Origin of the sequence: Rhodococcus cercidiphylli (assembly GCF_033042225.1) — a bacterium.
In the GTDB taxonomy this organism is placed as follows: domain Bacteria; phylum Actinomycetota; class Actinomycetes; order Mycobacteriales; family Mycobacteriaceae; genus Rhodococcoides.
In genome coordinates, this window is sequence record NZ_JAWLKE010000002.1 from 115,344 (window position 1) to 173,014 (window position 57,671).

General features: G+C 65.0%; 46 protein-coding genes (2 of these 46 cut by a window edge). 20 read left to right on the plus strand and 26 right to left on the minus strand.

From position 1 onward, the window contains the following. The 9 genes from map to rpsH form a co-directional block, all read right to left on the minus strand. A protein-coding gene (gene map, locus R3P95_RS04285) for a type I methionyl aminopeptidase (protein ID WP_032397529.1) crosses the window boundary here: on the minus strand, positions 1–501 show its 5' portion. 297 nt of this gene lie to the left of the window's left edge; 501 of the gene's 798 nt are visible here — the first part of the coding sequence; it begins with the start codon at positions 499–501; the stop codon falls past the left edge of the window. Then, entirely contained in the window at positions 501–1,055 is a 555-nt protein-coding gene (locus tag R3P95_RS04290; RefSeq protein WP_094639134.1) for an adenylate kinase, read from the minus strand. Before R3P95_RS04290 ends, map begins: the two co-directional genes overlap by 1 nt. Beyond that, entirely contained in the window at positions 1,052–2,374 is a 1,323-nt protein-coding gene (secY, locus tag R3P95_RS04295; protein ID WP_032397531.1) for a preprotein translocase subunit SecY, read from the minus strand. The genes R3P95_RS04290 and secY overlap by 4 nt, the downstream gene beginning before the upstream one ends. Before the next feature lie 316 nt (positions 2,375–2,690). Continuing rightward, positions 2,691–3,134: a 50S ribosomal protein L15 gene (gene rplO, locus R3P95_RS04300; protein WP_032397532.1), complete on the minus strand. Its 444-nt coding sequence runs from the start codon at positions 3,132–3,134 to the stop codon at positions 2,691–2,693. 2 nt (positions 3,135–3,136) lie between these two features. Beyond that, the gene (rpmD, locus tag R3P95_RS04305) at positions 3,137–3,316 is read right to left on the minus strand and encodes a 50S ribosomal protein L30 (RefSeq protein WP_008718256.1); all 180 of its coding nucleotides are present in this window, start codon (positions 3,314–3,316) and stop codon (positions 3,137–3,139) included. After that, positions 3,316–3,987, minus strand: coding sequence for a 30S ribosomal protein S5 (gene rpsE, locus R3P95_RS04310; protein WP_032397534.1), 672 nt, complete (start codon positions 3,985–3,987; stop codon positions 3,316–3,318). Before rpsE ends, rpmD begins: the two co-directional genes overlap by 1 nt. 34 nt (positions 3,988–4,021) lie before the next feature. Next, entirely contained in the window at positions 4,022–4,438 is a 417-nt protein-coding gene (gene rplR, locus R3P95_RS04315) for a 50S ribosomal protein L18 (protein ID WP_032365631.1), read from the minus strand. A gap of 1 nt (position 4,439) precedes the next feature. After that, positions 4,440–4,979: a 50S ribosomal protein L6 gene (rplF, locus tag R3P95_RS04320; RefSeq protein WP_032397535.1), complete on the minus strand. Its 540-nt coding sequence runs from the start codon at positions 4,977–4,979 to the stop codon at positions 4,440–4,442. Positions 4,980–4,993: 14 nt separating this feature from the next. Beyond that, positions 4,994–5,392 (minus strand): 30S ribosomal protein S8, encoded by a 399-nt coding sequence (gene rpsH, locus R3P95_RS04325; protein ID WP_008718266.1) that lies wholly within the window; start codon positions 5,390–5,392, stop codon positions 4,994–4,996. A gap of 481 nt (positions 5,393–5,873) precedes the next feature. On the opposite strand from rpsH, the gene R3P95_RS04330 reads away from it, so the two are divergent. From R3P95_RS04330 to R3P95_RS04360, 8 genes are all read left to right on the plus strand, one after another. Then, entirely contained in the window at positions 5,874–6,206 is a 333-nt protein-coding gene (locus R3P95_RS04330; RefSeq protein ID WP_068051353.1) for a WXG100 family type VII secretion target, read from the plus strand. Beyond that, positions 6,203–6,580, plus strand: a complete 378-nt coding sequence (locus tag R3P95_RS26100; protein WP_394855386.1) for a WXG100 family type VII secretion target — start codon at positions 6,203–6,205, stop codon at positions 6,578–6,580. Before R3P95_RS04330 ends, R3P95_RS26100 begins: the two co-directional genes overlap by 4 nt. After that, positions 6,493–7,698 (plus strand): colicin E3/pyocin S6 family cytotoxin, encoded by a 1,206-nt coding sequence (locus R3P95_RS04335; RefSeq protein ID WP_317547387.1) that lies wholly within the window; start codon positions 6,493–6,495, stop codon positions 7,696–7,698. The genes R3P95_RS26100 and R3P95_RS04335 overlap by 88 nt, the downstream gene beginning before the upstream one ends. A gap of 2 nt (positions 7,699–7,700) precedes the next feature. After that, positions 7,701–7,940, plus strand: a complete 240-nt coding sequence (locus R3P95_RS04340; RefSeq protein WP_317547388.1) for a DUF7683 domain-containing protein — start codon at positions 7,701–7,703, stop codon at positions 7,938–7,940. A gap of 24 nt (positions 7,941–7,964) precedes the next feature. Next, on the plus strand, positions 7,965–8,207 hold the full coding sequence (locus tag R3P95_RS04345; protein ID WP_317547389.1) for a hypothetical protein: 243 nt from the start codon (positions 7,965–7,967) through the stop codon (positions 8,205–8,207). A gap of 18 nt (positions 8,208–8,225) precedes the next feature. Then, positions 8,226–8,495 carry a DUF7683 domain-containing protein gene (locus tag R3P95_RS04350; RefSeq protein ID WP_317547390.1) on the plus strand — a complete coding sequence of 90 codons (270 nt, stop codon included), beginning with the start codon at positions 8,226–8,228 and terminating at the stop codon, positions 8,493–8,495. A 344-nt stretch (positions 8,496–8,839) separates the two neighbouring features. Then, positions 8,840–10,207, plus strand: a complete 1,368-nt coding sequence (locus R3P95_RS04355) for a glutamine synthetase family protein (RefSeq protein WP_317547391.1) — start codon at positions 8,840–8,842, stop codon at positions 10,205–10,207. Between the two features lies 1 nt (position 10,208). After that, positions 10,209–10,907, plus strand: coding sequence for a DUF6885 family protein (locus R3P95_RS04360; protein WP_317547392.1), 699 nt, complete (start codon positions 10,209–10,211; stop codon positions 10,905–10,907). 93 nt (positions 10,908–11,000) lie between these two features. Here R3P95_RS04360 and R3P95_RS04365 read toward each other — a convergent pair whose 3' ends face one another. Genes R3P95_RS04365 through rplN form a run of 4 tightly spaced genes read right to left on the minus strand, consistent with a single transcriptional unit; the run spans position 11,001 to position 12,451 of the window. Next, entirely contained in the window at positions 11,001–11,186 is a 186-nt protein-coding gene (locus tag R3P95_RS04365; protein WP_008718273.1) for a type Z 30S ribosomal protein S14, read from the minus strand. A gap of 4 nt (positions 11,187–11,190) precedes the next feature. Beyond that, positions 11,191–11,763 carry a 50S ribosomal protein L5 gene (gene rplE / locus R3P95_RS04370; RefSeq protein WP_008718275.1) on the minus strand — a complete coding sequence of 191 codons (573 nt, stop codon included), beginning with the start codon at positions 11,761–11,763 and terminating at the stop codon, positions 11,191–11,193. A 1-nt stretch (position 11,764) separates the two neighbouring features. Continuing rightward, entirely contained in the window at positions 11,765–12,082 is a 318-nt protein-coding gene (rplX, locus tag R3P95_RS04375) for a 50S ribosomal protein L24 (RefSeq protein WP_008718278.1), read from the minus strand. Further along, positions 12,083–12,451 (minus strand): 50S ribosomal protein L14, encoded by a 369-nt coding sequence (gene rplN / locus R3P95_RS04380; RefSeq protein ID WP_032397538.1) that lies wholly within the window; start codon positions 12,449–12,451, stop codon positions 12,083–12,085. It lies immediately after the preceding gene. 238 nt (positions 12,452–12,689) lie between these two features. Here rplN and R3P95_RS04385 point away from each other — a divergent pair, with 238 nt between their 5' ends. From R3P95_RS04385 to R3P95_RS04400, 4 genes are read left to right on the plus strand one after another with little or no spacing between them, the layout of a single operon-like run. Then, entirely contained in the window at positions 12,690–13,727 is a 1,038-nt protein-coding gene (locus R3P95_RS04385; RefSeq protein ID WP_317547395.1) for an endonuclease domain-containing protein, read from the plus strand. Then, positions 13,724–14,389: a hypothetical protein gene (locus R3P95_RS04390; RefSeq protein ID WP_068051373.1), complete on the plus strand. Its 666-nt coding sequence runs from the start codon at positions 13,724–13,726 to the stop codon at positions 14,387–14,389. The genes R3P95_RS04385 and R3P95_RS04390 overlap by 4 nt, the downstream gene beginning before the upstream one ends. A 17-nt stretch (positions 14,390–14,406) precedes the next feature. Further along, entirely contained in the window at positions 14,407–17,532 is a 3,126-nt protein-coding gene (locus R3P95_RS04395) for an ATP-binding protein (protein ID WP_317547396.1), read from the plus strand. 28 nt (positions 17,533–17,560) lie between these two features. After that, a complete protein-coding gene (locus tag R3P95_RS04400; protein ID WP_317547397.1) occupies positions 17,561–18,883 on the plus strand; it encodes an AIM24 family protein in 1,323 nt (440 codons plus the stop codon). Between the two features lie 64 nt (positions 18,884–18,947). Here R3P95_RS04400 and rpsQ read toward each other — a convergent pair whose 3' ends face one another. The 11 genes from rpsQ to rpsJ are packed head-to-tail and all read right to left on the minus strand — an operon-like array spanning position 18,948 to position 24,248. Further along, positions 18,948–19,226 carry a 30S ribosomal protein S17 gene (gene rpsQ, locus R3P95_RS04405; protein WP_032376635.1) on the minus strand — a complete coding sequence of 93 codons (279 nt, stop codon included), beginning with the start codon at positions 19,224–19,226 and terminating at the stop codon, positions 18,948–18,950. Further along, complete coding sequence (gene rpmC / locus R3P95_RS04410) at positions 19,223–19,468, minus strand: 50S ribosomal protein L29 (RefSeq protein WP_032376634.1); 246 nt, start codon at positions 19,466–19,468, stop codon at positions 19,223–19,225. Before rpmC ends, rpsQ begins: the two co-directional genes overlap by 4 nt. After that, complete coding sequence (gene rplP / locus R3P95_RS04415) at positions 19,468–19,884, minus strand: 50S ribosomal protein L16 (RefSeq protein WP_027496313.1); 417 nt, start codon at positions 19,882–19,884, stop codon at positions 19,468–19,470. The genes rpmC and rplP overlap by 1 nt, the downstream gene beginning before the upstream one ends. A gap of 3 nt (positions 19,885–19,887) precedes the next feature. Next, the gene (gene rpsC / locus R3P95_RS04420) at positions 19,888–20,697 is read right to left on the minus strand and encodes a 30S ribosomal protein S3 (protein WP_027496312.1); all 810 of its coding nucleotides are present in this window, start codon (positions 20,695–20,697) and stop codon (positions 19,888–19,890) included. Continuing rightward, entirely contained in the window at positions 20,697–21,119 is a 423-nt protein-coding gene (rplV, locus tag R3P95_RS04425) for a 50S ribosomal protein L22 (RefSeq protein WP_037188319.1), read from the minus strand. Before rplV ends, rpsC begins: the two co-directional genes overlap by 1 nt. After that, positions 21,116–21,397, minus strand: a complete 282-nt coding sequence (gene rpsS, locus R3P95_RS04430) for a 30S ribosomal protein S19 (protein ID WP_008718309.1) — start codon at positions 21,395–21,397, stop codon at positions 21,116–21,118. The genes rplV and rpsS overlap by 4 nt, the downstream gene beginning before the upstream one ends. Positions 21,398–21,410: 13 nt before the next feature. Then, on the minus strand, positions 21,411–22,247 hold the full coding sequence (gene rplB / locus R3P95_RS04435) for a 50S ribosomal protein L2 (protein WP_008718311.1): 837 nt from the start codon (positions 22,245–22,247) through the stop codon (positions 21,411–21,413). 39 nt (positions 22,248–22,286) lie between these two features. After that, positions 22,287–22,592 (minus strand): 50S ribosomal protein L23, encoded by a 306-nt coding sequence (gene rplW / locus R3P95_RS04440; protein ID WP_027496310.1) that lies wholly within the window; start codon positions 22,590–22,592, stop codon positions 22,287–22,289. Further along, the gene (gene rplD / locus R3P95_RS04445; RefSeq protein WP_008718317.1) at positions 22,589–23,266 is read right to left on the minus strand and encodes a 50S ribosomal protein L4; all 678 of its coding nucleotides are present in this window, start codon (positions 23,264–23,266) and stop codon (positions 22,589–22,591) included. Before rplD ends, rplW begins: the two co-directional genes overlap by 4 nt. Next, positions 23,263–23,928: a 50S ribosomal protein L3 gene (gene rplC, locus R3P95_RS04450; protein ID WP_027496309.1), complete on the minus strand. Its 666-nt coding sequence runs from the start codon at positions 23,926–23,928 to the stop codon at positions 23,263–23,265. The genes rplD and rplC overlap by 4 nt, the downstream gene beginning before the upstream one ends. Positions 23,929–23,942: 14 nt before the next feature. Then, positions 23,943–24,248: a 30S ribosomal protein S10 gene (rpsJ, locus tag R3P95_RS04455; protein WP_003938093.1), complete on the minus strand. Its 306-nt coding sequence runs from the start codon at positions 24,246–24,248 to the stop codon at positions 23,943–23,945. Positions 24,249–24,739: 491 nt separating this feature from the next. Here rpsJ and R3P95_RS04460 point away from each other — a divergent pair, with 491 nt between their 5' ends. The 8 genes from R3P95_RS04460 to R3P95_RS04495 all read left to right on the plus strand — a co-directional run bounded on the left by R3P95_RS04460 (position 24,740) and on the right by R3P95_RS04495 (position 31,972). Beyond that, positions 24,740–25,234 (plus strand): hotdog fold domain-containing protein, encoded by a 495-nt coding sequence (locus tag R3P95_RS04460; protein ID WP_317547398.1) that lies wholly within the window; start codon positions 24,740–24,742, stop codon positions 25,232–25,234. A gap of 12 nt (positions 25,235–25,246) precedes the next feature. Beyond that, on the plus strand, positions 25,247–26,149 hold the full coding sequence (locus R3P95_RS04465; protein ID WP_317547399.1) for a prephenate dehydrogenase dimerization domain-containing protein: 903 nt from the start codon (positions 25,247–25,249) through the stop codon (positions 26,147–26,149). 34 nt (positions 26,150–26,183) lie between these two features. Then, positions 26,184–27,137, plus strand: a complete 954-nt coding sequence (locus R3P95_RS04470) for an AurF N-oxygenase family protein (protein ID WP_149405332.1) — start codon at positions 26,184–26,186, stop codon at positions 27,135–27,137. Between the two features lie 122 nt (positions 27,138–27,259). Continuing rightward, entirely contained in the window at positions 27,260–28,231 is a 972-nt protein-coding gene (locus R3P95_RS04475) for a daunorubicin/doxorubicin resistance ABC transporter ATP-binding protein DrrA (protein WP_068051396.1), read from the plus strand. Next, positions 28,228–29,085: an ABC transporter permease gene (locus tag R3P95_RS04480; protein ID WP_149405331.1), complete on the plus strand. Its 858-nt coding sequence runs from the start codon at positions 28,228–28,230 to the stop codon at positions 29,083–29,085. The genes R3P95_RS04475 and R3P95_RS04480 overlap by 4 nt, the downstream gene beginning before the upstream one ends. A gap of 10 nt (positions 29,086–29,095) precedes the next feature. Then, positions 29,096–29,950: an ABC transporter permease gene (locus R3P95_RS04485; RefSeq protein WP_317547400.1), complete on the plus strand. Its 855-nt coding sequence runs from the start codon at positions 29,096–29,098 to the stop codon at positions 29,948–29,950. A 46-nt stretch (positions 29,951–29,996) separates the two neighbouring features. Next, on the plus strand, positions 29,997–30,887 hold the full coding sequence (locus R3P95_RS04490) for a glycosyltransferase (RefSeq protein ID WP_269594375.1): 891 nt from the start codon (positions 29,997–29,999) through the stop codon (positions 30,885–30,887). A gap of 149 nt (positions 30,888–31,036) precedes the next feature. Continuing rightward, positions 31,037–31,972 (plus strand): esterase/lipase family protein, encoded by a 936-nt coding sequence (locus R3P95_RS04495; protein WP_149405624.1) that lies wholly within the window; start codon positions 31,037–31,039, stop codon positions 31,970–31,972. 69 nt (positions 31,973–32,041) lie between these two features. Here the strand turns inward: R3P95_RS04495 and R3P95_RS04500 are convergent, their stop codons facing one another. Further along, positions 32,042–37,897, minus strand: a complete 5,856-nt coding sequence (locus R3P95_RS04500; RefSeq protein WP_317547401.1) for a non-ribosomal peptide synthetase — start codon at positions 37,895–37,897, stop codon at positions 32,042–32,044. 111 nt (positions 37,898–38,008) lie between these two features. After that, on the minus strand, positions 38,009–57,671 hold the 3' portion of the coding sequence (locus tag R3P95_RS04505; protein WP_317547402.1) for a non-ribosomal peptide synthase/polyketide synthase. 2,090 nt of this gene lie beyond the right edge of the window; the window shows 19,663 of its 21,753 coding nt (coding positions 2,091–21,753); its start codon lies beyond the right edge, outside the window; the stop codon is at positions 38,009–38,011.

Below are 57,671 nucleotides of genomic sequence, written 5' to 3' on the forward strand. Positions count from 1 at the left end.
CTCGGCCGCGTGGGTTCCGGATTCGATGGCGTGCGAGACGTCCGTGAGCCGGTTGCCGGGAAGCATCGCGGCGATACCGGCTTCCATCGACAGCCGCGTCGCCTCGCTCAGCATCGCATCGGCCTCGATGATGTCGCCGACACCGAACGTCCACGCAGAGTCTCCGTGCCAACCGTCGAGAACTGCCCCACAGTCGATGGACACCAGGTCGCCTGCGACCAGCAGCTCATCCGCCGACGGAATGCCGTGCACCACACGGTCGTTCACCGACGAGCAGATGCTGCCGGTGAAGCCGTGATACCCGAGGAACGACGGCACAGCGCCGGCGTCGCGAATGACCGCCTCGGCCACTCGGTCCAGCTCGAGAGTCGAGACACCGGGTACCGCCGCTGCCCGAACGGCAACCAGAGCAGCGCCGACGACCGCACCGGCCGCAGCCATGGCGTCGAGTTCGCCTGCGCTGCGGAACGGCACGACCTTGCGTTTACGGCCGAACGCCATTACTTGCCGTGGTCCTCGATGGACTTCAGCGCGCGAGCGTTGACCTCGTCCACCTCACCGATCGCGTCGACCGTCACGAGTTGACCCTCGTAGTAGTCGAGCAGCGGCGCGGTCTCGTCCCGGTACACCTTGAGTCGGTTCCGGATGACGTCTTCCTTGTCGTCCTCGCGTCCACGCGAGAGCATGCGTTCGACGACGACGTCCTCGTCGACGGCGAAGGAGAGTACTGCGTCGAGCTCGGCGTTCAGATCCGCCAGGATACCGACCAGCGCCTCGGCCTGACCCACCGAACGCGGGAAGCCGTCGAGCAGGAAGCCGTTCACCGCGTCGGGCTCGGCGAGGCGACTGCGGACCATGTCGATGGTCAGCTCACTGGGAACAAGGTCGCCTGCATCGAGGTACTTCTTCGCTTCGAGTCCGAGCGCCGTCTTCTCACCGATGTTCGCGCGAAACAGGTCGCCGGTGGAGATGTGCGGAACGCCCAGCTTCTCGGACAGGAGGACGGCCTGGGTGCCTTTGCCGGCACCGGGGGGACCGAGCAGAACAAGTCTCACTTGAGGAACCCTTCGTAGTTACGCTGCATCAGCTGGCTTTCGATTTGCTTCACGGTATCCAAGCCCACGCTGACCATGATCAGAACGGCGGTGCCGCCGAACGGCAGGTTCTGTCCTCCACCCGAACTTCCGATGTCGAGGAACAGGTTCGGGAGCACGGCAATGGTGCCCAGGTAGACCGCACCCGGCAACGTGATGCGACTGAGGACGTAGTTCAGATAGTCGGCGGTCGGCTTGCCCGGACGGATGCCCGGGATGAACCCGCCGAACTTCTTCATTTCGTCGGCGCGCTCTTCGGGGTTGAACGTGATCGCCACGTAGAAGTACGTGAAGAAGACGATCAGACCGAAGAAGATCGCGATGTACACCGGGTTTGCGGGGTTCACCAGGTACTCGTTGATGATGCGCTGCCACCAACTCGGGTCGACCGCGGTGCTCGCCGAGGTGAGCTGGGCGATGAGGTTCGGCAGGTACAGCAGCGAGGACGCGAAGATCACCGGGATGACGCCGGCCTGGTTGACCTTGAGCGGAAGGTACGTGGACGAGCCGCCGTACATCTTCCGACCGACCATGCGCTTGGCGTACTGGACGGGAATTCGGCGCTGACCCTGCTCGACGAAGACCACGCCGGTGATGATCAGGAACGCTGCGAAACAGACGAAACCGAACACCAATCCGCCGCGGCTCTCGAGGATCGAGTTGCCCTCGGACGGGATACGCGAGGCGATTCCGGCGAAGATGAGCAGCGACATGCCGTTGCCGACGCCGCGCTCGGTGATGACCTCACCGAACCACATGACGACGGCTGCACCGGCGGTCATGACGAGCACGATGATGACGAGGCCGAAGATGGACTGGTCGGCGATGATGTCCTGCTGGCAGCCCTGAAGCAGCTGGCCGCGCGAAGCGAGTGCCACCAGGCCGGTCGCCTGCAGGATGGCCAAGGCGATCGACAGATAACGCGTGTACTGCGTCATCTTGGCCTGCCCCGACTGGCCCTCCTTACGGAGTTCCTCGAACTTCGGGATGACGACGGTGAGCAGCTGCACGATGATGCTGGCGGTGATGTACGGCATGATGCCGATCGCGAACACCGAGAGCTGAAGGAGCGCTCCACCGGAGAACAGGTTGATCAACGAGTAGATGCCCGCCGAGTCTCCACCGGAGACCTGGTCGATGCATGCTCGGACATTGGCGTAGTCGACGCCCGGCGACGGCAGCGTGGCACCGAAGCGATACAGGGCGACCAGACCGAGCGTGAAGAGGATCTTCCGTCTCAGGTCAGGAGTCCTGAGGGCCGACACGAAGGCGGAAAGCAAAGATCCTCCTGGCACGACTGCATTGACGCTGCGAGTACTTCGTCGGGAGCGCAAACCGGTGCTCCCGTGAGCCTCACGAGCATGGACTGCAAGCGACATGCGTCGCCCGCATCGAAACGAACTTCTGTGAACTCTAGAACTCTAACAGTGCGTATCGAACCGCCCGACGGTCAGTGTTGGACCCCGTCCGTTCGGTCGACCACGGCACGTGGTGCCGAGGCAACGATGGCCGCAGCTCAGCTGCGAGAGCTGTGGCTGCGGCCATCGTCACGAACTGCTGGTCGATGCACTGCTACTCAGCACATCGAACCGATGCTCATACCTCGGTTGCAGAACCGCCGGCAGCGGCGATCTTTTCCTTGGCGGAGCCCGTGAACTTGTTGGCCGAGATCTCGACCTTCACGGTCAGGTTTCCGTCGCCGAGAACCTTGACGGGCTCGTTCTTGCGAACGGCACCCTTGGCGATGAGCTCGGGGATACCGATCTGACCGCCCTCGGGGAACAAACGCTCGATGTCGCGCAGGTTCACGACCTGGAACACGACACGGTTGCGGTTGGTGAAGCCCTTGAGCTTCGGGAGCCGCATGTGGAGGGGCATCTGGCCACCCTCGAAGCGTGCCGGCACGTTCTTGCGTGCGCCGGTTCCCTTGGTACCGCGACCTGCGGTCTTGCCACGCTTGCCACCTTCACCACGGCCGACGCGAATCTTCGTCGACTTGGATCCGGCTGCGGGGCGCAGGTGGTGCAGTTTGATGGTCATGGTTAGACCTCCTCAACAGTTACGAGGTGGCGCACCGTGTTGACCAGTCCGCGGTTCTGCGGGTTGTCCTCGCGGACGACCGTCTGGCGGATGCCCTTGAGCCCGAGAGTACGCAGGCTGTCACGCTGGTTCGCCTTCTGGCCGATGGTGCTCTTGATCTGGGTGACCTTCAGCTGAGCCATTACTTCACCGCTCCTGCCTGTGCGCGTGCGCGCAGCATTCCGGCGGGTGCAACCTCTTCGAGGGTCAGGCCGCGGCGAGCCGCAACTTCCTCGGGACGCTGCAGACCCTTGAGGGCTGCGACGGTCGCGTGCACGACGTTGATGGCGTTGTCGCTACCGAGCGACTTCGACAGCACGTCGTGGACACCGGCGCACTCCAGCACGGCACGCACAGCGCCACCGGCGATGACGCCGGTACCGGCGCTGGCCGGACGCAACATGACGACGCCTGCTGCGGCTTCACCCTGGATGGGGTGCGTGATGGTGCCGGCGATCATCGGGACGCGGAAGAAGCTCTTGCGAGCCTCCTCGACACCCTTCTGGATGGCCGCGGGAACTTCCTTGGCCTTGCCGTAGCCGACGCCGACCAGTCCGTTGCCGTCACCGACGATGACGAGGGCGGTGAAGCTGAAGCGTCGACCACCCTTGACCACCTTGGAGACGCGGTTGATCGTGACGACCTTCTCGATGAAGTTCGACTTGTCCGCAGCGTTGCCGCCACGGCCGTTGTCACGACGGTCACGACCGCCACCGCGGTTGTCGCCGCGCTGGTTGTTGTCGCCACCTGCGTTGGGGCCACTGTTCTGTCCGGCGGGGCCGCTTCCGCCGTCACGCCGTTGACGTCCCGGCATCAGGCTGTCCTTCCGTTGTCAGTCATTGTCATCATCAGAACGTCAACCCGCCTTCACGGGCTGCGTCTGCGAGTGCCGCGATGCGGCCGCTGTAGTTGTTGCCGCCGCGGTCGAACACGACTGCCTCGACGCCGGCTGCCTTCGCGCGGCTGGCGATGAGCTCGCCGACCTTCGCGCTGACGGCCTTCTTGTCGCCCTCGAGGGCGCGCACATCTGCTTCGATGCTCGACGCGCTGGCCAGCGTGTGGCCGGCGAGGTCGTCGATCAACTGCACGTGGATGTGACGCGAGGACCGGTTGACGACCAAGCGGGGACGCTCGGGCGTGCCGGAGATCTTCTTGCGAAGGCGGAAGTGACGACGTGCCTTCGACAGGCGACGCTTCGTCGAGACGTCGGTGCCACGCGGAGTGCGCTTGACGACGTTCGCCTTGTCTGCTGTTTGCTGGCTCATATCACTTACCCGTCTTTCCGACCTTGCGGCGGATCACTTCACCCTCGTAGCGGATGCCCTTGCCCTTGTACGGGTCCGGACGCCGCAGACGACGAATGTTGGCAGAGATCTGACCGACCTTCTGCTTGTCGATGCCGACAACGGTGAATCGCGTGGGCGACTCGACCGTGAACGTGATGCCCTCGGGTGCTTCGATCAGCACAGGATGGCTGTAACCGAGTGCGAACTCGAGGTCCTTGCCCTTGAGTACGACGCGGTAACCGACGCCGTGAATCTCCATCTTGTTGGTGTAACCGTTGGTGACACCGGTGATGAGGTTCGCGACGAGAGTGCGCGAAAGTCCGTGCAGTGCACGGCTCTTGCGCTCGTCATCGGGCCGGGTGACGGCGATGGTGCCGTCGTCGGCGCGAGCGATCTGGATGGGCTCGGCGACCGTCAGGCTCAGGGCACCCTTGGGGCCCTTGACCGCAACGTTCTGGCCGTCGATGGTGATATCGACTCCAGCGGGGACCGGTACCGGCAATTTTCCAATACGTGACATGGTGGTGGCCTCCCCTACCAGACGTAGGCGAGGACTTCTCCGCCCACACCCTGCTTGGCCGCCTGACGCTCCGTGAGCAGACCTGTGGACGTGGAGATGATCGCCACGCCCAGGCCGCCGAGAACCTTGGGCAGATTGGTGGATTTTGCGTACACCCGGAGACCGGGCTTGGAGACGCGTCGCACGCCGGCGAGGCTGCGCTCACGGCTCGGGCCGTACTTCAGATCGACGATGAGGGTCTTGCCCACCTCGGCGTCTTCCGTGCGGTAGTCGGAGATGTAGCCCTCGCGCTTGAGGATCTCGGCGATGTTCGCCTTGAGCTTCGAGTGGGGAAGCTTCACCTCGTCGTGGTACGCCGAATTGGCGTTGCGCAGACGGGTCAAGAAGTCTGCAATTGGATCGGTCATCGTCATGGTGTGACCTGTGCACCTTTCTCGCAGCGGTTCCCATACAGCACGCGCGAGCTGGTGCCCCTGGATTCTCGAGAACCCGGCGGGCCTGGCTCGTCACATCGTGGGCCTACAACGAAGTGAACATGTCCTGACCGACTGTTGCCGGTCAGGGGTTGCGCTCCAAGCAATGCATCGCTGCACTGCCAGGTGTTTCGAGCTTCCGCATTTCGACGCTGACGTACGGAGAACTCGAGGTTGCGTTTCCATTGCAAGGACTCGCGTGCAGGCACGACGAAGCCCGGGCAACCGCTCTAGTGTAGGGAACCGGGTGCCATTCTCAAAATCGGTCGTGGTAGAGCTCGAGCGGCACCATGCCAGTAGGACTCGCGAGACACAGCCGTGTTCGTCGGTTCGGTGCAGTATTCTTTCGACATCATTTCATCGCTCCGGGGGGTTCGATGCGCACAACCGATTCCGTTGCCAGGACGGTCGACGTCCCACCATGGCCGGGTTCGTCCCGCACGACGCAGTGAAAGCCGATCCCGATCGGATCCGCCGTGCCTCTGCTCGGATGTCCGGCCTCGCCGACGTGTTGTGGGATGACATCGATCTCGTCCGTCTCGCCGTGGAGGAATTGCTGGAGACCTCCTGGACAGGCGCTGCGGCCGATTCCCATGCAGTTCTATGGGCGGAGTGGGTCGATTCGGCTCGGAAGATATGCGGCGCGCTCACCGAGGACGCGTGGCTGCTCGATGGCATTGCGACCGAATACGCCGCAACGGACAACGTGATCGATGAACACGTGGTGGATTCCGGCCTTCGGTTGGACCGTTGACGGCGCGCTACGTCGCCGACGTCGAACAGATTCTCGCTCTTGTCGATCGCGCACACATAGTTGGAGCCACGATCGAATCGGCTGTCGCCGAAGTGGAGCGCGAGGTGAACGATCTCGGCATCGAATGGGAGGGCGAAGCGGCTGAGGCTCACCGCTCGAAGCACGAGCTGCTCCGGCAGGAATTGAACGATATGCGAACCGCGCTCGCGCAACTCGGCACGCTGGCGCGAGGCGCCCATGATCGCTACCGCGCAGCCGTCGACCACAACAAGCGAATGTGGCCCCGATGGCCCCGATCAGCGTCGACCCGCACATCCTCGCCGATGCGGCCTCCCAGTACAGCAGCGCCAAGACCATCTCGAGCGGCGCGATAGCGGAACTCGCCGCGGAACTCCACCGGAACTGGGGCTGCGCAGGCACCGACAACGCCGGAAAGTCTTGGGCAGACAGCTACGATTCCGCGGCATTCGACGCAGTCACCGCGGGGACCGACATCGCGAATGCGTTCGGCAAGCTCCACGACCTGCTTGCAACAACCGGTGTCAACCACGCCAACGCAGAGAATGCGAACACCGTTCCGCCGACACCGCCGCTGCCCGCTCCCCCACAACTTCCTCATACGAATACACCGCGGTTCAACGGTTCCTACGGCTGCGATACCGACGCCCCGATGGGGTGGGGGCTGATCACGCGATGGCTACAGGGCCACATGTGGCCCAACGGTGACCCGGAGAAGTTGCGGGGACTCGGAAGCGCGTGGCGCACCGCCGCCGAAGAGCTGAGACGAGCGAGCGATTCCACGAACTCCGCGTGGACCGACATCGAAAAACTTGCCTCCGACGAATTGCCGCAGGTCCTCGCCCAGATGGACGGCGTCTACAGCGCTGCGCACAACGTCGCCGACCAATTCGACACTCTCGCGAGCGCTTGCGGCGAATGGGCGTCGACCATTCAGGACGCTCACCAGAGCGTCATCGATATCGTGGGAACCGCCATCGTTGCCGGCACGATCGCCGGTGCAGTTGCCGGCTTCTTCACCCTCGGCGTGGGAACAGTCGCCGTTACCGGCGCGACGGGAAGCGCCATCGCCGGAAGTGTCATCGCCGTCCTGACCGGAGTGGAAGCGGCGTCCGCAATTGCCGTCGGTGTCACCGTGGCAACCGGGGCGGCGGCCATTGGAATTGCATCGGACGTGCAACCGCTCCTACAAGCAAGTCCGACCACCTTCAACGCGAACACCGGCGGAGGAAATTGGCACTACAACCCTCCCCCGGCTGATCGACGGCTTCCTGGCTTTCCTGATGCCAAACAGACGAAGCCGTTGAATAATCGACCGCGTTGGACTGACAACAGAGGAAATATTTTGGAGTGGGACTACCAGCACGGAGCTCTCGAAAAATACACGAAAAACGGAAAACACCTAGGCGAGTTCGACCCAGTAACGGGCGACATGACCAAGGGGCCAGTGCCCGGCCGAAAACCAGGGAGATGACAATGTGGTACTTGGACGCGTACGAGAACAAATCTGAACTTCTTGCAAAAAGCTATCCGCTTCAGGGTGCAACCAGCACGACTATTAAAGAATTGATCGGGACAAATGAAGAAAGCGGACCGATCGAAGCCGCAATGCACGAGGTTGCGCCCGCAGACTTACCCAGATTCGCCAGATATATTGATGGCGAGCTGCTGATCGACCTCGGCTGTACATACTTCGTAGGCCTTTTCGCAGACTGACTAAAGGAGAAGGAAATCTGGTACTTGCAAGAATTCGATGATGAAACCGAGTTGGGAACAGAAATACACCTTCTTCGCGACATGACTGTCGAATTCGTCAAACGCACGCTCCAGATCGATGACAGCGACTTCGAACTACCCGTTGCAGTCGGCCAGAACGACGTTCCGGCGGAGAAGATACCCAACTTTGCTCGGTTCATGCAAATACCGTTCGAGGCGAAGGAGAATCATTCGTACGAAGTCTCGTTTCTTGCCGAACCGAAATAGACTTCACACTCCGCCGCCATGGCCGGTAAGCAAGAAGTAGCGAGACGGCATGTGGTATTTGGAATCTATAATAAACGAACCGATACGATCGCACACAGCTACCTCCTGACTGCTATCACCGGAGACGAAATCAGAGAACTGATTGACGTCGACGAAAGTGAACTTCCCCTAGAAATGGGACCATATCCAGTCGCATTGGCCGACGTGCCGAAGTTCACGCGGTACATCGAGGGCGATTTCAGGATCAGCTCCGATAATGAGTACTTCATAGGCCTGTTCACCGACTGAGGAAGGGCAGTCTGGCACCTGGAGACCAGCTGTAACGCGACTGAAAACCGGCCCGAAATTCACGTGCTCGGGAACATGACTGTCGACATTCAGAATCTGTCATTCGGCACCGGACATCACAACGCGCCCTGACACGGTCCGGAGGTTCAGATGCAGGCCTCGCGCACTCTTCAACCCTGTTCCAATGTCGTCCGTGAGACTCACGTCGCGGCGACTCCGCCCTGCGCTCAACCGCATAGACGATGAAGCGCGGCAATCGCTCAGTTCCCGCGCAGCCCAGCCATTTCGCAATCCGCACACCCGGTTGGACACCCGAACTCCCACTTCTTCGCTAACGTCGGACCATGACGGACTCGAAGGCAGTCGACATCGACCATCTCACCCACTCGCTGCGCGACCGCAACATCGCCGGGGTGACCATCGGCTGGGTCGACAACAACGGCATCGTCCGATCGCGCACCGTGCCCACCGCAGAATTGACGGCAGTCGCACGTCGCGGAGTGGGAATCACCGCGGTGTTCGCCGTATTCGATTCGCACGACGGGATCACGTTCGCCCACGATGGACTGTCGACCCCGTCCGGCGATGTGCGGTTGATTCCGGTGATCGACAACGCGTCGAGCGTAGTAGCGCTCGCCGGCCAATCGGGGCTTGCCTGGGTACACGGCCGGCAGCTCTCAGCAGACGGCTCTCCCTGGCCCTACGATCAGCACGCGGTTCTCGAGCGTCAGGTGCAGAAGGCGTCCGATGCCGGATTCGAGGTGCGGGCCGGATTCGAGATCGAGTTCGCGCTGACTCGCGAATCGGACGGCCTGTCCGCTCATCGCGGACCTGCCTACTCCGCGAACGCAGTACGTGATGTCGACGAATTCGTCGTGCAGCTGCTCAACGCGCTTGCCGCGAACGGTCTGAATATCGGCCAGATTCACGCCGAGTACGGCGCTTCCCAGATCGAGATCGCGCTCAGTCCACTCGATCCACTCGCCGCGGCCGATGCGCAGATCCTCGCGCGGCAGACCATCCACTCAGCGGCACGCGCTCTGGATCTGCGGGCCAGCTTCGCTCCCCTGCCGTCGTCGAGCAGTGCAGGCAATGGTTGGCATCTGCACACGTCGCTGGTCCGCGACGGTCGGAACGCACTGACCGGTGACGGAGAGCACGGATTGTCCGACACCGGGCGGTCCTACATCGCAGGCCTGGTTCGAGAACTGCCGGGACTCACGGCCATCACGGCACCGAGTTCGGGATCGCTGTTGCGTCGTCGACCCGGCTACTGGGCCGGTGCCTTCGGGTTCTGGGGCGTCGAGAACCGGGAGGCTGCAGTGCGGCTCGTACCGTCGTCGCCGCTCCTCGGTCCGAATCACACCAACGTCGAGTTGAAAGCGTGCGATGCGTCCGCCAACCCGTATCTGGCGCTGGCCGTCACGATTGCGGCCGGCCTGTCGGGAATAGCGGATTCGGCCCAGTTGCCGCCACCCGTTCAAGAGGATGTGGGCGGCTGGGACGACGCACGTCGTGAGGCCGCGGGTATCTCCCCACTCGCGACGACCCATACTCAGCAGCGGGAGAACCTGCTGTCATCCGAACTGGTCGCGAACGTGTTGGGCGAGGATCTTCTGGGAGCGTTCGTTGCGTGCCGGGACGCCGATGCCGCGTGGGCGGAGAGTCACACCGAGGACGAACTGCTCGAGTCGTTGCGCTGGATCTACTGAGATGCTGCGACGGTTCCCTGGCGCAGGTGCAATCGTCTCGTCACTCGATCGTGTTCTGCCGCAACCGGATCAACTCTGCGGACCGTTCTCGGCATCGGTAGCGTTGACCGCTGTTCTCGACGAAGACGCACCGGATGTCACGGCACTCGCGGTCGCATCGGGATCCGCGATCTGGCCGATCGAGGTCGAGTCGGCGCGTCCCCCTGGATCGCCCCGGACCACCGACGGGTGGGATGTACTGCCGAGGGCTGCATCGATCGATGCAGCCGGGACCACAGCAGCAGGTCTCGCGGCGGGCATCGAGACGGCGACCGACCACCGTGTTTCCGTTGTTCCGATCAGGGGACCCGGTGCCGGGAGACTGCGTCTGTTTCTTTCCCGCCTCGCGGACGCGCAGTTCCGATTCAGCGTGCTGGCGAATGTACATACTGCAGAGTTGACCGAATTCGATTGGAACGTAGGGCATTTCGTGACCGTCTGGGGATTCGACCCAGCCGAGGACGGAGTAGCGATTGCCGACACCTATCGAGAACTCGGAGACCCAACTATGCCACCCGGATGTAGGACCGTCTCCGCCGATGCTTTCGCGTCGGCGATGTCCGAACGTGGCCTGCTCGTGATCGTCGAGAGCGATGATCGCGATGCCGCACTGGCTCTGACCCGATCGCTCGATCTACGACACGACGTGTGGTCGGTATGAAGCTCCGGGCCTGAGAAACACGAAATGGGCGTGGGTTCCCCGAGAGGAACCCACGCCCATCAGCGTGGTGTGGTGAAGCCCGAGGGCCTCAGATCACCAGGAGCTCTTGCGAACTCCGGGAAGCTCTCCGGCGTGTGCCATCTCGCGCACGCAGATACGGCAGAGGCCGAACTTGCGGAACACGGAATGGGGACGGCCGCAGCGGTTGCAGCGAGTGTATGCACGCACCGCGAACTTCGGCTTCTTGTTGGCCTTGTTGACCAATGCCTTCTTCGCCATGGACTCAGTTCTCCTTGAACGGGAAGCCGAGGTGCTTGAGCAGCGCGCGGCCTTCTTCGTTGTTGGTTGCGGTGGTTACTACGGTGATGTCCATGCCGCGCGGACGGTCGATCTTGTCCACGTCGATCTCGTGGAACATCGACTGCTCGTTGAGGCCGAACGTGTAGTTTCCGTTGCCGTCGAACTGCGTGCCCGAGAGGCCGCGGAAGTCCCTGATTCGGGGAAGGGCAATGGAGACCAGACGGTCGAGGAACTCCCACATGCGGTCGCCACGGAGGGTGACGCGTGCGCCGATGGGCATTCCTTCGCGCAGCTTGAACTGTGCGATGGACTTGCGAGCCTTGCGGATCTCCGGCTTCTGGCCGGTGATGGCAGCGAGGTCGGCAACTGCACCGTTGATCAGCTTGGCGTCACGGGCGGCGTCGCCGACACCCATGTTGACGACGACCTTGACGATGCCGGGGATCTGCATGACGTTCTCGTATGCAAATTCGGTGTTCAGGGCGTCTTTGATCTCGGCGCGGTAGCGCGCCTTGAGGCGGGGCTGTTCGCCCGCGATGTTTTCGGTGGTAGTCATCTCAGATGTCCTTCCCGTTCTTGCGGGAAACACGAACGCGCTTGCCGGATTCCTCATCGGTCCGGTAGCCCACGCGAGTGGGGTTTCCGTCCGAGTCGACCACTGCGACGTTCGATACGTGGATCGGGGCTTCCTGAGTGACGATGCCACCCGAGGATGCGCCGCGCTGGTTGGCGGAGACCGCGGTGTGCTTCTTGATGCGGTTCACACCCTCGACCAGAACCTTGGAGTCAGCGGGGTAGGCCTGAATGACCTTGCCCTTGGCACCCTTGTCCTTGCCTGCGATCACGAGAACGGTGTCGCCCTTGTGCACCTTCATTTACAGCACCTCCGGGGCGAGCGAGACGATCTTCATGAACTTCTTCTCACGCAGCTCACGGCCGACCGGGCCGAAGATACGAGTTCCACGGGGATCGTTGTCGGGCTTGATCAGCACCGCAGCGTTCTCGTCGAAACGGATGTACGAGCCATCCGGACGGCGACGCTCCTTGATGGTGCGGACGATGACGGCCTTGACGACCTCACCCTTCTTGATGTTTCCACCGGGAATGGCGTCCTTCACCGTAGCTACGATGATGTCGCCGATTCCGGCGTAGCGACGTGACGAACCACCGAGAACGCGGATGCAAAGGATTTCCTTCGCGCCCGTGTTATCAGCGACGCGTACTCGCGACTCCTGCTGAATCACTAACTTCTCCTTGACCTGGATGTACGTACGTGCCGGATTTCCGTCCCGACACGCGCGGTCGGCTGCCGAGAGCGGGCGCACGAAGACACACCGCTGCCACAGGCAACCGGTCAAGTGTAGGGGAACGGCCCCTCGGGTTCCAAATCGCCATCGCGCGAGCACCGGCCGCCGCTTGCCGACCCGGAACTCTCGGTACGGTTTCGGGGATGGGACATCTTCGGATCAGCGGGGCGCGGCGATGACGTCGACGGGCGACGGCGGCCACTGGTGGTCGAGTCTGCCACTGGATCGGGTCGTCCGACTGCACGGTGCCACCGAGCGTGAACTCGCCGAGTCCGTGAACCCTCTGCCGTCCGACGCGCCCTCGATCGTGTTCTTCGCGGTCGATCCGGCGACGGCGAATCGTGCCGCCGATCTCGTCGATGCGGTGGTGGCAGAACTCGAGAACGCTGCAGTCGACTCGGCTCCGCTGTTGCTCACGGAGTTCGACCATCAGGAAGACTCGTCGACGTTGCATCGACGCGCTGCACGCGCCGCCGCTGTGCGGCTCGCCGGCGACACAGCGCACTTCGGTCCGTATGTCGCGGCACTCGCAGATGCCGCAGTCGCGGGGCGGTCGCCGCGTCGAACCGCATTCACCGTCGAGACCCGAGCAGCAGGGTCGGCCCGAGTACTTGCCTCCGCGCAGCACAGAAGCACTGCTGCCCTCGTGTTGGTCGTGCCCGTCGGAACGGACGCCGGAGTCGTCGCGGGAGCAGCGGAATGGTTGTGCGCCCACGCCGGGGCAGGGGTCTGGGTGACGGGCGACGGGGCGTCGAGCGTGGACCGATTCCCGTCGGTCTCGGTACGTGCGCCGGAAGTACCCGACGGCGTCAGCACGGTCCTCGATCGATTCCGGCCGCTCAGCTATCCCCCGATCGCGGGTCACCCCCACCCGGCGAGCGAACCCGAGAAGCGTCTGTGCCGCGCGCTGGACGCCCATGACTGGGCCACCGGGCGTGAGCACAACCGCTCGATCCGGCTCGACGAGCTCAGCCGACCGTTCACGGTCGACGTACTGTGGCGCACCGAGAAGGTCGTGGTGGAAATCGACGGAAACGAGCACCGGGCAGTCGATCGGTTCGCCGAGGACCGCGTCCGTGACAACCAGCTGCAGACACACGACTACATGGTGTTGCGCTTCACCAATGCTCAGGTGATCGACGATCCGCAACGTGTGGTCGCTACCATCCGCGAGGCAGTATCGAGAAGACGATCGAAGGGGGATCCTCGATGAGCACCGAAGACCTGAACGGGACCGAAGTAGCAGTGCTGCTCGTTCTGATGGCCGAAGCAAGTCCGGTAAAGAACTCTGTACTGAAGACGCTCGGTCCCAACCTGGAGAGGCCATCCCGCGACAAGCTGAAGGACCTGGGCCTGATCGAGGTGAATAGGTCCGTCAGCCCGATGACTCTCGAACTGACCGACAAGGGTTGGCGCACCTGCGGCGAACTCATCGGCGGTGAGCCACCGGCCCGGTCGGCGGGAGCAGGAAAGGCCATGTTCACCGTCTTGGCCGGGTTGCGTCGGTGGCTCGACCGCACCGACAGCCGTCCGGCAGACGTGTTCTCGCCCCGCGGAGACGAGGCTGCACCCGACGAACCTGCAATCGACGAGAAGGCCGTCGATTCCGATACCGTCGACATCGAAGCCTCGATTCGCGCGGCGTATGCCCGGATCGCGCGCGAACCCGGCAGCACCGTGCGACTCTCGCGCCTGCGAAACGAGTTGCGCGACATAACCAGAACCGATCTGGACGACGCCCTGGCGCGTCTGCGTCGTGCGGCGGATGTCTCGCTGATACCCGAAGAAAATCAGAAGACACTGACCGACGAGGAACGAGCCGCGGCCGTCATCGTCGGCAATCAGCAGAACCACCTTCTCTCGATCGAACCATGATGGGCGTTGAGTCGACGATGACGGACAACGAGCAGATCAGAGCTCTCGAATCGGTGCGGTTGAGCTGGGCACCGACCCCCGACGACGTGTGGCGTTCGCAGTCGAACGTGCACGTGCCGGGAATGCACGAACGAGTGTTCCTCGAAGTGATGAATGCATACGACGACGCGGACGCCTCCGACGACGCCAGTCCGCTCGGGGTCGTCGTGCGCGGCCCGGCCGGTTCGGGCAAGACGCACCTGCTCGGCCAGGTGCGCGAAGAAGTGCAGCTCAAGGGCGGCTACTTCTTCCTGATCAGGTTGCTCGACGCTGCCGGCTTCTGGCGCTCGACGCTGATGGGGATGCTCGACGACCTGATGCGTCCGTCCGGCCGCGGATCGGACAGCCAGCTCGGGCTGTTGCTCCGACGCCTGTGCGAGATCGGCGAGATTCCCGACGATCAACGCGCAAAGATCATGGGCGAGAACATGATCGACGCGGACACGTTGAACGATTTCGTCACCGCGGTGTACAAGGTTCACCCCCGCCACCGCCGGACGTCGCAGCACACGCTGCGCGCACTCGTGCTGTCCATCGCCCCCGACTCGGCAGTTCAGGACCTGGGTGACGCATACCTGCAATCGATCGACGATGTCGATCCGGACGAGTTCTCGGCCTGGGGCATCCGCCGGGCCGAACTCGGCCATCAGGGCATCGCCGAGAACATCTCGCGTCTGCTCGCTATCACCGGTCCGACGATTCTCGCGATCGACCAGATCGACACACTCGTGGCGCAGTCTCGTACCGGATCGGACCAGGAGTTCGCCGACGCTCAGGAAGACAAGGTCGTCGAGCAGCTCGCGCACGGCTTGATGTCGTTACGCGAGACCCTCCCCCGCACCGCCTCGGTACTTTCTGCGCTGTCGAGCGCCTGGGAACTGATCGCCGCGCGCGGAGTCGCGCCGATGCGTGACCGCTTCCGAGTCACTCAGTCGCTCAAGCCGATTCCATCGTCGGACATCGGACGCCTCCTTCTCGGACGACGTCTGGCAGCGTGCTTCCTCGAAGCCGGGTTCACTCCGCCGCACCCCACGTGGCCGGTCGCGCCCGACGCGTTCGAGCAGGCCCCCGATTTCACTCCGCGCCAGCTGCTCATCGCCGTCGATCGCCACATCAGGCACTGCCTCGACGCCGGCGTCGCGTCGGAGTTGGAGAGCTTCACCGACCGGTCGGGTCCGGCCGATGCGCCGGATCTACCCACTGCGCGGGTCAACGAACTCGACGCGCTCGACGATCGCTACAAGCAACTTCGCGAGCAGGTCGACGTCTCGATTCCGCTCCGACCCGACAGCGAGGACTCGATCGTTCCCGCACTGCTGTCCGCGGGCCTGACCGCGTGGATTCACGAGCATCAGTCGTCCGACGACAGCCTGGCCCAGGATCCGCCGCCGAGCGGCAAGCCTGCGCTGCACGCTCGCCTGCGCCACACCGTCGACACCGATACCGACGACGAAGAGCACTGGTGCTTCCGCGCGGTCACGTCCGGTAACGCCCGCGCCGCGCTGGCCCGAGTGGAACGGGCAGTGACGACGGCTGGCCTGCGGATAGACATGCCGAGGCGTCGGCTGATCCTGATCAGAAACGATCCGTGGCCGAACGGCGCGAAAACCGAGCAGACAATCGCGGCCCTGCGCCGCGCCGGCGGCATCGTGGTGCCCTTCGGCGACGAGGACCGCAGGGCTCTGGCGGCGTTGTCGATCCTGTTGACCGAGAACTCCCCCGCACTCACGTCCTGGCTGCTCGCACGCAAGCCGGCGCACGATGTGGAATTGTTCCGGGCGGTGCTGCCCGCTGTCAGTGTCGTCGACGACGACACAGCCCTCATCGAACCCGAGACGCCGAGCGTCGCAGCGCAGCCTGCGGCACCGCGGCGGCCGTCCATCGTGGTCGGTGCCGAACTCAGCACAGGTGCGGACGTCGCCGTTCCACTCGAAGCGTTGCGCAAGCACACTGCGATCTTCGCGGGCTCCGGTTCGGGCAAGACGGTGCTGATCCGTCGCCTGGTGGAAGAGTGTGCGCTGCAGGGAGTTTCGGCGATCGTACTCGACGTCAACAACGACCTGGCTCGGCTCGGCACCGCCTGGCCAGAGGACGAGAGGACGTGGCCACCGGGGGACGAAGCGAAGGCGACCGCGTATCTGCGCGACACCGACGTCGTGGTCTGGACGCCGCGCAAGTCCTCCGGTCGGCCGCTGAGCTTCCAGCCACTTCCGGACTTCGTCAGCGTCCTCGGCGACGCCGACGAGTTCGAGGCCTCCGTCGAGTCGGCACTGGCCTCACTCGAACCGGCTGCGGGAGTTCTGGGCACGTCACAGAAGGCCAAACACGGTCGGGCCGTGTTGAAGTCAGCGCTCGATCTGTTCGGTCGACGGCCGCAGGGCGGGGACCTGACCGCCTTCATCGACCTGTTGGAAGAGTTCCCCGAGGACGCCAGCGAGATGCGCGATGCGGTGCGCATCGCGGCCGGACTGGCCGAGAATCTCAAGGCCGCCGCCGCGAACGATCCGATGTTCGCGGGAGCGGGTACCCCGGTCGATCCGGCCGTTCTGCTCACTCCTGCCGAGGGCAAGAAGGCCAGGGTCTCGGTGATCAACCTCGCCGGCCTGACCACCGACGAGCAGAAGCAGAGCTTCGTCAACCAGCTGCAGATGGGTTTGTTCGCCTGGATCAAGAAGAACCCTGCGGGCGACCGGCCGCTGGGTGGGCTGTTCGTGATGGACGAGGCGCAGAACTTCGCGCCCTCGGACAGGACGACCGCTGCAACACACAGCACTCTCGCTCTGGCCTCGCAGGCACGCAAGTACGGACTCGGCCTGGTGTTCGCCACCCAGGCCCCGAAAGGTCTGCACAATCGAATCGCCGGCAATGCGTCCACTCAGTTCTACGGCCTGCTCAACAGTCCCTCGCAGGTCGAGGCAGCCAAAGATATGGCGCGCGTGAAGGGTGGCTCGGTTCCCGACGTCGGACGCCTGCCCGCCGGTCAGTTCTACGCGGCCGTGGAGGGCGCAGAATTCCGTCGTACGGCCACTCCGCTGTGCCTGTCCTACCATCCGAAGAGTCCGCCGACCGAGGAAGAGGTCATCGAGCTGGCGCGCCAGTCCTGACGCCCTCGACAGTGGCACACTGGATTCGATGAAAACCCTCGCACGCGGGGAGAACTGCCCCGCTCCTGCCGGTCCCCTGACGGTGACACTCGCAGCGTCGACCTCGGTCGACGTCTCCGCGCTGCTTCTGGGGCCGGACGGGCGGGTCCGTTCGGACGCGGACCTGGTGTTCTACAACCAGCCATCCGCCCCCGGTGTCGAGTATCGCCGTGCATCGACCGGGCACCTGCTGATGTTCGACGCCACCGCCGTCCCCGCCGGCGTCGATACCGTGGCCGTTGCCGCGTCCCTCGACGGAACGGGGCCGGCAACGTTCGCGGCTGCGGGTCCGACGGCGGTGACGGTGTCCGATGCGTCGGACACAGCCCTGTTCGCATTCACTGCCGATGCACTCGGAGACGAGAGCGCGCTGGTGTGTCTCGAGTTCTACCGCCGCGGCGAGCAGTGGAAGATCCGTGCCGTCGGCCAGGGCTACGCCGATGGTCTGGCTGGGTTGGCCACGGCGTTCGGCATCAGTGTCGAAGACGACGAGCCGACGCCCGACACTCCCGACGAGCCATCAGCAGACGCCGCTGCGCCACCCGTGAATTCACCCGTCCCTAGAGGAGTCATGGCCATGAGAAGTGAATTGTTCACGCCCGCCCACGCCGAGGTTCCCGGCTCGGGCATTCAGAAGCAGGGCAGCAAGATGTGCCGAATCGGGATGAACGGTGACGTGATGGCCCGGGCCGGTTCGATGGTCGCGTACCAGGGCGATCTCCGGTTCGAGGCGAAGGGCTCGGGTGGTATCGGCCGGGCGCTCAAGCAGGCGCTCTCGGGCGAGGGTGTACCTCTGATGAAAGTCACGGGCCGGGGCGATCTCTTTCTCGCCAACGCAGCTCAGGACGTCCATCTGATCGACCTGGACGGGTCCGACGGTCTGACCATCAACGGTGCCAACGTCCTGGCTTTCGAGTCCACGCTGAGCTACGACGTCAAGCGTGTGCAGGGTGCTGCGGCAGGCGGTAACGCGGGCTTCTTCAACTGTGTGTTCACCGGGCGCGGACGGATCGCCATCACCACGGACGGGATTCCGGTGGTGCTGAACGTCGATCAGCCCACCTTCGCCGATCCGCAGGCTGCGGTTGCGTGGTCGTCCTCGTTGCAGACGAGAGTCAAGAAGAACGATTCGTTCGGTCTCGGCACGCTGATCGGTCGATCGACCGGTGAGCGGTTCACCCTCGAGTTCGCGGGCCAAGGGTTTGTCGTCGTGCAGCCGTCGGAGCAGCCGCCGGGCGGGATGATCGGTGGCAGCGGCAGTGGTGAGCAGGCCGGTGTGGGCGGCGCGCTCGGCGGCTTGTTGGGCAGGTAGGCCGCGCGGCCGGAACACAGAAATGCCCGCTCCCAGGAAGGGAGCGGGCATTTGTGTGCAGGTACTACTTGGCCTTTTCGAGAACCTCGACCAGTCGCCAGTGCTTCGTGGCGGACAGCGGACGGGTCTCCATGAGCTGAACACGATCGCCTACGCCGGCGTCGCCCTTCTCGTCATGTGCCTTGACCTTGGTTGTGCGACGGATGATCTTGCTGTAGAGGGGGTGCTTGACCCTGTCCTCTAGCTCGACCACGATCGTCTTTTCCATCTTGTCGGATACGACGTAGCCGATCCGAACCTTACGGTTGTTGCGCTCTTCAGTCACAGTGTTTTCCTCGCTCATGCTGCGTCACCTGCTGTGTCCTCGGAAGGACCAGAGGCCAAGCCGAGCTCACGTTCACGAAGCACCGTGTAGATACGCGCGATTTCGTGGCGCACCACGCGCAGTCGACGGTTGTTGTCCAACTGGCCGGTAGCCATCTGGAAACGAAGGTTGAACAGCTCTTCCTTCGACTCACGCAGCTTGGTGACCAGCTCTTCACCGGTGAGCTCGCGGAGCTCTGCGGCTGGGGTTCCGGTAGCCATCAGAACTGCTCCTCCCTGGTGATGATGCGTGCCTTGATGGGCAGCTTGTGGATGGCGCGAGTCAGTGCCTCACGCGCGATGGTCTCGTCGGGGTACGACAGCTCGAAGAGCACACGACCCGGCTTGACGTTGGCGATCCACCACTCGGGCGAACCCTTACCGGAACCCATGCGAGTCTCGGCAGGCTTCTTGGTGAGCGGGCGGTCCGGGAAGATGTTGATCCAGACCTTGCCGCCACGCTTGATGTGGCGAGTGATCGCGATACGAGCGGACTCGATCTGACGGTTGGTGATGTAGGCGGGCTCGAGAGCCTGGATGCCGTAGTCACCGAATGTCACCTGAGTTCCGCCCTTGGCGGCACCCGAACGCTTCGGGTGGTGCTGCTTGCGGTGCTTGACCCGGCGGGGGATCAACATGCGTCAGCCCTCCTGAGTGGGCTCGGTCGAGGCCGGAGCCTCGGTTGCGGATGCCGCGCGGCCGGCCTCGGTGCTGGTCGCCGTGGTGCCCGAGGCACCGCTGCGACGCGGACGAGTGGGACGCTCACGACGGGGACGGTCTGCACCGGCGGCCGGAGCCGCAGCGGCAGCGAGTTCACGCCGTCCGCCGACGATGTCGCCCTTGTAGATCCAGACCTTCACGCCGATGCGGCCGAAGGTGGTCTTGGCCTCGTACAGTCCGTAGTCGATGTCGGCACGGAGCGTGTGCAGGGGAACGCGTCCCTCGCGGTAGAACTCCGAGCGCGACATTTCGGCGCCACCGAGACGGCCGGAGCACTGAACACGAATGCCCTTGACGTTCGGCTGACGCATGGCCGACTGGATGGCCTTACGCATTGCGCGACGGAATGCGACGCGGTTGCTGAGCTGCTCGGCAACACCCTGGGCCACGAGCTGAGCCTCGGACTCGGCGTTCTTGACCTCGAGGATGTTGAGCTGAACCTGCTTGCCGGTCAGCTTCTCGAGAGCTCCGCGGATGCGGTCGGCCTCGGCGCCACGACGACCGATGACGATGCCCGGACGTGCCGTGTGGATGTCCACGCGAACACGGTCACGGGTGCGCTCGATCTCGACCTTCGCGATGCCTGCGCGCTCCATGCCGGTGGCAAGAAGCTTGCGGATCTCGACGTCTTCCTTGACGTACTCCGAGTACTGCTTGTCTGCGTACCAGCGCGACTTCCAGTCAGTGGTGATACCCAAGCGGAAGCCGTGCGGGTTGATTTTCTGACCCACTACTGAGCCCCTTCCTTGGACGCCTGGCCCTTACGACGGTTGCGAGACGTTCCGCCGGTCTTGGGAAGGCTTTCGACGATCACCGTGATGTGGCTGGTGCGCTTGCGGATCCGGAATGCCCGGCCCTGAGCGCGCGGCTGGAATCGCTTGAGGGTTGCACCCTCGTCGACGAATGCAGTGGCGACGATCAGTGTGCTGGGATCGAGATCCAGGTTGTTCTCGGCGTTGGCCGCTGCGGAGGCGATCACCTTGGCGACCGGCTCGCTCGCTGCCTGCGGCGCGAACTTGAGGATGTTGAGCGCGTCCTCGACGGAGCGCCCGCGAACCAGATCCACGACGCGACGTGCCTTCATCGGCGTGACGCGAACGTGCTTCGCTACGGCCTTGGCAGTCGGATTGGCGGTGGGGGTGAAGTTGGTCATCGCCTCTTCGCCTTCCGGTCGTCCTTGATGTGACCCTTGAACGTGCGGGTCGGTGCGAATTCCCCGAGCTTGTGGCCGACCATGGAGTCGGACACGAACACCGGCACGTGCTTGCGACCGTCGTGGACGGCGAAAGTGTGACCGATGAAGTCGGGCAGGATTGTCGATCGACGGGACCAGGTCTTGATGACCTGCTTGGTTCCCTTGTCGTTCTGGACGTCAACCTTCGCGAGGAGGTGATCGTCTACGAACGGGCCTTTCTTCAGGCTGCGTGGCATTCTGAACTCCCTCCTAGCGCTTGTTCTTGCCGGTACGACGACGACGGACAATCAGCTTGTCGCTCGCCTTGTTCTTGCGGGTACGGCCTTCCGGCTGTCCCCAGGGGCTGACCGGGTGGCGTCCACCGGAGGTCTTGCCCTCGCCGCCACCGTGCGGGTGGTCGACCGGGTTCATCACGACACCACGAACGGTCGGGCGCTTGCCCTTCCAGCGCATGCGGCCGGCCTTGCCCCAGTTGATGTTCGACTGCTCGGCGTTGCCGACCTCGCCGACGGTTGCGCGGCAGCGCACGTCGACGCGACGGATTTCACCGGACGGCATACGCAGCGTGGCGTAGGGGCCTTCCTTACCGAGGAGCTGGATGCTCGCTCCGGCGGAGCGGGCCATCTTGGCGCCACCACCCGGACGGAGCTCGACCGCGTGGATGGTCGTACCCGTCGGGATGTTGCGCAGGGGCAGGTTGTTGCCGGGCTTGATGTCGGCATTGGCACCCTGCTCGATCGGCGAGCCCTGGGCGATGCCCTTGGGTGCGACGATGTAGCGCTTCTCGCCGTCTGCGAAGTGCAGCAGTGCGATGTTCGCGGTGCGGTTGGGGTCGTACTCGATGTGAGCGACCTTGGCCGGCACGCCGTCCTTGTCGTTACGACGGAAATCGATGAGACGGTACGCACGCTTGTGACCGCCACCCTTGTGCCGGGTGGTGATACGACCGTGTGCATTACGTCCACCGCGACCGTGCAGCGGGCGGATCAGCGACTTCTCGGGGGTCGAACGCGTGATCTCAGCGAAATCGGAAACGCTGGAGCCACGACGGCCCGGGGTTGTCGGCTTGTATTTACGGATTGCCATGAGTCTTCTCGTCCTCTATATCCGAAGAGTCCCAGTCGCTTACGCGACCGGACCTCCGAAGATCTCGATGGGCTTGCTGTCGGCGGAGAGCGTTACGAGCGCGCGCTTGGTGTCCTTGCGCTTGCCGTAACCGAACCGGGTCCGCTTACGCTTGCCCTGACGGTTCATCGTGTTGACGCTGGTCACGGTGACGTCGAAGATCTTCTCGACGGCAATCTTGATCTGCGTCTTGTTCGAGTCCGGGTGCACCAGGAACGTGTAGGTGCCTTCTTCGATCAGTCCGTAGGACTTCTCGGAGATGACCGGTGCCAGCAAGATGTCGCGGGGATCGGCGATCGTGGTCACTTGCTTGCCTCCTCGTTCTTTGCAGGCCCAGCGATGAAGGTGTTCAGCGCTTCCACGCTGAAAACGACATCATCGGCGTTGAGCACGTCGTAGGTGTTGAGCTGGTCGGGTGCGATGGGATGCACGCCGTCCAGGTTCTGAACGCTCTTCCAGGCTGCGATGTCCTCGCGGCCGACGACGAGCAGGACCTTCTTGCGGTCCGAGATCTCGGCGAGGAACGTCTTCGCACCCTTGGTGGACGGAACCTGTCCGGCAACCAGTTCGGTGATGACGTGCAGACGCTCGCTGCGGGCCCGATCCGAGAGGGCTCCGCGCAATGCGGCGGCCTTCATCTTCTTGGGGGTCCGCTGGCTGTAGTCGCGCGGCTGCGGTCCGTGGACCGTGCCACCGCCGACGAACTGAGGAGCGCGGGTCGAGCCCTGACGGGCGCGGCCGGTGCCCTTCTGCCGGTACGGCTTCTTGCCGCCGCCGCGAACCTCGCCACGAGTCTTCGTGGAGTGGGTTCCCTGACGAGCAGCTGCCAGCTGTGCGATGACGACCTGGTGCAGCAGCGCGATGTTCGCCGGAGCGTCGAAGATCTCCGCGGGGAGATCGACGGTGCCGTTGGTCTTGCCGCCGGCTTCCTTGACATCGAGCGTCAGCTTGGTCTCGGTGTTCTTCTCGAGGCTGGTCATGCCCGTGCACCACCCTTCAATGCAGACTTGACGATCACGACGTTGCCGCGACGGCCCGGGATCGCTCCCTTGATCAGCAGCAGACCGTTCTCGCTGTCCACCTTGTGGACCGAGAGGTTCTGCGTCGTGACGCGGTCGCCACCCATACGTCCGGACATGCGCATTCCCTTGAAGACGCGACCGGGCGTTGCGCAGCCACCGATGGATCCGGGACGACGGTGCACGGCCTGTGCACCGTGGCTCGCGCCCTGACCCTTGAAGCCGTGACGCTTCATGGTTCCGGCGAAGCCCTTGCCCTTGCTGGTGCCGGTGACGTCGACGTAAGCGCCGTCCTCGAACACTGCAGCGGTGAGTTCCTGGCCGACCTCGAACTGCGAGGCGTCGGCAACGCGAATCTCCACGATGTGGCGACGCGGCGTGACACCTGCCTTCTCGAACTGGCCGGTGGTGGGCTTGTTCACCTTGCGCGGGTCGATCGCACCGAATGCGACCTGGACGGCGCTGTAGCCGTCACGTTCCTGGGTGCGGATCTGGGTGACCACGTTGGGGCCTGCCTTGATCACGGTCACCGGAACGACGCGGTTGTTCTCGTCGAAGACCTGGGTCATTCCGAGCTTGGTGCCCAGAATTCCTGTTGCAGGCCGGTTCTTGTTATCAGTCATCGTTGTCTCCGCGCTCACTGGATGTTGACGTCGACACTGGCCGGGAGGTCGATGCGCATGAGCGCGTCCACCGTCTTCGGTGTCGGGTCGAGGATGTCAATGAGCCGCTTGTGAGTACGCATCTCGAAGTGTTCGCGCGAGTCCTTGTACTTGTGCGGCGAACGAATGACGCAGTACACGTTCTTCTCTGTCGGCAACGGCACCGGTCCGACGACGCGGGCACCCGTACGGGTGACCGTTTCGACGATCTTGCGCGCTGACGCGTCGATCGCCTCATGGTCGTAGGCCTTGAGCCTGATGCGGATCTTTTGTCCCGCCACGCTTAGTGTCCTTTTCTTGCCGCTTGGTCGTAGAACGGGCCGTTCGGCCTGCTCCACCTCGTCTGCACAGTCCCCGAGCCGTGGGAAACCCACCGACTCGAACTGCCTTCGTGCACACACGACAGTGAAAAACGTTGACGACCAGGCGTGACCTGATTCCGTTGCCGCTCTTCATCTGTCATGGTTCTCCGGTCCACGCGGTCGGGCGTGTCGCGATTCCGCTCATTCTTCTGGGCTGAAACTTTCGCTTCAACCATCCGAATCCAACGAAATCCGCACCGATCGAGCTGGTGTTCCGGACGCGCTCACGTGGAGCGCTGGTCTCATGTTCTTGCTCAGTCGGCTTTACGGCCGACTCACCTGTGTCAGGCCGCACGCATGCGCGTCCCGTGTCCAGGCAACCCGACCAGTATGCCGCAGACCGGGCATCAGATCAACTCGGGGCCGATCGATCGTCACCGCGCTACCTTACCGAGCAGTAAGGTAGCGCCATGACCACCGTCGAGAACACCACCGGCGCGACCTATCGCGCCTGGTCGAAGCTACCCAACAACGGTATCGGCTCCACCCTCTTCTCTGTCGGCATGTGCCTACGGGTTCCGTACTTCGCATCCGTACTGCCCCGTGTCGTCGCGCTCGAGCCGGGGCGCTGCGAGGTCACTGCCCCCAAGTGGTTCGGCATTCGAAACCACCTGGGCACCTTCCACGCCATCGCGGCCTGCAACCTCGCCGAGGTCGCGATGGGCATGCTCGCCGAGGCGACCGTCCCCACCTCGCACCGATGGATCCCCAAATCGATGACGGTCCAGTATCTGACGAAGGCCACCACATCACTGCGCGCGATCGCCGCACTCGACGAGCTCCCCGACTTCGGGACGGTCACCGATGGCATCGACATCGTCGTGCCGGTCGCGATCCGAGACACAGCCGGCGCGGAGGTGGTGCACGCGGACATCACCATCTGGGTCTCTGCCGCATCTCGTTGACATACTCGACCGATGAACTCGGTGACGCGGTCGGAGCCCGACAACTCCGTGATTGTGGTCGGAGGTTCGGGAGCGGTCGGACGTCTGATGGTCGACCTGCTGCGCGGTGACGGCGCTTCGGTCACCGTCGTCGACATCGACGACGGTCCCGACGCCTTTCCCGTCACGGTCGGTGACATCACTGCGCCCGACGAACAGCTCGAAGCGGTGCTGGCACGTGCGGCGACGGTCATTCTGGCGGTGCCCGAATCCGTGGCGCTGGCGGCGGACCTGTCTGCGCTGCGGCCCGACGCTCTGCTGGTGGAGACCCTGTCGGTCAAGTCCGGCTTCTCGCGCCACGTGCAGGGCGCACGTCCGATCGGTGCCGTGGTGGGAATCAATCCCATGTTCGCCCCGTCGCTCGGAATGGCCGGACGTCCCGTCGCCGCCGTCGTGCACCGACCCGGCCCGCCGGTGGATCTCTTCCTCGAGGGAATTTCGCGGTGGGGCGGTCGAGTAGTGCTCCTCGACGCTGCACGCCATGATCGCCTCGCCGCCGCGACGCAGGCGCTGACACACGCCAGTGTGCTGGCGTTCGGCCTGGCTCTGGCCGAACTGGACCTTCCGTTCGTCGACATCGACGCCGTTTCGCCTCCCCCACACGCGACGGTGCTCGCGGTGCTGGCGCGCATCACCGGCGGTGAACCCGAGGTCTACTGGGATGTTCAGGCAGGCAATCCGCACGCCGCCGATGCCAGGGCGGCGCTGCATCGAGCGACGCAGACGGTGAGCGAGACCGTCGATTCCGGCTCCGAGGCCGACTTCGCTCGCCTGTTGACGCAGGCCGAAGCCGCTCTGGGCGGGAACGGCGATCAGTATCGAGCATTGTGTGCGGAGATGTTCGGTATCGTTCGAGGCAGCGGCGGTAACCGATAGCCGCAGTCGGACGAGCGGAAAGCGGGGGCACGCGATGTTGGAGCAACCGTCGTTGCCGGAATTCGACTCCACAGATGTCGTGGAGAGCGCCGTCGTCGCGCGGTTGGCGAAGAACTGGTCACAACGCGCGACGGTCAAGAAGCCCGAACCCGAACTGGACGATCTGTTCGACGTCGCCAAGCAGGATTTCCCCGACGCTCTGATTCCGTTCGGTGAGCACGACACCTTCACCGGTGCCACTCCCGAGCAACAGAATCGACTTCGGGCGTGGGGCTGGATCGCGTTCAACAAGAACGTGATGGACGTCGAGCAGCATGTCGTTCATCCCGGCTTCGCCCTGCTGGCGCAAGACGTGTTCGAGACCGGGATGGGTGACACCCTCGCAGTTGCGGTGACCCAGGCCATGGTGGACGAGCAGTACCACACCCTCATGCACCTCAACGCGAGCGCAGCCACCAGGCGCGGGCGCGGTTGGGCCCTGTCGGAACGCTCTCTGCCGTTCAGCTCCACCGTGCGCCGGCAACGCGCGGCACAGGCGAACAGTGACGACCCCTGGTCGGCCGCGATCAGCTCCCTCGCGTTCATGACGGTTGCAGAGATCTCCATCACGTCGTACCTGGACCTGATCGAGGACGACGACGTCATTCAGCCCATCAATCGGGCAACGGTCAAGCTGCACAACCGCGACGAGTACTGCCATGCGTCCATCGCCGACGACATGGCCGCGATCGTCTTCGAGCGACTCGGTCCCGACGACCGGCAGAAGTTCCTGGACGGCCTCGTCGATGGCATGGACGCGTTCTCGAGCAGCGATTTCTCCACCTGGGGACGCATTCTCGAACTCGAAGGCGTGCTGGGAGCCGAGGCGATGCTCGCCGATGTCGAGCAGGACAAGAGCCGGCGAGCGTTGGTTCAGGACTACAGCGGGTTGCGGTCTCTGTGCCGAAAACTCGACGTCGAGAACAGTATCGATATCGACTGGGGCTGACTGCGGAACTCACGCAACGACGCCCCTCCACGTAACATCCACGGCGAATTTCGCTATCAAGTAGTGGCCCTCGACTCCACGGGGTCCGGTCCCACCACTCCCCCCGACAGCTCGGAGATTCGATGTCGTCAGCTCAACACGCAGCCGTACACGTGGAGGACGTACACAAGTCCTTCGGCGATGTGCAAGCGTTGCGCGGCATCAGCTTCTCCGCGGAGCGGGGAACAGTTCTGGGCATTCTCGGCCCGAACGGTGCAGGCAAGACGACGACCGTGAAGGTGCTCTCCACCCTGATCGCACCCGACAGCGGCAGAGCCTTCGTGGCGGGTCACGATGTCGCAACCGACGCTCCGGCAGTACGCCGCTCGATCATGATGACCGGGCAGTACGCGGCCCTCGACGACACACTGTCCGGCCGCGAGAACATCGAGCTCTTCGGTCGTCTGATGGGTCTGGACAAGAAGGCCGCGAAGGCCCGCGCCAAGGCGCTGCTCGACGAGTTCGACCTCTCCGATACCGGCAAGCGCCCCGTGCGCGGCTACTCGGGTGGTATGCGTCGCCGCATCGACATCGCCTGTGGCCTCGTCGTGCGGCCGGAGGTCGTGTTCCTGGACGAGCCGACCACCGGACTCGACCCACGCAGCCGGCAGGGTGTCTGGTCGCTGGTCGAGGCACTCAAGGCGCAGGGCATCACCGTGCTGTTGACGACGCAGTACCTCGAAGAAGCAGACGTTCTGAGCGACAACATCATCGTCATCGACAAGGGCACGGTCATCGCAGAGGGCACGTCGGACCATCTCAAGGCAATGACCGGCGGAAGCTACTGTGAGGTCGTTCCTCTCGATCCCGGCCAACTCCGTGCGGCCGCCGAAGCCCTGGGCGACATGGTCCCCGCTGCAGTTCACGCCGAGATCACCGCTGCCTCGGACCGGCTCTCCGTTCCCGCACCCGACGGCGCGGCAACGCTGTCGGAGATTCTGCGGCGTATCGATGCGAGGGGAATCGTGCTCGCCGACATTGCTCTGCGCCGCCCGTCGCTCGATGACGTGTTCCTCACGCTCACCGGGCACTCGCAGACGAGCACCACACCGTGACGGCCACTACGCGAGGCGTCGCCGATTCGAAGGCCAGAACCGTCCAACGGGCCGATGTCGGTTCGACCGCTCAGCAGCCGAAGCGGCGGTCGAGGACGAAGCCGTCGGGGTTCGTGCAGTGGCAGGCCCTCACCGGCCGCGCACTGTGGACCATGCTGACCAAGGGCGAGTTGCTGGTCGCAGTCATCGCACCGCTCATCTTCACCGTCGGCTTCTATCTGCCTCTCAAGTTCGTCATGGGTTTGCAGGGCATCGATTACGCCCAGTTCCTGATGCCGATCATCGTGTTGCAGGCCATGGCGTTCACCGCGATCTCGGCGGCACAGCGCGCCTCGGCCGAGGCGATGAGTGGTCTGAACTCACGGTTGAAGACCATGCCCGTCGTACGGGGCGTGCCACTCGTGGCACGAATCTCGAGCGGTGTCGTCCGCTCGTTGGTCTCGCTCGTATCCGCCCTCGGTTTCGGCTATGTCATCGGTTTTCGCTTCACGGCAGGGTTCGGTCAGGCCCTGTTGTTCTGCGCACTCGCCATGCTGATCAGCACCACGTTGTCGATCGGGGCCGATGCGATCGGAACTCTGTCGAAGAGTCCCGAAGCAACCAGCCAGGTGTTGACCCTCCCCCAGCTCATTCTCGGGATGGCGTCGTGCGGGTTCGTTCCGGAAAGTGGATTCCCGGAACTCATCCGACCGTTCGTACGCAACCAGCCGATCTCGCAGTTCTCCTTCGCAATGCGAGATATGGCCGAAGGAGGAGTCACCTTCCAGGTGTTGTGGCCGTCGCTCGCGTGGGTGACCGGATTGATCCTGTTCTTCGTACCGCTCGCCATCTGGGCGAGCTCCAGGCCAGAGTGAAGAGTCCGACATGACGATGTCCGAAGCGTCGGTGAACACGACCCGCGTGTCCGGCTTGACCTTCCCCGAACCCAACATGGTCCTGGGCGAGAGGTCTGTCCGTGCCCTCTGGACCCACAGTCTGATCCAGGCCAAGCGTCTGTTGATGCGATGGATGCGCGATCCGTCGACGATGATTCAGGCGTTGCTGTACCCCGCCTTGATGCTGGTCATGTTCCGTGTCGTGCTCGGAAACTCGATTTCCGCGGCCACCGGAGCGCCGGCGATCTACGGCCAGGTGCCGATGATCGCTCTCGTCGGAGCGATGTTCGGATCCATCGTCAGCGCGGTCGGCCTCAAGGGCGAACGTAAATCGGGTTTGCTGTCCCGCTTCTGGACGACACCGACGCATCGTGCCGCCGGTCTGCTGGGCAGGATGATCGCCGAAGCAGTTCGAGTGCTCGTCACCACCATCGTCATCACCTTGGCGGGTGTCGCGATGGGGTTCCGATTCACCCAGGGAATTCCGGCCGGCATCTTGTTGATTCTGGTGCCGATCGTGTTCGGTATCGGGTTCGCGGTCATGGTGACATTCCTGGCCACCGTCGCCGGCGACGCACCCCTGGTCGAAGTCGTGTCGATCTTCGCCACGCTTCTCATGTTCTTCAACGCCGGCTTCGTACCCGTGCTCGCCTACCCGCCATGGCTTCAACCGGTCGTCGCGGCGCAGCCGATGTCGGTGGCGGTCGATGCAATGCGAAACCTGGCAATGGGTGGTCCGGTCCTGACACCGGTGTTGCAAACTCTTGCGTGGTCACTCGGAATGGCAGTTGTGTTTCTGATCCCGGCAATTCGCGGCTACAAGAAGGCGTCGTCGGACGGCTGATCGAAGTGGCTCCGGTCGACCCACGGCCCGGAACGGAGGTGACGTCGTGAAGCATGCGCACTCCGCACATCCGTCGATCTCGGTGATCATTCCTGTGGGCTCGTTGGATCCCCTGCTCGACGCCCAGTTGCAGGCGTTGGCGGAGCAAGATGTCGACCATCCGTTCGAGGTTCTGATTTCGGACAATGCAGGCGACGGACGAGTCAGCGATCACGTCGCTTCGCATCCCCTGCGGGATCGACTGCAGTTGACCTGCGTAGACGCGTCACAGCAGGTCGGTGCGGCGCACGCACGCAATCGCGGTGCCGAGAGCGCCTCCGGCGACCTGTTGATGTTCTGCGACGCGGACGACGTGGTGCATCCGTCGTGGCTACGAACGCTCGCCGAACTGGCTCGGACGTTCGACGTGGCAGGTACCGCAGTGGAGACGCACACGTTGAACAGTGCGCGAGCGCTGTCCTGGACTCCGACCACACCGCCCGAGAACCAGGGCCGTACGGATTTCCTGCCGTTCGCCATCGGGGCCAGCATGGCCTGTTGGGCGTCGGTCTATCGCGATGTCGGTGGCATGGACAACCGGTTCAGGGCCAGCCAGGACGTCGAATTCTGCTGGCGCGCGCAACTGTCCGGCTACACCCTCGGTTTCAGTACCGACACTGTCGTGGCCTACAGACTGCGCGCCGAGCTCCGACCCATGCTGCGCCAGTCGTTCCGGCTCGGATTCGGCTTTGCCAAGCTGCGGGGAATCTATCGGCCCCAGGGGTGCCCGGCCATGAAAGTTCGTACGGTCCTGTCGTGGTGGACAGCCCTGTTGGTTCGCAATCCGCTGCTACCGACGGCATGGACCGGGCTGGCCCGTGGTCACTGGTCGAGGGCCCTCGTCATCCGGGTCGGCGAAATTCGCGGGGGCATTGCCTATCGCGCGTTCAGCTGGTGACGTCGGACACACCCACTGGCTCACCGACCCACCCGGCCTGCAGTCTTGATCCGCGCGACTGTAACGGATGGATGACCGATGTTACGGTCGACAACACAGGCCTGCCGAAACCGGCGGCGCGTCCCACGCCTTCACACGAGATCGAGGCCATGTCGAACACGCTTTCCCGAGTGCTGCCCACGGCGGTTGCTGCCGCCGTCGCCGGTGCCCTGTGCTTGACCGGGGCGGGAACGGCGACCGCAGCACCCTCTCCCACCGGCACCTCGGTGTCGGCCACCCCCGTACTCGAGGGTGCCAACGACTTCGGCTGCGTACCCAGTGCGGCCCATCCGCGCCCGGTCGTTCTCGTACACGGAACCAAGATGGATGCGTCGACGTGGAAGACACTCGCACCACAGTTGAAGAGCGAGGGGTACTGCGTCTTCGCCCCCAACTACGGTGGCGTCTCGCTCCTGCTCGATCCGAGCACCACCATCTGGGGTTCGGGCGACATCGCCGAGTCGGGACGTCAGATCGGCCGCTTCGTCGACGAGGTACTTGCCGCCACCGGTGCCGAACAGGTCGATCTCGTCGGCCATTCACAGGGTGGTACTTCTTCACGCCAGTACATGAAATTCGACGGCGGCACCGATCCGCAGGACCCGGCCCGCAACAAGGTTCACACCTTGGTCACCCTCGGTGCCACCAACCACGGGACGACGTTCGGCGGATTGCAGCAGCTCTCCGAACTGCTGACCTCGCTCGGACTCCCCGGCGACGCGCTCACCCCGTTGACGTACAACATGGCCGGTGCACAGCAGTTGGTCGGTTCGACGACGTTGACGAGCCTGAACGACGGCGGTGACGTCCAACCGGGAGTCGAGTACACCGTCGTCGCCACACGCAACGACACGGTGTCGACACCCCCGGGGAACACCTTCCTCCGGTCGGGTGATCCGTCGACGGTGCACAACGTCTGGGTCCAGGACGTGTGCCCGGCCGCCACGACATCGCACATCGGCCTCGTCACCGACCCTGTGCCTCTGTACATGGTCAAGTCGGCGCTCGATCCCGACTACGCAGCGACGACGCCTGCACCCTGCTGACACAGCACGAACCTTCACCACCGGGGCCTCACGACATCACGTCGTGAGGCCCCGGTCGTGTTCGACGGTCTACCGGTCCAACTCGGACTGCAACACCGGTCCGATTTCGGCGAGCGCAGACTGCGACGCCATCTGCCAGTGGGTGGAATGCACGGGCACCACGTTCACGCCCCCGTCGACCGCGTCCTCCCACGTCGACGCTGCAACGGTTCCGGTCGGATCGTCGACGACCGACGCGAAGAGGATCGACCGCCCGACGAATGTCCGTGGCACGTACGAGTCGATCAGCTCCGCCGAGCGGGCGATCCCGTCCAGTATCCCGGCTATCCGTTCGCGGGATATCGCGTCGAACGGAGCAGGCATCGATGCCAACAGTTCCGCCACGGAATCGACCGTGAGCTCTCCGATCTCGATATCGGAGTCTGTTCCCAGGCCGAGGCCGCCGAGCATCTCTCCGGCCGACACGGGGCGGTCCACGAGGTGGTCGGTCCTGCCCGCGACGAACGAGTCCATCATCGCCAGCGTTGCTACCGACTCGCCTTCGTGCTGCAGTTGCACAGCCATGGCGTGCGCGATCGATCCGCCCATCGACCAACCGAGCAGGTGGTACGGGCCGGACGGCTGCACGCTGCGAATCCTGTCGACGAACAGGGCGGCCCACTGTTCGATGGATTCCGGCAGGGGTTCGGTACCGGAGAGGGCAGGCGACTGCAATCCGTAGATCGGACGATCTTCGCCCAGGTACGCCGACAATCCTCCGAAAGCCCAGGAGAGCCCGACGATGGGATGGATGCAGAACAGCGGTGACGCGGAACCACCGATCCGAAGGGGAATCAATGTGTCCAGCCCGCTGGATTCGGCCCCCTCGACAGGCGACGCTGTCGCTGCGGTGATCCGCGCGGCGAGCGAGGCCACGGACGCGTCGACGAACAACCAGTTCAGCGGTATCGGCCCGCCCACGGCCGCTCCGAGCTTGGACACCAACTTGACCGCCAGCAGCGAGTTGCCACCCAACGCGAAGAAGTCGTCGTCCAACCCGACGCGCTCGACTCCCAGGACGTCCGAATACACCGCCGCGATCGATTCCTCGACCGGTGTCCGCGGAGCGCGGAACTCGCGGATCTCGAATTCCGGGGCAGGCAACGCGCGACGGTCCAGCTTGCCCGCCGCATTGAGCGGCAACGCGTCGAGCACCACGAACGCGGACGGCACCATGTACGACGGCACCGCCGACCCCAACTCCGACCGGACCGCCTCGACCTCGATGTCGGCTCCGACCGCGGGCACAACGTACGCCGCCAACGACTCCCCCACCGACAACTGCGCAACCACCACAACGGCCTGACTCACCGCCGGAGACGCCGTCAAGGCAGTCTCGATCTCCCCCAACTCGATTCGCTGCCCACGGAACTTGACCTGGAAGTCCGTCCGACCGATGTACTCGAGCCGCCCGCCATCCATCGACCACCGAACCAGATCGCCGGTGCGATACATTCGCGCCCCAGCATCGCCGAACGGGTTCGCTACAAAACGCTCCGAAGACAGGTCCGGCCGCACAACGTAACCCCGAGCCAACTGCACCCCGGCGAGGTAGAGCTCGCCCGGCACACCCGCAGGCACCGGATGCAACCGCGAATCGAGAACGTGGACAGAGGTATTCCACTCCGGCACCCCGATGGAGACCGAGCCATCCAACCCGACGTCCTCGGAGACGTCGCGATACGTGACACTCACCGCCGCCTCGGTCGGTCCGTACAAGTTGTGCACCCGAGCATCCGACACCGCGCGGCACGTATCCACGGTCCGCGCGGGCAACGCCTCACCGATCACGAAGATGTGCCGAAGCGAAGAGATGGACTGTGCAGCAACCGATTCGGCGAACACCGTGAGCATCGACGGCACGAAATCTGTCACCGTCACACCATGACGGGCGATCTCGGCCGCGACTGCCTCCACGTCGCGCTGCGCGCCCGGGGCCGCCACGATCAACCGACCCCCGGTACGCAGCGGCAGGAAGAACCCCCACAACGACACGTCGAACGTCGTAGCCGTCTTCTGCAAGTACACATCCGACGCGTCGAGACCGTACTCCTGCGCCATCCACGCCATCTGGTTGACGATGGCGCGATGCTCGACGGCCACCCCCTTCGGCCGACCTGTCGACCCGGACGTGAACAGCACGTATGCCAGATCGGCACCGGAGGCACGAGGGAATGCCACCGACCCGACCGGCGGCGGCGGATCCGTGATGTCGACAACCGGAATCGCTGTCCCCGTGGCGAAGTCGTCTCGCGCCGTCGACAGAACGACAACCGGCGACGCCGTGTCGAGAATGTAGTCGTTTCGCTCGGACGGCTGATCCGGATCCACCGGAACGTATGCCGCACCGGACCGCAGCACGGCATACATGCCGACCACCAGCTCGATCGATCGACGCATGGCCAACCCCACCGACACACCCGGCCCGGCACCGTGCTCCTGCAACAACCACGCAGTCGCATCCACCCGGTCCGAGAACTCCCGATACGTCAACGACTGTTCGCCGAACACCAACGCCACCACATCAGGCGACTCGGCCACCACCCGGTCGAAACCATCCAGCAGCACCTCGTCCGAATCGACAGCCACCGCGCTGCCGTTGCCCCGCAACGAGAGTTGTTCACGCTCAGCCGAATCGAGAACGTCGATGTCGCCGACCGCGAGTTCGGGTCGAGCGGTCACGGAGTCGAGAACGGCCACCAGCCGGTGCCCGAAGGACGTCACGGTCGGCTCGTCGAACAGATCCGTGGCGTACATCAACTCGACGGCGAGCCCTGCGCCGTCGCCCCGCTCGGTGAACGTCACCTGGAGGTCGAACTTGGCCGATGCCACGCCGGACCCGAACGCCTCGACGGCGAGATCGGGCAGCTCGAACGAACCCTGCGAGAAGTTCTGGAAGAACAGTGCAACCTGCACCAGTGGGTGTCGTCCTTGCGAACGCACCGGATCGAGTACCTCGACCAGACGCTCGAAGGGAACGTCGACGTTGTCGAACGCCTCGAGGTCGGACGTACGTACCGTGTCGAGAACCTCGACGAACGAGGCACCCGAGTCAACAGGGGTTCGAAGCACCACCGTATTGACGAACATGCCCACCAAATCGTCCAGCCGCGCGTCACCACGGCCACCCACCGGCGCACCGACGGCGATGTCGGCCGTACCCGACAGTGTCGCCAGCAACACGGCCAGCGCGGCGTGCACCACCATGAACGGGGTCGACTCGTTGGCCCGGGCGCATTCGACCACTCGGGTGTGCAGCTCGGGATCGATATCGAACGACACCACCGCCCCTCGTCCCGACGCGACTCGCGGGCGCGGCCGGTCGGCAGGTAACTCCAGTTGTTCGGGTAGGCCGTCGAGTGCGTGCTGCCAGTACTGAATCTGCCTGCTGGCGACGGATTTCGGGTCCGATTCGGAACCGAGCATGTCGAGTTGCCACAGCGTGTAGTCGACGTACTGAACCGGCAGCGGCGTCCACTGCGGTGCCGATCCACTGCGTCGCGCGAGGTATGCCGTCATGACGTCCCGAGACAGCGGAGCCATCGACAGCCCGTCGGCCGAGATGTGGTGTGCCACGAACGCCAATACGTACTCCGGCATCGGACCGGCGGGGTCGGTGACCTCGAACAGCCGAACGCGGAACGGAATTTCGACCGTCACGTCGAATCCACGGCTGAAGAATTCGGTGACGTCGGCCAAGGCGCTGTCACGGGTGACGGTGACCATGGCCGTGTCGACCTGCGCATCGGCCTCGTCGAGCACCTGCTGATAGCCGCTGCCGTCGATGTCGGGATAGATGGTGCGCAACGATTCGTGCCGACCGACCACATCGAGGACGGCGGCCTGCAGCGCATCGATGTCGAGGGAACCGCGCAGCAGCAGAGCAACCGGCACGTTGTTGAGCGCCGACGCGGTGTCCAGTCGGTTCAGGAACCACATGCGTTGCTGAGCGGACGAGAGCGGAATGTGTTGCGGCCGAGCCCTCGAGGCGTCGAGCTGGGCCCGGACCGGAGCGTCGACCGAGTCGACCGCGTTCGCAAGCGCCTCGACGGTGGACGACTCGAACACAGAACGCGCGGGCACGTGCACGCCGAGAGCCGAACCCAGTCGCGCGGCGAGTTTGGTGGCGATCAGCGAGTTGCCGCCGAGCGCGAAGAAGTCGTCGCCTGCACCGACTCGTTCGACTCCGAGCAGCTCGACGAATATCTCTGCTACCGACTCTTCGGTGGGGGTCGACGGAGCCCGGAACTCCGTGGCCTCGAACACCGGTTCCGGCAGTGCGTCTCGGTCCAGCTTGCCGGTGGGAGTCAGCGGGATCGTATCGATCCGCGTGATCACCGAGGGCACCATGTGCGCGGGCAGACTCCGCCCGGCCTCGTCCAGCACCCGGTCCAGGTCGACGTCCGCCCCTGCCACCGGCAGTACGTAGGCTGCGAGAACGGTTGCGCCAGTAGGACTGCGGTGACCGAGGGTCACAGCGAAATCGACCCCGTCCTGCGCTGTGAGAACGGCGTCGATTTCACCGAGTTCGATTCTGAAGCCTCGGATCTGGACCTGAAAGTCGTTGCGGCCCAAATATTCGATGGCACGTCCGGACGCCACTTCCCGCCACCGCACCAGGTCACCGGTGCGGTACAGTCGACTCTGATCCGAGATACCCTCGGCTGCATAGGGATTGGCTACGAATCGCGCCGCGGTCAGCGCAAATCTTCGATGGTAACCCCGCGCAAGGCCGGCACCGGTCAGATACAGCTCCCCCGGCACCCCGGCCGGTACCTGCCGCAACCGGTCGTCGAGCACGTGGTAGCCCATGTCTTTGGTGGACGGCCCGAGCAGCACGGCTTCGCCGGCGTTCAACGGCGGCGAGATGTTGCACACCATCGACGCTTCGGTGGGGCCGTATACGTTGAGAAACCGTCTGCCCGGTGCCCACTTCGACATCAGCTCCGAGGTGAAGGCCTCGCCGCCGATCGCGAGCACTCGCATGTCGGGCACCTCAGCCGGGTCGAGCGAGGCCAGCGCTGCCGGGGTGATGAACGCATGGCTGACGCGGTGGCGGCGGAGCATGTCGGCCAGATCGGACCCGCCGTACACGCCGGGCGGGACTATGACCATCGTCGAGCCTGCGCCCACGGCCATCAGTAGCTCCAGCACGGATGCATCGAAGCTGGGGGACGCGAAATGCAGTGTGCGCGAATCGGAGTCCAGCCCGTAGGTCTCGACCTGAGTGGAGGTCAGCGGAGCCAGTCCGGCGTGGGAGACGGCGACGCCTTTCGGCAGACCGGTCGAGCCGGAGGTGTAGATGACGTACGCGAGCGTGGACGGGCGAATCGGTGCCCGTCGGTCGTCCGCTACGACGGGATCGTCGGAGAACCCCTGGAGTGCGCCTTCGGTGTCGGACGAGTCGAGGCTGATCCACGACACCGACGTCGGCATCGTGTCCTCGAATTGTGTTGCAGTGACACCCATTCGCACGCCGGAGTCGTTCACCATGTGCGTGATGCGGGCGGCTGGGTAATTCGGGTCGATGGGCACGAAAGCAGCACCGGTCTTCGCCACGGCCCACACGGCCGTGACCGATTCGATCGAACGGGTCAGTGCCAGAGCCACGAAATCCTCGGGACCGATCCCGCGTTCGATGAGCAGCCGGGCGAGCCTGGACGACCGGGAGTCGATCTCCCGATAGGTGAGCGACCGGATGCCGAACTCCACCGCGGTACCGTCCGGGTTCTTTTCCACCGCCGCGGCGAGCAGAGTCGGCAGCGCGACCGTACGGGCCGGTCGCTGTCGGGTGGGTCGTGCACGGGTAGGCCTGGGGCGGCTCGACCGTCCACCCACTCGGCCGCCCGACTCGGACGGTGTGCCGGTCGATCCATCCGAACTCATCTGAACTATGACTCCTCACCAGTGTTGCCCCGCGCTCGGTCGTGGACGACGCGTCGGCCGATCCGACCGTTCATCGTCCGCGACGCGGCGAGCGTTGCAGTTCGCTTCACCCTATCGGTCGGCGGTTCCCATCGACCCGGGCAGACGATGCACCGGAATGTCGACACCGCTCATCTCGACACCGTCACTGTCACCGTCGACCGACACGATCGCAACGAGGTCCTCGATGTCCTCGGGTTGCAGTCGATCGACCGCGGCGATGTCTGCTGCGGCGAGGAACGCATGGGTCACCCATTCTGCGGACACGATGTCTGCGGCGTCTTCGGCGGACTCCGCCCGGTCGGTCACCAGAGCTGCACCTGCCGTGACGCCGACCACGCCGGCCAGAACTGCTGCAGCGGAATCGAACCGGGTGGGAACGGCCAGCCGTGAATCGAACGCCACTGCCCACTCCGTCACTGCGCTCGTCGCCAGTGCGGCGAGTGTTCCGTGGTCGATCACGGTGCCGTCGTCGACCGAGACCAACGCTGGGCTGTCGGGTCCCAGAACCGCCGTTCGGTCCGAATACGTCACCGGCCGCGCAGAACTCGCGGCAATGGCGTCGACCACGTCGGGTTGTCCGAGGTGGACGGTCGTGGCGGGCCCGGCCGAGCTCGGCGCATCGTCACCGTCCAGAACGAGGACGGATGCGCCTGCCCGCTCCAGAACGTCGGAGGAGTTCGAAGTGGTGATCGGTGCCACAGCTCCGCCTGCCTTGGCCACCGCCCACCGCGTCACGACGGCCGCGACGTCGCCGGTGACGGAGACGCCGACCACGACTCCGGGCCGGACGCCGCGCTCGATCAGTACCCGAGCCATCCTCGACGACTGCTCGTCGAGCTGACGATAGGTGGTCTCGACTCCGTCCGACGACAACGCGGGCGCATCGGGATCTGCGTCCACCGCCGAGGTGAGTACCTGCGGCAAGGTCAGGTCCGACCGGACCGGTGCCACAGTGGAGTCGGCGGTCTGCGGGGTCTCGGTCAGTGCGGCCCGCTCGGCGGCGTCGAGCACGTCGATGTCGCCGACGACGACAGCTGGTGTTGCCGCTACCGCACCGGCGATACGAGCGAATCGTTCCGCCAAGGAGGCGACCGTGGACTCGTCGAACAGGTCGGCGGCGTACACCCATTCGACGTTCAGGGTTCCGGTGCCGCTGTTCCCGTCGGCGTGCTGGGTCTCCACCGTGACCTGCAGGTCGAATTTCGCCGTCGGCTCGAAGCCGCTGACGGGTTCGACCACCAGGTTCGGCAATTCGAACCGCGCCTCGCCGTGGGGCTCCACCGACAGAACCGTCTGGAACAGCGGGGTGTACCCGGCGTTCCGGTCCGGTGCGATGGTGTCGACGACCCGCTCGAACGGCACGTCCGAATTCGCGAAGGCCCGCAGGTCGGTCTCGCGGAGGGCGGTCAGCAGCTCTGCGAACGTCGCATCCGGGTCCACGTCCGTGCGCAATGCCAGGGTGTTGACGAACATGCCGACCAGTCCGTCGAGCGCCTCGTGCCCGCGGCCGGCGATAGGCGTGCCGACGGCGAAGCTGCGGGAGCCACTCATCCGTGACAACAGCACCCCGAGTACCGCGTGCAACACCATGAACAGAGTCGCGTTGTTCTCGCGCGCGATCGCCGCGAGCCCGGTGTGTACCGACTCGTCCAGCTCGACACTCACACTGGCTCCGCGCAGGTTGGCGGTAGCCGTACGCGGCCGATCCCACGGCAACGACACGACCGGGGTGATCCCGCTGAGCTCGTCCGCCCAGAAGGCCAACTGCTGCGACAGAATCGACGTGGGGTCGCTGTCCGAGCCCAGCACCTGCCGCTGCCAGACCGCGAAGTCCGCGTACTGCACCGTCAGCGGTTCGGGCGTGTAGTCGGTTCCCGACGCGGCAGCGAGATACGCGGTCATGACGTCACGGGCCAGTGGTGCCATCGATGCGCCGTCTCCGCTGATGTGGTGCATCACGATGACGAAGACGTACTCGTCCGGACCGAACCGGAACAGTGCTCCCCGGACCGGGGGTGCGACGGTGACGTCGAAACCCTCGTAGACGAGTGCGCGAATCCGTTCGGCGGTGTCGGAGTCGTTGGGCGCGTCGATCGGAGTCAGATCGGGTACGACCGATCCGGCGTCGACGAACTCCTGATACGGCGAACCGTTCGCATCTTCCGGGTAGCGCGTGCGCAGTGCCTCGTGGCGTTCCACGGTGCTGGACACGGCGGTCTGCAGTGCCGCGACATCCAGCTCGCCTCGCAGACGGAGCGCCAGCGGCATGTTGTAGGCCCCGGACTCGGGGTCGAGTCGGTTGAGTACCCACATGCGCTGTTGCGCGAGCGACAACGGCACGGTCTGTCCGGCCGGTCGGCGGCGCAGCGGCACATCGTTCGCGTCGTCGATACGCGACTCGGCACGAGCTGCGAGCGCGGCAACGGTCGACGCCTCGAACAGGTCTCGGACACCGACCTTCTTGCCGAGCGCCGCCGACACCCGTGCCGCCACTCGCGTGGCGATCAGCGAGTTACCACCGAGATCGAAGAAGTCGTCGTTCGATCCGACACGCTGGACGCCGAGCAACTCGGCGTAGATCTCCGCCACGATCTCCTCGACCGGCGTTGCCGGAGCACGGAACTCGCGAACCTCGAACACCGGCTCCGGCAGTGCTTTTCGGTCCAGCTTGCCGCTGGTGTTCAGAGGGAATTCGGCGAGCACCATCACCGTCGCCGGCACCATGTACTTCGGCAGCGCGCCGCCGACGAAGGTGCGTACCTCGGCCGGGTCCAGTGTGCTGCCCGGTGCAGGCACCACGTATCCGACGAGCTGGTCGCCGGCACCGGTGGTCGCCACCACGGCCGTGGCCTGGTTGACGTCGGGATGGGCCAACAGCGCGGTCTCGATCTCACCGAGCTCGATCCGTTGGCCACGGAACTTGACCTGGAAGTCGGTGCGCCCGATGTACTCGAGTACCCCCACAGCGTCGGGGCCCGGCCGCCATCGGACGAGGTCTCCGGTGCGATACATGCGCTCGCCGGCAGCCGAGAACGGGTTCGCGACAAAGCGGTCCATCGTCAGGTCGACGCGGCCGAGATATCCGTCGGCGAGCTGGGTACCCGCCAGATACAGCTCACCCGCGGTCCCTGCGGCCACTGGATGCAGCCTGCCGTCGAGGACGTAGGCCTGGGTGTTCCATTCCGGCGCACCGATCGGAACCGTCGATACATCTTCCGGCTCGGTCTCCCAGAACGTCACTGTCACAGCAGCTTCGGTGGGTCCGTACAGGTTGTGGATCCCGGCAGAGGTGATCGCACGGAAATCCGTCACCGTCTCCGGGGGCAGTGCCTCACCCACGACGTAGACGTGTCGCAGGGACCGGCACTGCTCCTCGGTCGCGTACGCGGCGAACACCGTGAGCATCGACGGCACGAAGTCCGTGACGGTGACGCCGTGCCGAGCGATGCGCTCCGCGACATACTCCGGGTCGCGGTGGCCGTCGGGGGTCGCCAGAACGACCGTTGCACCGACCCAGAGCGGAAGGAAGAACCCCCACAGAGACACGTCGAATGTCGTGGCGGTCTTCTGCAAGTAGACGTCGTTCTCGTCGAGCGAGTACTGGTGCACCATCCAGGCCATCTCGTTGACGACGGCACGGTGCGACACCGCCACGCCCTTGGGGCGTCCCGTCGAGCCCGAGGTGAAGATGACGTAGGCGGTGTTTCCAGGACGCACCGGTGCCAGTCGATCTGCGTCGGTCAAGGCACCGTTCGGGTACCCGGTGAGACCGACGGTGTCGAGTTCGAGAATCGGGAAACGCTCCGGTAGACCTTCCCGATCGTGACTGGTGGAGAGCACCACCACCGGCTCGGCTGTGTCGAGGATGTACTCGATGCGATCCGCGGGGTGGTCCGGATCGATGGGCACATAGGCACCACCGGCTTCGAGGACGGCGTAGATGCCGACCATGAGGTCGATTCCGCGCCGCATCCCGAGTGCGACGAGCGACTGCGGCCCCACACCGAGAGACACCAGGTGTCGCGCGAGGCAATTCACTCGGTCCGAGAACTCCGCATACGTGACGGTCGCGTCCTCGAACACCACGGCCGTGGCGTCCGGGTTCGCGGCCACCCGCGCCCGGAACTGCTCGGTCAGCATGACGCCTGCGTCGACCTCGTGTGCGGTGTCGTTCCACGTCTCGATCACTCGAGTTCGTTCTGCCGAGCCGAGCAGATCGATATCGCCGACCGCGACGGTCGTGTCGGACACGAAGGTTTCGAGGATGCCGACGAGTCGCGCCAGCACGGAGTCGATGTATGCGGGATCGAACAGATCGCTGATGTACTTGAGCGTGAACGAGATTCGGTCCTCGGCCACGACGAGCAACGTCAGCGGATAGTGGGTGTTGTCGTTGGAGCTCACGCCCTCGACGGTCATGCCGTCGATGGCCGCGGCCTGTTGCGTCAGTTGTGCTTCGTCCACCGGGTAGGACTCGAAAATGGTCAGGGTGTCGAACAGATTGCCGACGCCGATCGCCCGCTGGATGTCGACCAGTCCCACGTGGTGGTGGTCGAGAAGATCGGCTTGTTCGCCCTGGATGCGGACCAGGTAGTTCTCCACCGTGTCGGCGGGATCGAATCGAACCCGCACCGGGATGGTGTTGATGAACAGCCCGATCATCGACTCGACGCCGGGAAGAGCAGCGGGACGACCGGAGACCGTGGCACCGAACACGACATCGGTGCGGCCGGTGACGTGCGCGATCAACAGTCCGTACGCCGCTTGCACCAGCGTGTTGACCGTGACGCCGAGCCGGCCGCCGAGCGCTACCAGCGCCGCTGTCGTGTCGACATCGACCGACTTCTCCGCCTCGGCCGATCTGGACGAGATTTCTCGTCCGACGCTCGGCTGAGCGACGAAGGTCGGTTCCTCGACACCGTCCAGTGCCCGGGTCCACGCGCTCAGCGATACGGCCGGATCCTGTCGATCGAGCCACGCCAGATACGAGCGGTACGACCGCACGCGAGGCATCGACGCCGTGGAGCTCTGCGCTGCGTACAGGTACAGCAGTTCCTTCATCACCAGCGGCAACGACCATCCGTCGAGCAACACGTGATGATTGGTCATCGCGAGCTTGTACGTTGTCGGCGTGATCCTGACGAGCAGGAACCGCAGCAGGGGTGCCGTGGACACGTCGAAGTGCCGTCGCTGATCCGCGGCCAGTGCGTCGACTAAGGCAGCGTCGCGTTCGAGCCCGTCGAGATGAGACAGATCGAGGGTGTTCCAGGGCAGACGAACGTTCTGCTGGACGATCTGCACCGTCTCGCCGTCCGCGGTCGCGGTGAACGAGGTACGCAGATTCTCGTACCGATCAAGCAGTGTCTGCGCGGCGCGGTGCAGCCGTTCGGCGTCCACCTCGCCGGCCAGGTCGAGCACGACCTGCATCGTGTAGACGTCGATCGACGCGTCCGCGAACAGTGCGTGAAAGAGCAATCCCTGCTGCAGCGGCGACAGCGACCAGATGTCCGTCAGCTCCGGGTACCGCCCCTCGAACGACGAGATGTCGGACTGTGAGAGCCGCACCAGCGGAACGTCGGACGGGGTCAAGCCACCCGAGCCGGGCGCCTCGGAGTACGTGGCCAGTGCCGACAATGCATCGGACCACAGCCCGGCGAGACGCTCGACCGTGTCCGCGGACACGGCTCCGGTGGGGAATGCGAAGCTCGCGCTCAGGACCCCACCCTCGTCGGTGTCGAGGACGATCGCGTTGATGTCGATCGTCTTGTTCGCGGCCATGTCGGGGTCACCGGGCGCGGAGAGCTCACCGTGGGCGGCAGGCAACCAGCCGAGCGACTTCATCTCGTCGGGGACCTCGCCGGTGTCGACGCGACCCAGGTAGTTGAAGCTGATCTGTCCGGTCCCGAGTTCCACAAGTTCCGCAGCTGTCTCGGAGTTCAGGTAACGGAGCAGTCCCCAGCCCATGCCTCGATCGGGCAGCGCCAGCATCTGTTCCTTGACGGCCTTGACGGCGTCGCCGAGCTGCGGTCCGCCCGCGAACGCAGCGTCGACGTCGATTCCGGTCAGGTCGAGGCGGACGGGGAACAGGCTGGTCAGCCAGCCGACGGTGCGTCCCAGATCGGCTCCGGGAACCACCGCTTCCTCGCGGCCGTGGCCTTCGAGCTGCACCAGTGTCGCCGGTGCGGTGACGCCGCGCTCGGACCGCAGTCTCGTGACAGCCATAGCGAGTCCGGCCAACAACCCGTCGCCCACGCCGCCGCGGAAGATCTCCGGAACCGTGGTCAGCAAGGTGCGCGTGACGTCGGGTGCCAGTTCGATGTTCACCCGTTCGAGCGTCGCGACGACGTCGACCGCGGGATCGAAGGGACGGTCGCCCAGCACGGGATCCTCGGTGTCGGCGATCGAGCGCCACAGCGGCAACTCGGCCAGCCGCGCTTCACTCGCTGCCGCGTCGACCAGAGCATGGGTCCAACGCCGCATCGAGGTTCCGACCTCGGGCAGGCTCGGGTCCACTCCCCCGGACACCTGAGCCCAGGCGGAGACGAAGTCGGGGACCAGAATTCGCCACGACACTCCGTCGATCACGAGGTGGTGCGCGGCGACGGTCAGCGTGCCCGCTTCGTCGGGTCCTCGATCGACCCAGACGAGGGCGAGCATGCGCCCGGCCGTGGGGTCGAGCGTTCCGACTGCGTCGTCGAATACGGTTGCGGCCGAATCGGTATCGGCCCGGGTGAGTAACGCATCCACGTCGACCGCACCGGTGCCCGCAACCTCGAGACCCCAGCCGCGGTCGTCGTGCACCAGGGTCGAGCGCAGCACGTCGTGTCGATCGACCACTGCAGTCACCGTGGCGAGAATCCCGGCTCGGTCGATGCCGAGCGGCAGCTCCAGTGTGACGGCCTGATGGAACCGCGACCAGCCTCCGCCGCGCTCGATCATCGCCACACCGAACGGGGGTAGCGGCATCCAACCGACGCCGCCGCCGTCGAGTTCCTCGAGCACGACCGCGTCAGCGCCCTCACCGACGATCACGGCGACCTCGGCGAGACCGGCGACGGTCTTGCGCTCGAACACATCTCGCGGACCGAACTGAATTCCCCTGGCCTTGGCACGAGAGACGAGCTGAATGGAGACGATGCTGTCGCCGCCGAGCGCGAAGAACGAATCGTCGACGCCCACGGTGTCGAGGCCGAGCACGTCGGCGAAGACCTCGGCAATGACGCGTTCGGTATCGGTTGTCGCCGTACGGAATTCGGCATCGCTGCCGAATTCCGGTTCGGGTAGCGCTCTGCGGTCCAGCTTGCCGTTCGGCCCGAGTGGGAGGGCATCGAGCACGACGAGCCCGGCCGGCACCATGTACTCCGGAACCAGGGTGGCAACCGAGGTGGTGACCGCTGCGGTGTCGATCGTCTCCCCGGCGACAGGAACGACGTACCCGACCAGTAGTTCACCTGCCGACGGCGTCCTGCGCACGAGAACCACGGCTTGGTCGACCGACGGATCTGCGGTCAACGCGGCTTCGATTTCGCCGAGCTCGATCCGCAGGCCTCGCAGTTTGACCTGGAAATCGGTGCGGCCGAGGTACTCGAGCTCGCCGTCTGCGTTCCAGCGAACCAGGTCTCCGGTGCGATACATCCGCGAGCCGGCATTGCCGTGCGGGTCGGCGACGAACCGGTCGGCGGTGAGGTCCGGGCGGCCGAGGTATCCGCGGGCCAGTTGCCGCCCGGCGAGATACAGCTCCCCGGGCACTCCGACCGGGACCGGGTGCAGGCGTGCATCGAGCACGGTGACTCGGGTGTTCCAGACCGGAGCACCGATGGGGACCGACGCGACGTCGGCCGGCACCACGCAGTGGTAGGTGACGTCGACTGCGGCCTCGGTCGGTCCGTACAGGTTGTGCAGTTCGGTGGCAGGCAGTGCCGCGCGCAGCGCCGAGGCAACCGATGCAGGCAGCGCCTCGCCCGAGGCGAAGACCGCACGCAGGCCGGTGCAGTCGGAGACACCATCCGCAGCAGCGAACACGGCCAACAGCGACGGGACGAAGTGCGCGACCGTGATGCCGCGTTCGGCGACGGTGCTCACCAGGTATGCCGGATCTCGGTGGCCGTCGGGCACCGCGATGACGAGTTCGGCACCGATCTGCAACGGCCAGAACAGTTCCCAGACCGATACGTCGAACGTGACCGGCGTCTTCTGCAACACCTTGTCCTGCTCGGTGAGACGGTATTCGTCCTGCATCCACAGCAGACGGTTGACGATGGCCTCGTGGCTGACCGCTACGCCTTTGGGACGACCGGTGGAGCCGGAGGTGAAGATGACGTACGCGGTGTCTGCCGGTCGCAGCGGCGCGGTTCGCTCGCCATCGGTCACCGGTGCCGTGGACAGACCTGTCGTGTCGACGGTGTCGACCAGAATCCTGGCGGCGTCGGTCACGAGAGATGTGCCGTCGTGCTCGGTCGTGAGCAGTACCACCGGTGCCGCCGTGTCCAGGATGTAGCCGATTCGTTCGGCCGGAAGATCCGGGTCTACCGGGACGTAGGCACCACCGGCGGCGAGCACGGCATAGATACCCGTGAGCATGTCGTTCGAGCGGCGCATGGCCGTGGCCACCACGGTTTCCGGGCCGACCCCCTCGGCGATGAGCAGGCGCGCGAGCGCATTGACCCGCTCGGAGAATTCGCGGTAGGTCACTCGGTCGTCGGCGAAGCTCGTGGCGATGTTGTCCGGAGACGTTGCAACTCGGGCCTCGAACAACGACACCAGAGTTGCGCCGGGATCCACCTCGTGCGCGGTGGCGTTCCATTCCTCGAGGACGCGGGTGCGTTCGCCCTCCTCGAGGATGTCGATGTCGCCGACGACTGCGTCCGGTGCGTCGGTGAGCGCGTGCAGAACCCGGACGAGCCGTCGCCCTAGAGACGCCATGCTGGACTCGTCGAAAAGATCGGTGGCGTAGTCGAATTGGACGTCGATGCCGGCTGGAGCGCCGGATCGGTCGACGTTCTCCCACAGCGTCACCTGCAGGTCGAACTTTGCGAAGGCGCTGCCGAGATCGATTCCCTCGACGCTCAGCCCGGGCAATGCCAACGTCTGACGGTTCAGGTTCTGGAACGTCAACATGACCTGGAAGATCGGGTGCCGAGCCTGAGAGCGGTCCGGGGCCAGCTCGTCGACCAGCCGCTCGAACGGCACGTCGGCGTGCCCGAAGGCACCCAGGTCGGCCTCACGAACTGCGGCGAGTTGCTCGCGCAACGTTGCCGCGGGATTCATCGCGGTACGCAGGGCGAGCGTGTTGACGAACATGCCGACGAGCTCGTCCAGATCCGCGTCACCGCGGCCGGCGACCGGAGTTCCGATCGTCACGTCGTCGGTTCCCGCCATCGCGCCGAGGAGCACCGCGAGCGCGGTGTGCACCACCATGAAGTTCGTGGCGTTTTCGGCTCTGGCGGCCCGAGCGATGTTCGACTGAAGGGTCGAGTCGATCGAGAAGTTGTATGCCGCACCGCGATACGACGCCACCGCCGGGCGCGGCCGGTCGGTCGCGAGATCGAGCTGCGCCGGGGCACCGGCCAGAGCCGACGTCCAGTAGGCGAGCTGCTTCGCCAACGGCGAATCGGGGTCGTCCTCGGAACCGAGTACCTCGCGTTGCCACAGCGCGTAGTCCGCGTACTGCACCGGAAGTGGTGCCCACTGCGGACTCTCCCCCGCGGCACGGGCGGTGTAGGCCACCATGACGTCGCGCGTCAGGGGTCCCATCGAGAACCCGTCCGCGGCGATGTGGTGGGCGACGAATGCCAATACGTGCTCGGTCTCGCTGACCCGCAGGATCCGGATTCGCACCGGGACCGCTCGGGTAACATCGAATCCAGCGGACACGAAGTCGCGCAGGGACTGCTCGATCGAACTCTCGTCCACGTCGTCGACGACAACCGTCACGCCGGACTCCGCGGTACCGAGCACCACCTGCTGGCCTCGCCCGTCGACCTCCGGGTACACGGTGCGCAGAATTTCGTGGCGCGCCAGCACGTCGTGCACGGCGCTGACGAGTGCATCGACATCGACGCTGCCGGACAACCGAATTGCGACCGGGATGTTGTTCACGGCGGACGTCGGATCGAACTGGCTCAGGAACCACATGCGCTGCTGGGCCATCGACAGCGGCACCGAGTCCGGTCGTGTCCGAGCCGTCAGTGCCCGGCGCGCACCGGTACCCACCTCGGACTCGATGGCGCGTGCGAGCGACTGCACCGTCGGAGACTCGAAGATCGAGCGAACCGGCACCTGTGTATCGAGCGCCGCCCCCAGTCGGGAGACCACCTGGGTGGCGATCAACGAGTTACCGCCGAGTGCGAAGAAGTCGTCGTCCAGACCGACCCGCTCCACCGAGAGCACCTCGGCGAAGACCGCCGCGACGGCCTCTTCCACCGGGTTGGTCGGTGCGCGGAACTCGGCTGTCTCGAACTGCGGTTCCGGCAATGCCTGTCGGTCCAGCTTCCCGTTCGTGTTGCGGGGCAACGCATCGAGAATCACGAAAGCCGACGGGATCATGTACGACGGCAGACGTTCGGCGAGTGCACGACGGATGCCGTCCTGATCCAGCGTCACCCCATCGGCGGGCACGAGGTAGGCCACGAGTCGTGCGCCCGATCCCGTGTCCGCGAGAGCGATCACGGCGACGTCACGAATCTCGTCGAGCGATCCGAGAGCGGCATCGATGTCGCCGAGTTCGATACGGAAACCGCGAATCTTCACCTGGAAGTCGGTACGGCCGACGTACTCCAGTTCGCCGTCGGCGCACCAGGACACGAGGTCACCGGTGCGGTACAGGCGGCCACCGGGGGTGAACGGGTCCGCGACGAAACGCTCGGCGCTCAGATCCGGCCGCGCGAAGTAACCGTCGGCCAGCTGCGCACCCGCGAGGTAGAGCTCGCCGGCGACACCGACCGGAACGGGAGCCAGACGCGAGTCCAGCACGTAGACACGGGTATTCCACTCCGGGCCGCCGATGGGAACAGTGGTGCCGTCGACGGTCGACACTCGATGCGCGGTCACCGACACCGCTGCCTCGGTCGGTCCGTACAAGTTGTCCAGCCGCGCAGCAGAACTGCGCAGAGCGCGCTCGGCCGTCGCGACCGGCAGCGCCTCGCCGATCGCCAGGATCCGGCTCAGATGCCGGGGTAGGACTCCCGCCGACGCCGTGATCAATGCGTCGAGGACGGACGGCACGGTGTGCAGTGTCGTCACCGATTCCCGGTCCATCAGATCGACGAGATAGGCGGGATCACGGTGGCCCTCGGCGTCGGCGACCACGATCGCACCACCAGAGACGGTGGCGACCCAGAACTCCCACACGGACAGATCGAAGGTGGCGGCGGTCTTGAGCAGCACCCGGTCCGTGTTGCCCAGCCCGTAATGGGCGCTCTGCCACAGCAGCTGGTTGACGATGGCGGCGTGACCGACCGCGACGCCCTTGGGGCGACCGGTGGATCCGGACGTGAAGATGACGTACGCGGTGTTCGCAGGCCGCAGCGGCGAGGTGCGCTCGCTGTCGGTGACGGGCGCGTCCGAGACCTCGGCACCCAGCAGTCGAGGATCGGTGTCGACCCGCAGAACCGGAATCGACTCGACGTCGACATCGTCACGCGACGTGCTCAAAACCAGAGCGGGAGCCGCTACCTCGAGAATGTAGGCGTTGCGGTCCGCCGGCTGATCCGGGTCGATGGGTACGTACGCCCCGCCTGCCTTCGCGACGGCGTACATCGCCACGAGCAGATCCACCGAGCGCCTGATCGCCAGGGCAACCGTCACCTGCGGGCCGACGCCGGCACCGATCAGGACGCGAGCCAACCGGTTGATTCGACGATCGAACTCCGCGTACGACAGCGATTCTCCCGCATGGACCACCGCGATGGCGTCGGGCTGCGCCTGCACCTGTCGATCGAACAGCGATACCAGGGTCTGCGACGCATCGACATCGTGATCGGTGTCGTTCCACGTCCGCACGATCCGGGTGTGCTCCTCGGGCGAGAGCAGAGCGAGATCGCCGATGACGGCCGAGGGATCCTCGGCCACTGCGGCGAGGAGGCGCACGAACCGGTCGGCAAACGTCTCCACCGTGGCGCGATCGAAAAGATCGGTGGCGTAACTGAATTCGGCCGACAGTTCCGCAGGCGAGCCGTCCTGGTCGTAACGATCCGAGATGGACAGTTGCAGATCGGTTTTCGCTGTCACAGCATCCGCCTCGACGGCGCTCACCGTCAGACCCGGCAGCTCGAACGTCGACTCGGCGAGGTTCTGGAAGGACAGGCCTACCTGGAACAAGGGGTTGCGCGCCGTGGACCGCACCGGGTTCAGCACCTCCACGAGACGCTCGAACGGAACGTCGGAGTGCGCGAACGCGGCCAGGTCCCGCTCGCGGGCCTGAGCGAGCAACTGGCGGAAGGTCATCGACGATTCGACGGTCGATCGGAAGACGAGAGTGTTGACGAACATCCCGATCATCGAATCGAGAGCCCGCTCGCCGCGGCCGGCGATGGGCGTTCCGACGGCGATGTCCTCGGAACCGGACAGGCGCGCGAGCAGCACCGCGAATGCCGAGTGCACCACCATGAACAACGATGCCTGCTCGGTACGTCCGAGTTCAGCGAGAGCGGCGTGCGTGTCGGCGTCGACGGTGAACCGCACGGCGTCGCCGCGGAAACTCTGCGCAGGCGGGCGCGGGCGATCGGTAGGCAGTACCAGTTGATCCGGCAGCTCGGCGAGCGCATCTTTCCAGAACGACACCTGCTGCGCTGCAACAGAATCGGGATCCGATTCGGAACCGAGCACGGTTCGCTGCCACAACGCGAAGTCGACGTACTGCACGTCGAGCGGCTCCCAATCCGGCGCCGACCCTGCAGATCTCGCGGTGTACGCGGTCATGACGTCGACGGCCAGCGGGCCCATCGACGCGCCGTCGGCCGACACGTGGTGTACGGCGAAGGCCAAGACATGCTCGTTCTCACCGACGCGGAACACACGCGCGTCGACCGGCACCTCGACGGTGACATCGAAGCCGCGTCCGAAGAACTCCGTGACTGCCGCAACGACATTCGCACCGGCCACGTCGCGGACGGCGAGGTCCATCGGCACGTCGGACGCCGGGAGCACCTGCTGGAACGGGCCCTGTGCAGAGTCCGGGTACCGGGTACGAAGAGACTCGTGGCGTTCGACGACGTCGCGTACCGCCGACTGCAGCGCAGCGACGTCGAGCTCGCCGGACAACCGCACGGCGAACGGAATGTTGTCCACCGACGACGTCGTGTCGAACTGGTTGAGGAACCAGTACCGCTGCTGGGCCGGCGAGAGCGGCGGGCGCTCGGGACGCGGACCGGCCACGAGTGCAGCTCGACCGCCCGAACCGACAGCGCTCTCCACGTGCGCCACCAGCGCGGCGACGGTCGAACTCTCGAACAGCGCACGCACCGGCACGACGGTGTCCAGGGCCGCGCCGAGTCGCGAGACCACCTGGGTGGCGATCAACGAATTACCGCCGAGGGCGAAGAAGTCGTCGTCCAGTCCCACTCGATCGATGTGCAGGACATCGGCGAACACTCCGGCGACGATCTCTTCGACCGCGGTGGTGGGTGCTCGGAATTCACGGGCCTCGAACACCGGTGCGGGAAGTGCGGCGCGATCCAACTTGCCGACCGGGGTCAGCGGAACGGCGTCGAGCACGATGATCGACGACGGAATCATGTAGGCCGGCAGTGATTTTCCGACGAATGCGGTCAACTCGTCGACGTCGACGACGGAACCGCGCGTCGGCAGAACGTACGACACGAGGGTCGTGACGCCCGACGGCAGTTCGTGACCGAGCGTGACGGCGAAGTCGACCTCGGGAACGGCGGTGAGCGCGGAATCGATCTCGCCGAGCTCGATTCGGAAGCCGCGCACCTTGACCTGGAAGTCGGTGCGCCCGACGAACTGCAGCTGCAGGTCGTCGGTCCATCGCACGACGTCGCCGGTGCGGTACATCCGTGCGCCGTCGATGCCGTACGGGTTGGCCACGAAGCGCTCGGAAGACAGACCGGGCCTACCGAGATAGCCGCGAGCGAGCGCACCACCCGACAGATAGAGGTCACCCGCGACACCGGTCGGAACCGGTTCGAGTCGTGAATCGAGGATGAGCACGGACATGCCGTGAATCGGTCGTCCGATGGTGATCGGCTCGCCCGGCGTCAACTCGGCGAAGCTGGAGATGATCGTCGTCTCGGTCGGTCCGTACCCGTTGAAGTACTTCCGGTCCCCCGCCCACCGGGCGAGCAATTCGGGAGTGGTCACGTCTCCCCCGACCGAAAGCACTTCGAGCGAATCGATCCCGTGCGGGTCCATGGTCCCCAGCACGGCCGGCGTGATGATGGCGTGGGTGACCTGCTCGGACTGCAGCAGATCGGACAATTCGGTGCCGCCGAGAATCGATGCCGGCACGACCACCAACGTCGCGCCGACGGAGAACGCCGCCATCCACTCCAGGACCGAAGGGTCGAAGTTGGGCGAGCAGACGTGCAGGAACTTCGAGGCCGGTTTCAGGTGGTATAGGTCGGTTGCTGCGTCGAGTACACCGCCGAGTCCGGCGTGCGTGACGACAACGCCCTTCGGCTTGCCCGTCGAGCCCGAGGTGTAGATGACGTAGGCCGGGTTCTGGAACGTGACGGGTCGCAGGCGGTCGGCGTCGGTGACCGGCTCGGCAGAGCGGGTGCGGACCTCGGCCACGAACTCCTCGTCGTCGACGCTCAGCCAGACCGGACCCTGCTGTCCGCCGGCGAGCCTATCCGCGTGCGCCCGGGTGGTCAGGCCGAGTACGGCCTCGGAGTCCGAGACCATGTGAGCGATGCGATCCTGCGGGTACGTCGGGTCGACGGGTAGGTGCGCAGCCCCGGATTTGGCCACTGCCCAGACCGCGAGCACCATGAAGTAGGAGCGCTGGAATCCCAGCGCCACAACGGATTCGGGTCCGGCCCCGCGCTCGATGAGCACCCGGGCGAGCTGCGAGGACGTCGCATCGAGTTCGGCGTACGAGATCGAGCGGCCCTCGTAGCGTATCGCGGTGGCCGACGGGTCGAGTGCGGCTCCGGCAGCGAAGATCTCGGCCAGAGTGCCGCCGGCCAACACGTCGTCGCCGTGGACGTGGGTGAGCCGGTCGTACTCGTCGTCGTAGAGGATGGACAGATCGCCCACCGGGGTGTTGGGTGTCGCCACGATCGCTTCGAGCAGCCAACGGAAACGACGCGAGAACACCTCGATCGTGTTCTCGTCGAACAGGTCTCGCGCATAGAGGAAACCGGCAGACAGACCGGCGCCGTCGGCCTTCTCGTGCAGCGTCAACGACAGGTCGAACTTGGCCGTGTCGACCTCGACGTCGACCGCCGAGACCGTCAGACCGGGTAGCTGGAATTCGCTCGGCGGCAGGTTTTCGAACGCGATCGCCACCTGGAACAGCGGATGCCTGGCCGTCGTGCGCTCGGGTTCGAGCAGATCGACGAGCCGCTCGAAGGGGATGTCCGCGTGTGCGAACGCATCGAGGTCGACGTCCCGTACGTGGCCGAGGAGGTCGGTGAATCCCTTGCTTCGATCGACCGAGGTGCGGAGCACCAGGGTGTTGACGAACATGCCGATCACGTCGTCCAGGACGGCCTCGCCGCGGCCTGCGACGGCGGTACCGACCGCGACGTCGTCCGAGGTGGACATGCGAGCGAGGAACAGCGCGAGCGCACCGTGGAGCACCATGAACAGCGTGGTTCCGGTCGACCGGGCCAGATCGTCGAGCGAGGCGCGCAGATCCGCATCGATGTCGAACTGGAATCGCCCGCCCGAGTACGACTGGACCGCAGGACGCGGCCGGTCGTAGGGCAGAGTCAGCTCACTGGGCAGGTCCGCCAGGGCCGAACGCCAGTAGCTCGCCTGTGCTGCCATCAGGCTGCTCGGATCCGCGTCGTCGCCGAGCACGGCGCGCTGCCACAGCGCGAAGTCGGCGTACTGAACCGACAGCGGCGTCCACTGCGGAGCCTCGCCGGCCACACGAGCGAGGTAAGCCGTCATCACGTCGCGGGTCAGCGGCCCCATGGACCACCCGTCCGCGCTGATGTGGTGAACCACGACGACCAGCACGTACTCGTCGTCGGTGACCCGGAACAATTTTGCGCGCAAAGGAATCGACTGGGTGACGTCGAATCCCTCGGAGGCGAAAGCGATCAGGTCGGCAACCGCACCGTCGGCGGACGGTGCGGTGGGCGTCAGGTCCGGTGCCACCGATTCGGCAGGCAGGATCACCTGGTGTCCCGCTCCGTCCACACTCGGGTAGACGGTCCGCAGCGCTTCGTGCCGGTCGAGAACGTCGACGACCGCCGCGTTCAGGGCCGCGGTGTCGAGTGCTCCGGTGAGCCGGATCGCCACGGGGATGTTGTTGACCGCCGATTCGGGCTCGAATCGGTTGAGGAACCACATCCGCTGCTGGGCGAGAGAGAGCGGAATTCGTTCGGGGCGTTCCTGCGCCACCAGAGGCGCGGATGCTCCGTGGCCGACGTGGCTTTCCAAGGCAGCAGCCAAGGCTGCCACCGTGCCTGCCTCGAACATCGTTCGGACGGGCACCGTGGTGCCCAGTTCGGCACCGAGTCGCGCGGCGACCTGAGTGGCAACGAGCGAGTTGCCGCCGAGCGCGAAGAAGTCGTCGTCCACACCGACTCGGTCGAGTCCGAGCACGGCTCCGAACACCTTCGCGACGATCTCTTCGACCGGATTGCTCGGTGCTCGGTAGGGCGTCGCCTCGAATTCCGGATCGGGCAGTGCTTTTCGATCGAGCTTGCCGCTTCCGCCGAGCGGAAACTCGGTCAGTTCCACGACGGTGGACGGCACCATGTACTCGGCCAGACGTCCACGTAGCGCGGTACGTATCCGGTCCGCATCGACCGGGCCATCGGTGGGGACGACGTAGGCGACCAGTTGCTCTCGTCGCACGAGCACCACGGCCTGAGCGATCTCGGGCAGATCCAACAGAGCCGATTCGATTTCGCCGAGTTCGATACGCAGGCCACGCAACTTCACCTGGAAGTCGGACCGGCCCACGTACTCCAGTTCACCGGCGGGCAGCCACCGCACCACGTCGCCGGTTCGGTACATCCGCGCACCGCCGACTGCGAACGGATCGGCAACGAAGCGATCCGCGGTCAGATCGGGTCGGCTCACGTATCCTCTGGCGAGCTGGACACCCGAGAGGTAGAGCTCTCCCGACACCCCGACCGGAACCGGCCGCAACGACGAATCGAGAACGCGCACATCGGTGTTCCACACCGGTGAGCCGATCGGCACGACCGCGATGTCCGCGTCGGAGACCACGTGATAGGTCACGTCGACAGCAGCTTCGGTCGGGCCGTACAGGTTGTGCACGGTCACCTGCGGGAGCGCGCGGCGAAGCGAATGTGCAGTAGCGGGCGCAAGCGCCTCCCCCGAGGCGAACACCGTACGCAGCGACGCTCCCGCGTCCGGCCTACGCTGTGCCTCCGGCGCGAACACCGACATCATCGACGGTACGAAGTGCACCACCGAAACATGTTCGCGTGCAATGACATCGAGCAGGTAAGACGGATCCCGATGACCCTCGGGAACCGCGACGACCACCGATGCGCCGACCTGGAAGGCCCAGAAGAACTCCCACACCGACACGTCGAACGTCGCCGGCGTCTTCTGCAACACCACGTCCTGCGGGCCGAGGGGGTACTCGTGCTGCATCCACGACAAGCGGTTGACGATCGCCGCGTGCGATACGCCGACGCCCTTCGGGCGACCCGTCGAGCCCGAGGTGAAGATGACGTATGCGAGGTTGTCTGCCCGCAGCGGTGCCGTCCGCTCCGCATCGGTCACCGGTGCCGACGAGAATTCCGACACGTCCACGATGTCGATGTCCACCGTCTCCACACCCGGGAACTCGACGTGGTCTCGGGTGCTCGAGAGCACCCGTACCGGAGAAGCGGTGCTCACGATGTACTCGTTGCGCTCCGACGGCTGACCCGGGTCGATGGGTACGTACGCGGCACCGGCCTTGACGATCGCGTACATACCGACGAGCAACTCGATACTGCGACCGACCGCGAGGCCGACCGTCGAATCGGTTCCGACACCCACGGACAACAGGTATCGCGCAAGGCGATTCGCGCGCGCGTCGAGCTCCGCGTACGTCAACCGCACGTCCTCGAACACCAGGGCCTGAGCGTCGGGGGTCTGCTCGACGCGAGCGTCGAACTGCCCCACCAATGTTGTCCCGCCGGGGATCTCGTGCGCCGGCCCCGAGCCGAACGCTAGCACCGACTTCCGCTCGACCGAGTCGAGCAGGTCGATCTCTCCGACGGCTGCGGTAGGCGCTGCGGTGATCGCACGAAGAACACGAACGAACCGCTCACCGAATCGGGCCATCGTCGATTTCTCGAAGAGGTCCGCGGCATATGTCAGAGCGACGGTCAGGCCCGCGGGTTCGGAGCCGGCCGGAGCCGAATCCCACAGCGTCACCTGCAGATCGAACTTCGCCAGGTCTGCCTCGTAGTCGACCGCCGCGATGGTCAGGCCGGGGAGTTCCACCGAGGTTCGGTCCAGGTTCTGGAACGTCAACATCACCTGGAACAGCGGGTGCCGTGCCTGCGAGCGCACCGGGGCCAACACGTCCACCAGACGCTCGAACGGCACCTCGGCGTGCGAGAACGCGGCGAGGTCCACCTCCCGCGTCTCGCGGAGCAGATCGTCGAACGACGTCCGTGGATCGACTTCGGTGCGCAGCACCAGTGTGTTGACGAACATCCCGACGACGTCGTCGAGGGCCGCATCACCACGGCCGGCGACCGGAGTACCGATACTGATGTCGTCGGCGGCAGCGAGCTTGGCCAACAACACCGCCAGTGCGGCGTGCACGACCATGAACGTCGTTGCGTTGTGGTCTCTTCCGAGCCTCTCCAGCGCGCGGACCAGTTCGGCGTCGATCTCGAACGTGTGCGTGCCGCCGTTGGTCGTGGCGACAGCCGGGCGGGGGCGGTCGGTGGGTAGCTCCAACTGGTCGGGTGCGCCGCCGAGTTGATGCCGCCAGTAGTTCTCCTGCGCCGAGATCAGAGATTCCGGATCGTCCTCGCTACCGAGTACGGCCCTCTGCCACAGCGTGAAGTCGGCGTACTGCACTTCGAGCGGAGCCCACTGTGGTTCCTGCCCGTCGGTGCGTGCCATGTATGCGGCCACCACGTCTCGGGTCAGCGGGCCCATCGAGAATCCGTCGGCCGCGATGTGGTGCACCACGAACGCGAGCACGTGCTCGGTCTCGGACGTCTCGAGAAGCACCGCCCGGAAGGGCAGCTGTACCGCCAGATCGAAGGGCCTGAGCGCGAACTCGAGCAGCACGGCGGGAACGTCGGCATCGGTTGCCGTCGCACGTTCCAATTCCACTGCCACCGAATCGGATTCGAGTACTTGCTGGAAGCCGATGCCGTCGTGGTCGGGGTAGACCGTCCGCAGTGACTCGTGCCGATCCAACACGTCGACCAAGGCCGACTGCAGGGCCGTGAAGTCGAGTTCTCCACTCAACGCGATGGCGACCGGGATGTTGTTGACAGCCGACTCCGGCTCGAATTGGTTGAGGAACCACATCCGTTGTTGGGCAAGCGACAGCGGCACACGTTCGGGCCGCTGCTGCGCAACCAACGCCGGTCGCGCGTGCGTCGAG

What these genes read in the sequence shown, in the direction of transcription:
- rplO (WP_032397532.1), bottom strand. Translation starts at nt 3,134, where the DNA reads ATGACCATCAAACTGCACCACCTGCGCCCCGCAGCCGGATCCAAGTCG.
- rpmD (WP_008718256.1), bottom strand. Translation starts at nt 3,316, where the DNA reads ATGGCTCAGCTGAAGGTCACCCAGATCAAGAGCACCATCGGCCAGAAG.
- rpsE (WP_032397534.1), bottom strand. Translation starts at nt 3,987, where the DNA reads ATGCCGGGACGTCAACGGCGTGACGGCGGAAGCGGCCCCGCCGGACAG.
- rplR (WP_032365631.1), bottom strand. Translation starts at nt 4,438, where the DNA reads ATGAGCCAGCAAACAGCAGACAAGGCGAACGTCGTCAAGCGCACTCCG.
- rplF (WP_032397535.1), bottom strand. Translation starts at nt 4,979, where the DNA reads ATGTCACGTATTGGAAAATTGCCGGTACCGGTCCCCGCTGGAGTCGAT.
- rpsH (WP_008718266.1), bottom strand. Translation starts at nt 5,392, where the DNA reads ATGACGATGACCGATCCAATTGCAGACTTCTTGACCCGTCTGCGCAAC.
- R3P95_RS04330 (WP_068051353.1), top strand. Translation starts at nt 5,874, where the DNA reads ATGGCCGGGTTCGTCCCGCACGACGCAGTGAAAGCCGATCCCGATCGG.
- R3P95_RS04335 (WP_317547387.1), top strand. Translation starts at nt 6,493, where the DNA reads ATGGCCCCGATCAGCGTCGACCCGCACATCCTCGCCGATGCGGCCTCC.
- R3P95_RS04340 (WP_317547388.1), top strand. Translation starts at nt 7,701, where the DNA reads ATGTGGTACTTGGACGCGTACGAGAACAAATCTGAACTTCTTGCAAAA.
- R3P95_RS04350 (WP_317547390.1), top strand. Translation starts at nt 8,226, where the DNA reads ATGGCCGGTAAGCAAGAAGTAGCGAGACGGCATGTGGTATTTGGAATC.
- R3P95_RS04355 (WP_317547391.1), top strand. Translation starts at nt 8,840, where the DNA reads ATGACGGACTCGAAGGCAGTCGACATCGACCATCTCACCCACTCGCTG.
- R3P95_RS04360 (WP_317547392.1), top strand. Translation starts at nt 10,209, where the DNA reads ATGCTGCGACGGTTCCCTGGCGCAGGTGCAATCGTCTCGTCACTCGAT.
- R3P95_RS04365 (WP_008718273.1), bottom strand. Translation starts at nt 11,186, where the DNA reads ATGGCGAAGAAGGCATTGGTCAACAAGGCCAACAAGAAGCCGAAGTTC.
- rplE (WP_008718275.1), bottom strand. Translation starts at nt 11,763, where the DNA reads ATGACTACCACCGAAAACATCGCGGGCGAACAGCCCCGCCTCAAGGCG.
- rplX (WP_008718278.1), bottom strand. Translation starts at nt 12,082, where the DNA reads ATGAAGGTGCACAAGGGCGACACCGTTCTCGTGATCGCAGGCAAGGAC.
- R3P95_RS04385 (WP_317547395.1), top strand. Translation starts at nt 12,690, where the DNA reads ATGACGTCGACGGGCGACGGCGGCCACTGGTGGTCGAGTCTGCCACTG.
- R3P95_RS04390 (WP_068051373.1), top strand. Translation starts at nt 13,724, where the DNA reads ATGAGCACCGAAGACCTGAACGGGACCGAAGTAGCAGTGCTGCTCGTT.
- R3P95_RS04395 (WP_317547396.1), top strand. Translation starts at nt 14,407, where the DNA reads ATGACGGACAACGAGCAGATCAGAGCTCTCGAATCGGTGCGGTTGAGC.
- R3P95_RS04400 (WP_317547397.1), top strand. Translation starts at nt 17,561, where the DNA reads ATGAAAACCCTCGCACGCGGGGAGAACTGCCCCGCTCCTGCCGGTCCC.
- rpsQ (WP_032376635.1), bottom strand. Translation starts at nt 19,226, where the DNA reads ATGAGCGAGGAAAACACTGTGACTGAAGAGCGCAACAACCGTAAGGTT.
- rpmC (WP_032376634.1), bottom strand. Translation starts at nt 19,468, where the DNA reads ATGGCTACCGGAACCCCAGCCGCAGAGCTCCGCGAGCTCACCGGTGAA.
- rplP (WP_027496313.1), bottom strand. Translation starts at nt 19,884, where the DNA reads ATGTTGATCCCCCGCCGGGTCAAGCACCGCAAGCAGCACCACCCGAAG.
- rplV (WP_037188319.1), bottom strand. Translation starts at nt 21,119, where the DNA reads ATGACCAACTTCACCCCCACCGCCAATCCGACTGCCAAGGCCGTAGCG.
- rpsS (WP_008718309.1), bottom strand. Translation starts at nt 21,397, where the DNA reads ATGCCACGCAGCCTGAAGAAAGGCCCGTTCGTAGACGATCACCTCCTC.
- rplB (WP_008718311.1), bottom strand. Translation starts at nt 22,247, where the DNA reads ATGGCAATCCGTAAATACAAGCCGACAACCCCGGGCCGTCGTGGCTCC.
- rplD (WP_008718317.1), bottom strand. Translation starts at nt 23,266, where the DNA reads ATGACCAGCCTCGAGAAGAACACCGAGACCAAGCTGACGCTCGATGTC.
- rplC (WP_027496309.1), bottom strand. Translation starts at nt 23,928, where the DNA reads ATGACTGATAACAAGAACCGGCCTGCAACAGGAATTCTGGGCACCAAG.
- R3P95_RS04460 (WP_317547398.1), top strand. Translation starts at nt 24,740, where the DNA reads ATGACCACCGTCGAGAACACCACCGGCGCGACCTATCGCGCCTGGTCG.
- R3P95_RS04465 (WP_317547399.1), top strand. Translation starts at nt 25,247, where the DNA reads ATGAACTCGGTGACGCGGTCGGAGCCCGACAACTCCGTGATTGTGGTC.
- R3P95_RS04470 (WP_149405332.1), top strand. Translation starts at nt 26,184, where the DNA reads ATGTTGGAGCAACCGTCGTTGCCGGAATTCGACTCCACAGATGTCGTG.
- R3P95_RS04475 (WP_068051396.1), top strand. Translation starts at nt 27,260, where the DNA reads ATGTCGTCAGCTCAACACGCAGCCGTACACGTGGAGGACGTACACAAG.
- R3P95_RS04485 (WP_317547400.1), top strand. Translation starts at nt 29,096, where the DNA reads ATGACGATGTCCGAAGCGTCGGTGAACACGACCCGCGTGTCCGGCTTG.
- R3P95_RS04495 (WP_149405624.1), top strand. Translation starts at nt 31,037, where the DNA reads ATGTCGAACACGCTTTCCCGAGTGCTGCCCACGGCGGTTGCTGCCGCC.
- R3P95_RS04500 (WP_317547401.1), bottom strand. Translation starts at nt 37,897, where the DNA reads ATGAGTTCGGATGGATCGACCGGCACACCGTCCGAGTCGGGCGGCCGA.